Here is a 57,671-nt window from a genome sequence, read left to right as displayed (position 1 = left end):
GTAATAAGGAACGGAAGGAGCGCCAGCCCCAAATCCTTGAGCACCATGTGGCGGCTGATGAGGTAATTTTCGTGGCAGCCAAAGGAGTTTCCGGCTGAATCCACGTTGTTTTTAAACAGGTACACCGCGCGCGGGTGCCCCTCGGCAGCAAAGGTCTGCTCCGCTTTTTCGCCCAGCCGGTTGACTATCGCATCGCCAGCGCATTCATAGGCCAGAAGCTGGCTCAAGCTATCGCACTCGGCGGTGGCTACCTCGGGGTGGGATCCGACGTCGAGATACAGGCGGCTCGCGTTGGTGGAAAAGATATTAGAGGAAGAATGTTCCTGAACGATGGGCCGGAAAAGCACGCGCGCCGCTTCATCAGGGCTCAGGACGCGTTCTCCTGGGCCCGCGCTGGTGGTTAAGCCATATTCCGTCTCGATGCCCATGATGCGACGGGCGAAGACGGAGCGCTGGTCACCCACCATTACTGCCCGCCCTTTTGGACATAAGAACGAACAAATTCCTCGGCGTTGTTTTCTAGCAGCCCATCGATCTCATCGAGCAATTCATCGGTGCCGGCAGTATTGATGCTCAGCTGTGTGGAGGTAAACTCCTCCTCCCCCGTGGAGTCATCGCCGCCGTTACCGCCGGTGACCTGCGACTGGTGGGTTGACATGGTATGAACGTCCTTTCCTTCGCTTCTGCCTCGATGTCTGACTATTAGTTACGGTACTCGGGCTGGATACCGCTGTCAGTTAGTCCCTGAAGAAGATCCTCCACCGTAGGTGCGGCGTCGATGATCTCCTCGCACTGGGCGCGAGTCAGGCTGGTGGTCTCATCCATCGGAACCGTGGCCCAGGGTGCCGCGGTTTCCTCGCCTAACCGCACCGTGAGGCTTTGCCAGCTCGCGGCGATGATGTCTTCGCCGAATTTTTGCGTCACTCGGCCGCGGAAATACGCGCGGGTATCCTCCGGAGGGGTGCTGGCGGCGTCTTCAATCTCTGCAGCGCTAAAGAGCTGCCGCATCTGGCCTTTACGCACCAGCGCGTGGTGTAGCGACTTGGCAGGATCGATCTCTGCGTATTGCAGGTCAATCAGGCGCAGCTTCGGGTCTGCCGGGTCGATACCGCGGTCGAGGTAGCCCTTGATCAAGCGATACTTCGCCACCCAATCCAACAGGTGCGCTGCCTGCATCGGGTCCTTTGCCAGAAGTGCTACGGCCTCGTCCCAAGCCGCGAGCACCTTGTGGTCTGCGTCGGTGCGTGGGGCGACGCGAGCGCGATATTCAGCGAGGATTTCTAGGGCGGTGAGCTGGCGGGCGTCGGCAAGCTCGAGGCGATGCTGAAGGGAGAGATCGCGGCTGACGCGCGGGACCTCCGCCACGGCATCCTGCAAGCGGAGATCGCTAAAGTCCACCCCCTGCTCAATCGCATCGAGCACCAGCGAGGTCATGCCTAGTTTGAGCAGCGTGGAGGTCTGCGACATATTCGCGTCCCCAATAATGACGTGGAGGCGCCCAAAGTCTGCGTGCACCGCATGCGGCTCGTCGCGGGTATTGATGATGCCGCGATTAAGGGTAGTTTCCAGCGAGATTTCCTGCTCAATATAGTCAGCGCGCTGGGAGATCTGGAATCCCGGCTCCTCGCCAAACTCGCCGATCCCCATGCGTCCGGCGCCGATGACTACCTGGCGGGCCACGAAAAACGGGATAAGTGCCTGCGCCATAGTGTCAAAATCCGTGGCGCGAGAATACTGATAGTTCTCGTGCGAGCCATAAGACGCGCCCTTGCCGTCCACGTTGTTTTTATAAAAACGCAAGGCAGGGCACGGGTCATGGTTGGCGAGCACGGACTTTCCTTGTGCGCTGAGCCCTGCTACGGCTGCGGCGGCTTGCAGGAGCGTGGCGTCACCTGCGGCGTCGTAAAGCGTGGCGTCCCAAGCATTAGTGCATTCCGGCGCGGAATATTCTGGGTGCGCGTGGTCGACATAAAAGCGCGCGCCATTGGCCGTGACCACATTGGCCACCCCGATGGCGTTGGGATCCACCACGGGCACGGTGTGGTAGCGCTTGAGATCGAAGCCGCGGGAATCGCGCAGAGGATGTTCCTCGGCAAAGTCCCAGCGCGAGCGCGCCCCAGTGTGCATAGCGGCATACGCTACCACCGCGTGCGTGGAAGAAATGATGGGCGAATACTCCGGCAGCTCCGGGGTGGCAATGCCGTACTCGGTCTCGGTACCTACAACGCGGCTCATGCGCTCCTCCTAACGGTCAGTAGCTCCACCCGCTCAACGCGGGCACCTGCATGGTCTTGGGAGATGATCTTGGTCCACTCCTCGGGGTTGGTAGAGGTGGGCACGTACTCGGATTCCGCGCGCTCGGTCGCGATAGCCTGGAGCAAATGCTGCTTGGCGATGCCCCCCTCGCGCCCGCCTATCCCCTGCTCACTGCCCGCACGCTGTTGCAGTTCGTCCTTGATAGCCAGCTTCTTGGCGCGGGAGAGGATATTGGCAATCATCGCGCCGGAGACGAAGTCCCGGTAGTGCAATACCTCGCGCTCGCCGCTGGAAAAGTGCAGCTGCACAAAGGGGCGATCGGCATAAAGCTCGTCCACCGCAGTGCCGATAAGTTCCTCTAGCGTGCCCTGGTGCGGCACGGATTCTGCAAAGTGGCGGGCGAAAATCTCGCGGGCACCCTGTTTACTCGGCCGGTTAACCCGGATCTTGATATCGAGCCGCCCGGGGCGCATGATGGCTGGGTCGATGAGCTCCTCGCGGTTGGTAGCGCCAATAACGATCACATTGGAAAGGCTCTCCACGCCGTCAAGTTCTGTGAGCAGCTGCGGCACCACCGTGGTTTCCATATCCGAAGACACGCCTGAGCCACGGGTACGGAAGATCGATTCCATCTCATCAAAAAAGATGACCACCGGCCGGTCGGAACTCAGCTGGGCTAATTCACGAGCGCGCTCAAAGATGAGGCGGATGCGGCGTTCCGTCTCGCCTACATACTTATTGAGCAACTCTGGGCCCTTGATATTGAGGAAGTAACTAGGCCCATCACTGCCCAGTTGCTGCGCCAAAGAATGGGCCACGGCCTTAGCAATAAGCGTCTTACCGCATCCTGGCGGGCCATAAAGGAGGACGCCCTTAGGCGGCTGTAGCTCGTAGTGGTGATAGAGGTCCGGATGAATAAACGGCAGTTCCACGGAATCGCGGATCTGGGAAATCTGCTCATCGAGCCCGCCGATGTCCTCATAGCGCACATCGGGGACCTCCTCAAGGGAGAGCTGGGAGACCTCCGTCTTTTCCACCTTTTCCAGCGCGATAGCGGCCTTGGGGTCGACCAACACTATCTCGCCTGCTGCCACGCGGGTTTCCTCGCGCAGTGCCTGCGATAGCAACACCACTTTTTCCTCGCCGGAGGAATTTGCCACGATGAGGCGGCTCTCTCCCAGGCGCTCCACCACGGTGGCGAGCTCACCCGTGCGCTCGGGTGCGCACCCTTCCACCACTACGAAGCCATCGCCCAAGCGAACCTGCTGGCCGGCCACTAGGCTGCCCGGTTCCACATTGGGCGAAACCTTAAGCTGCATCACGCGGCCGTTGGTGTAGACCTCCGCGGTGGTTCCCACCTCGCTGTGAGTAGGCGAATAGCCTAAGAAAACGCCGTAGGTCGATGCCGGCTCAGCCAGCGCGTTAAGCTCCGCAAAAAGCTGCTCGAGCTTCCCACGCGATTCTTTTAATAAGCCCGCCAACTTCTGATTGCGGGCAGCAAGCTGGCTAATTTGCCGCTTATAGTCCGTGGCTTCATCCATGCCCACTACTCTAACGCGGCCCAGTCGGCGAAAGAGGGTACTTGCGCTTTAAATTCTGGGCGCTGAGGTGAGCCTATTTCCAGCTTTACTTGCGGGCGCGGCGCTGCGGGCGCGGCGGGGTCACGCCATCGGCCAGGCGGCGGGTCCAGATAAGGAAGGCGGTATGCGCATTCATACGGTGCTCCGGGCGCGTAGCCAGGCCTTCAACCTTCCATTCGCGCACCAGTGATTCCCAGGCCTTAGGCTCGGTAAAGCACTTGAGCTCGCGGATTCCTTCCATGACCTTCATCAACTGCGGCACCGTTGCCACGTAGGTCATGAAAACACCACCGGGGATGAGGAGATCGCGCACGGTCTCCAAGTGCTCCCAGGGCTCGAGCATATCGAGGATCACGCGGTCTACCGGCCCACCCAAGTCCTCGGCGGTGACATCTCCTAAATCGCCGAGGCGCGGCGACCACCACTCGGGCTGCTCGCCAAAGTATTCCTTGACGTTATCTACCGCATACTCGAGGTGGTCATCGCGCACCTCATAGGAATACACATGCCCCTCTGGCCCCACGGCGCGCAGCAGGGACATAGACAGCGCACCGGAGCCAGCGCCGGCCTCGAGCACGCGCGCGCCCATGAAGATATCGCCCTCTACCAAAATCTGCGCCGCATCCTTGGGGTAGATCACCGCGGCACCGCGCGGCATGGATAGCACGTGATCCACCATCAGGTGGCGGAAAAGCAGGAAGGAGGAGCCAAGGGTGGACTCAATGACCGAGCCCTCGTCCATACCCACGATGTCATCATGGTTAATGATGCCCTTGTGGGAGTGGAACTGGCCTCCTTCTTCCAGAATAACCGTGTAGTGGCGCCGCTTGGCGTCGGTAAGCTGCACGCGGTCGCCATAGGCAAAGGGGCCGGAATAAGCCATGTCTCAAGACTCCTCGAGGTTGCGGTTACTATCCCACCAAGTATGCCTCAAGTGCCTGCGCGAGCCATACTTGGTCCCGCTCGCCCACCATTTCACGCGCCGAGTGCATAGACAGCATGGGCACGCCCACATCCACAGTATCGATGCCCAAACGCGTCGCCGTAATGGGACCGATGGTCGAGCCACAGGGCACATCATTATTGCCCACAAACCGCTGTACTGGCACGCCTGCCTTCTCGCACGCTGCTTCCCACAGCGCCACCGTGGTGGCATCGGAGGCATAGCGCTGATTACCGTTGATCTTGGTCACTGGGCCCTTGCCGATAATCGGATGGTGCGTGGGATCGTGCTTGCCCACGTAATTCGGGTGCACCGAATGCGCGGCATCTGCCGAGACACAGCTCGAGCGGGAGAACATCTGGAAGCGTTCCTCCTCGTTGGCCCCCAGCGCCCGCGCCGTGCGAGTAAGTACATCCGCCAGGATGGGACCGCCCGCACCATAGCGCGAGCTGGAGCCCACCTCTTCGTGGTCAAAGGCCATCATGACCACGATATCCTTGCCCTGATATTCCTCGGCGGCCTGCTTCATTGCTTCCAACGAGGCATGTACGGAAGAAAGGTTATCCATGCGTCCGGCCGCGATGAACTGCTCGCCGGCGCCAAAGACTTCGCCGCGAGCGGCATCGGCCGTAATCAGGTTAAAGGAAGCAATATCCTGCTTGGCGACGCCCACCTTCTCCCCCACTACCTGCAAGATCGACGCCTCCGGGTCACCCACGCTCAAAACCGGCTGCATATTGTGCTGGCGATCCGGCTTAAACTCATCCTTGCGGTAGAGGTGGATTGCCAGGGACGGAAGGCGCAGTACCGGGCCAGTATTGACCAGGTGCCGCGTGCCGTCCTTGGTGACAATCTGCCCGGCAACGGTCAGCTCCCGGTCAAACCAGGTATGCAGCAGCGCACCGCCATAGATTTCTACTGCCACCTGCTGCCAGCCGGCTGCGGAAAAGTCCGGCGTGGGCTTAAGAACCAAGCCCGGCGAATCTGTATGGGATCCGACGATACGGAAACCAGAATTCTTATCCGCGCCCTCTGGCACGTACCACGCCGCTACCGCGCCGCCGCGCACCATGACGTGGCCGCCTGGCGCAGCGGACCACTGCGTTCCCTCATCCTGTACCTCAAATCCCGCCTCGCGCAGCTGGCGGGATACCTCATCAGCAGCGTGGTACGAAGAAGGAGAAGTAGCAATGAAATCTAGGAAATCTGCGGTATAACTCATACCTCCTAGCTTGCCACGAATCGCGCGGCGATAGGCTAGATACACCATGGCTACTTCATCTACACCCCGCCCACTGGCCCTGTCGCCCTCGCGCGCCTCCGACTATAAGCAGTGCCCGCTGCTCTATCGCTTTCGCGCCATTGACAAGTTGCCCGAGCCCAAGACCATCGCCCAGGTCAAAGGAACCCTTGTGCACGCCGTTTTGGAAGAGATGCACAAGCTACCGCGCGAAGAGCGCACCTATCCTGCCGCGGTGAAGATGATTAAGCCCTCCTGGGCAGAGATGACTGACAAAGACGAGGAACTTTTAGAGCTCGTGCCAGAAGAAGACACCTACGACTTCTTCGTCGCTGCCAGGGAACTGCTCAAAGGCTATTTCCAGATGGAAAATCCCCAAGGCTTTGATTGCCAAGAAACAGAGATGTACGTCAATACGGTCCTGCCCAATGGCGTCCCCGTCCGCGGCTTCATCGACCGCGTGGACCGCGCCCCAACTGGCGAGGTCCGAGTCGTGGATTATAAAACCGGCAAGAAGCCACTTCCCCGCTTTTCCCAGGATGCACAATTCCAGATGCGCTTTTATGCGCTGGTCTACTGGCGCATTCTAGGCACCATTCCCCACCAATTGCGCCTGATGTACCTCAAGGTCTTGGACTCGATGTTTCTTAGCCCAAACCGTGAGGAACTCGAATACTTCGAGCGAGATCTCGGCGAATTGTGGGCCAAGATTGAGGCCGATGGGCGCGCCGGGGACTTCCGTCCGAAGCCATCCAAGCTCTGCGGATGGTGCGCCCACCAGGATCTCTGCCCGGAGTTTGGCGGCACCCCGCCGCAGTACCCGGGCTGGCCGGGTTCCGCGGCGGATACGAAGGACTAGCGCCCCACCTGCCTAGAAAAGGCCCGAAATGGTGCCCTGCTTATCGACGTCGATATTATTGGCCGCAGGCTTCTTCGGTAGTCCCGGCATCGTCATGACGTTGCCCGTGAGCACGACGATAAATCCCGAACCGGTGCGCGGCAGCAATTCGCGCACGTGCAGCGTATGGCCTTCCGGCGCCCCCAGAGCAGAGGCATCATCGCTGAAGGAGTACTGCGTCTTAGAGACGACCACCGGCAGCTTGTCCCAGCCATTGTCTTGGATGTACTTGAGATCCTTGAGCGCCTTTGCCCCGTATTCCACACGGTCTGCGCGATAGATCTCGCGCGCGATGGTCTCGATGGAGGCCTCGATTCCCTCCTGCGGATCGTAGAGCTGCTTGGCTCCTCCCTGTAGGTTCTCCAGCAAGGTCTCTGCCAGCTTGGTAGCGCCCGCGCCACCCTCGGACCAGACATTGGCTTCCTCCAATGCCACCCCAAAGTCTTCGGCCCACTGCCGCATGAACTCGCGTTCTGCCTCGGTATCGGACCAAAATAGGTTGAGCGCAACAACTGGCTTGATCCCGAACTTGCGCAGGTTTTCTACGTGGCGCTCTAGGTTGACTATGCCCGCCTTGAGGGCATCCAGGTTTTCCTCAGTGAGCTTATCCTTGGCCACACCGCCGTTGTATTTCTGCGAGCGGATGGTGGCAACGACCACGGCGCCAGCAACATCTAGGTCGCCAAAGCGCGCCTTAATGTCGACGAACTTTTCTCCGCCGAGGTCGGAGCCGAAGCCGGCCTCGCTTAAGACGATATCGCCAAATTGCAGTGCGGTGTGGGTTGCCAACAGGGAGTTGCAGCCGTGCGCAATATTGGCGAATGGCCCACCGTGCACCAAGGCCGGCACGCCGCCAAGGGTCTGTACAAGGTTCGGGTTGAGGGCATCACGCATGAGCGCCGCGAGCGCACCTTCCGCATTCAAGTCACGGGCGGTAACGGGGCGCTGATCATAGGTGAACCCAATAGTGATATCGCCGAGGCGCTTCTTTAGGTCCTCGAGGTTCGTGGCCAAGCACAAGATGGCCATGATTTCGGAGGCCGCGGTAATGGTGAAACCGGTTTCTGCAGGCACACCGTGAGCCGGCCCGCCCAGGCCGGTCACCACGCTGCGCAGGGCACGGTCGTTGACGTCCATGCACCGCTGCCACGTCACGCGCCGCGGGTCGATGCCCAAGGCGTTGCCTTGATGGATGTGGTTATCAATGATGGCGGCCAGGGTGTTGGTTGCAGAGGTAATGGCATGAAAATCGCCGGTGAAGTGAAGATTGATGTCCTCCATGGGGACAATCTGTGCATAGCCGCCACCAGCCGCGCCGCCCTTAATACCCATCACTGGTCCTTGGGAGGGCTCACGCAGGGCAACGATGGCCTTCTTACCCAACTGATCCAGGGCGTCGGTAAGGCCAATGAGCACGGTGGACTTGCCCTCGCCGGCAGGTGTGGGCGATACGCCGGTGACAAGCACCAGCTTGCCTTGGTTTTCCTTGGAATAGTCCACCTTGGTGATATCGACTTTGGCTTTGGTGGTGCCATAGGGAATCACGGCGTCGGCAGGAATGCCCGCCTTGGCCGCAATCTCCGCGATTGGCTGCAGGTGGTGGGCTTGGGCAATTTCAACATCGGATGGCTGAGTAGTCATGGTCTTAGCTTACCGAGCTCGGGAGTTAAATAACCCGCATTTTTCCAAGAAAGTGAATTGAATCAATCTGCCTGTCCACGCTGCGATCCAAAAAGGCGCCCTACAGGGCGCCTTGCGGGTGGACTTGTCGTCTATCTCTTACAGGATGACGAGGCCAAATGCGTACCCCAAGAGGACAGAAACCACGATGCTGACCGTGCCTGGGATGAGGAATGGGTGGTTGAATACAGCCTTGCCGATTCGAGTCGAACCTGTATCGTCCATCTCCACCGCTGCCAGCAGCGTTGGGTAGGTCGGCAGGATAAATAGAGCCGAGACGGCCGGGAAAGCAGCGACTGCGGTAAGGGGACTTACGCCCAAAGCCAGGGCGGCTGGCATGAGGGCCTTGGTCGTAGCGGCCTGCGAGTACAGTAGCGCTGCGGCGAAGAACAAGACCACCGCGAGCAGCCACGGCGAAGACTCAATAACGCTACCAGCCATAGACTGAATATCGTCCATGTAGTGGTTGATAAGGCTGGTACCCAACCAAGCAACGCCTAGCACACAAATACATGCGGACATACCGGACTTAAATACCGGCGTATTGAGAACATCCCCCGCCGGGAACTTCGACATCATGACGATGATGGTGGCCGCGGTGAGCATAACCGTCATAATTGCCTCATTACGTGGCAGGGTTGGCTCTGCAATTAGCCCGACCTGCTCCGAGGTCAGCGTGGCCCATGCCATCACGATGACGATGGCTACCAAGAACACCAGAACAGAAGCCTTGGCGCCCTTCTGCGGCTGGAAGTTCTCGGCGCCCAGTGGTTGCTTAACCAAGCCTTGCGCCTTGCGCTCCTGGTACACCGGGTCATCATCTAGTTCCTTGCCAAACTTATTAGCAATCCACGCAGCTGGGAAGATAGACAGGAAGGTTGCCGGAATGACGACTGCTAGCACCTGCAAATAGCCCGCTCCGGCTGGCTCCAACAGACTGGCTAGGAGAACGACTGCGGCAGATATAGGCGAGGCACAAATTGCCATCTGGGAGGCAACTACCGCAATGGAAAGCGGGCGTGACGGGCGAACCTTGCCTTCTTTAGCTACCTCAACAATGACCGGCAGCGTAGAAAATGCAGTGTGGCCGGTACCGGCCAGCACCGTCATCAACCAAGTAACGATGGGCGCGTAGAACGTAATCCGCTTTGGGTTTTTACGCAAAAACTTTTCTGCAATGTGCACCAGGTAGTCCATGCCACCAGCCCTCTGCATTGCGGCGATGGCGGCAATGACGGTCATGATGATACCGATGACGTCGAACGGGATGTCTTCCCTAGTAATGGGGACACCGGTGAGACCAAGGGCCAACACACCGAGGCCGCCGGCCATACCGATACCAATTGAACCAATCCTCGCGCCCAAGAAGATGGCGGCGAGAACGATGACTATATGAACAATAACCATGGACATACTCCATACGCTCTGTATGCAAACTAAGGGCACGCGTCTCCATACAGAGTGCATGCCGTCCTCAACATCTTCTATTGTGCACCTATCACGTCGATTTATTCACTCGAATTGTCCGTTTGTGTTGATTCCCACATGTATTAAGCGTCTCGTTATAAGACGGTCGGTATCCTTCTCCGCATTCGCCCAGCACAGGGCCGTAAAAGGACACTAGCTACCGCCGATTCCATGCACACAAAAGACCCCTACAGCCTTCGCCAGTTTTCCTTGTACATCAAGAGAAAATGGCAGAGACCGTGGGGGTCTACTATGCGGGGCGCTATGCCCTACTGCTTCTCAAAAGCCGAGTCTTTAGTCCTCGTCGATGAAGAGCTGACCGCGGAACTCTGGGTGCATGAGGTTTTCAACGGACAGAACCTTGTTCAAGGTTGCCTCATCGAGCAGGCCCTTCTCCAGGACGAGTTCCTTGACGCCCTTGCCGGTCTCCAGGGACTCCTTGGCAATCAGGTCACCGTTGTGGTGGCCGATGAACGGGTTCAGGTAGGTGACGATACCAATGGAATTTTCCACGTACGCACGGCACACGTCTGCATTAGCGGTAATGCCGGTGACGCACTTTTCGTGCAGGGCATCCACGGCGTTACCCATGATGCGAATGGACTGGAACAGCGCCTCGCCGATGACCGGCTCCATGACGTTGAGCTGCAGCTGGCCAGCCTCAGCGGCCATGGTGACGACATGGTCATTGCCGAAGATCTTGAAGCAGGTCTGGTTCACAACCTCCGGGATAACCGGGTTGACCTTACCCGGCATGATGGAGGAGCCGGCCTGACGGGCAGGCAGGTTGATCTCAGCCAGGCCAGCGCGTGGACCGGAAGACAGCAGGCGCAGGTCATTACAGATCTTGGCAAGCTTCATTGCTGCGCGCTTGATGGTGGCGTGCAGCAGCACGTAAGCACCACAGTCAGAGGTTGCCTCAATGAGATCGCGGGCGGTCTTCATCTCCAAGCCGGTGACCTCAGACAGAGCTGCGGTGACCTGGTGGCGGTAGCCGGCCGGGGTGTTCACGCCGGTGCCGATTGCGGTTGCGCCCAAGTTGATCTCGAGCAGGCGACGCTGTGCATCGCGCAGCAATGCCTGCTCCTCGTTCAGGTTATTGGCAAAGCCCTTGAACTCATCACCCAAGGTCATCGGAACCGCATCCTGAAGCTGAGTACGACCCATCTTCAGGATGTCCTGGAACTCATTGCCCTTGACCTGGAATGCGGCACGCAGACCATCCATGCGCTCAATGAGGTGATCCACTGCTGCATGCAGACCCAAGCGGAAGCCGGTCGGGTAAGCATCGTTGGTGGACTGGGACATGTTCACATCATCATTCGGGTTGATGATGCCATAGGAGCCCTTCTCCTCACCGAGGTACTCCAGCGCGAGGTTGGCAACAACCTCGTTGGTGTTCATGTTCAGCGAGGTACCAGCGCCACCCTGGAAGACGTCCAGCGGGAACTGATCCATGCAGCGACCCTCTTCCAGGATCTGGTCACAGGCCCAGATGATGGCTTCAGCCTTCTTCTTTGGCAGAACGTGCAGGCGGCGGTTTGCCATGGCGGCCGCCTTCTTGACCTGGACCATGCCGCGGATGAAGTGCGGGATGGTGTTGATGGTCACGTAAGAGATCTGGAAGTTCTCCATGGCGCGTACGGTGTGCACACCGTAGTAAGCGTCAGCGGGAACTTCCAAGGAGCCAAGAAGGTCGGTCTCGGTGCGAGTCTTCTTGCTGGAGTTCTTAGGTGCCTTTTGTTCGGCCACCTTCTGCTGTGCGGCGTGAGTGGAAGTGTCAGCTTCCTTCTTCTTCACGTCCTTTGCTGCAGACTTGGTGTCCTTTTCTTCTTTCTTAGAGGACTTTGCCATGATGGCTCGGCTCCTTTGCCTGTCGAGACTTATATTCGAATGAGTAACCTCAAGCGCTAATGTTAGCCACGACTGAATCTATTTGGGCCGACCCAGAGAAATTGATCCCCCTAAAAGCGGGCGATGCGTAAATCAGAAGCCAAAATTGCTTCCGCGCCGAGTTGGGAAAGTCGGTCCATGACTTGGTTGGCTTGTTTCTTCGGAACCATCGCTCGCACTGCCACCCAGTTCTCACGCGCTAACGGCGACACCGTAGGACCGGTCAATCCTGGAGTAATACCAGCGGCTGCGTCGAGGTTGGATTGAGCGATGTTGTAGTCGATCATCAGATAGGTGCGAGCGTGCAGAATTCCCTGAATGCGGTCGAGCACTACCTGCTCTTCCTCGGTGACCTCTACCCCCGTGCGCTTAATGACTACCGCCTCGGACTCGATGATCGGCTCCCCGAACGGCGCTAACCCTTGCTGACGCAAAGTAGTACCAGTTGACACGACATCAGCAATAACATCGGCAACCCCTAGCCGGATGGAAATCTCTACGGCCCCGTCCAATCGAATAACATCGGCCTCAATCCCATGTGCGGCGAGGTTTGTGCGGACAAGGTTGGGATACGACGTCGCAATCCGCCGCCCAGCTAGTTGAGAGATATCCCACTCCTCCCCCTGCGGGGCTGCGTACCGGAACGTGGAGCCACCAAAGCCTAACGGCAAAACTTCATCAAAGCTCGCTTTAGAGTCAAGTGCCAAGTCCCGGCCCGTAATGCCTAGGTCTAAGACCCCGCGGGCGACATAGATGGCAATATCTTTCGGCCGTAGGAAAAAGAATTCTACCCCGTTAACGGCATCTACCACGTTGAGCGCCTTGGAATGCCCGCGGCCCTTGTAACCGGCCTCTGTAAGGATTTCCACTGCAGCTTCTGACAATGAGCCCTTATTCGGTACAGCAATCTTGATCATGCGGATCCTTCCATCCTGTGGGGTGTTGCCTAGAGGTACTTATAAAGGTCTTCAGGGGTAAGTCCGCGCTTGAGCATCATGACCTGAGTCCAATAGAGCAGCTGGGACATCTCTTCCGCCAGCTCATCGTCGGACTGGTACTCAGCGGCGATCCATACTTCCCCGGCTTCTTCGATGATCTTTTTACCAATGAAATGCTCGCCTTTATCCAGCGCGGCAACGGTGCCAGAACCAGCTGGACGCTGGTCGGCCTTCTCAGCTAGTTCGGCGAAAAGAGTCTCAAAGTTCTTCACGTCTACCTATTGTTCCACAGGTAGATAGAGAATGTAGGGGAACTCTGAATTTCTATTGCCGCGCCGAAATCTTAGCGAACCACTTATAGACGTCAGTGGCCTTAGCTCCCGCGAGGTGCCGCGAATCGCGGAGGCGAGAAATTTCGGTGACTTCGGTCGGTACCTGAACCTGATCATCTTCGGGCAAACCGATAACCGCACAGCCGGCATCAACTGCGGCGCGCATGCCGGTTGCGGAATCTTCAAAAACTAAGCACTCCGCGGGATCTGCGCCAATGCGGCGGGCGGCCTCGCGGTACATATCCGGCGCTGGTTTGCCGGCAGGAACCTCATCCCCGCAGATAGTATCGACGAAATAGTGCCGCCCCAACGCATTGATAGCAGCGTCAGCGACATTGCGCTCGGTATTGGTAGTGACCATCATGGGCACCCCATCCGCTTTCAGTTCCTGAAGCAGTGGAGGGATTCCCGGAAAGATTTCCAGCTGGCGAGCAAAAAGGCCTTTGACATAGTCAAACATTCGGGCGCGGTAACGCTCGCTGTCCTCGGGGTGCAGCGCCACCCCCGCATTATCCGCGCAGATTGCCAAGGTGGTATCAAAGGTCGCGCCCACAGTAGCTAGGCGCTGGGTGGGAGTGAGCCGTTTGCCCAGCAGTTCTGAAAGATAAAACGTTGCCTCCGCCCAAAGGGGCTCCGAATTAGTGAGGGTGCCATCCATATCCCAGAAGATGGCGGCGGGCTTAGTCAGGCCGGAAACGGCGGTGGAGTGCGGCACGAGAATAAAGCTAGCTTTCTCTATCAGGTAGGAAATAGTTTCGCCGTTCACGCTGTGGGCACACGGCGGCAAAAGCCAGCCGCGCAGTTAGCGCGAGCTGGCGCTTACTAAAGCGGAAGGGTCAGAACTAAAAATCCAGTTCCGGAATCTGCGACAGGGCTTCGTCGTCTGCTCCGGTGGCCGCGCTGGCGTTATAGATAAGCTCAGAGAGCTCTTCCTTTTCCTCTGGCTCGAGAACGGCATCGTGTTGAGCGCGATTAAAATCTGCCAACTTGCGAACGGTCTTGGACAAGACGGTGACCAACTGTGGTCCGTCAGGATCGTCCGGAAGAGCATCCAGCCCATCGAGCATCTGCTCAAGGTGGCCGCGCAGCTCTGGGAGGACGTTGGCGTCAAACGGTGCCTCCCAGAACTCCTTTTCCTCTTCCTTGAGGTAATCGCCGGTGGCGAAGGACTTCAGGTCACTAATGAACTCATCTACGGTGGGCTGGAAATCGGCGCGAATGCTCATGCTGTAGATACTGCCCTATCTTGCCTAAGCCCGCACGCCGAGGAGCGAATTTAGTGCGGTGCGAACCAATTCGGCCGCTCCGTCCTCGTCCGTGCCGCGGTCGGCCTCTGCCCACTCATCCACGGCATCGAGCGCGGCCGGGGTATCAAGATCGTTGGCGATTGCGGCACGCAGCTTGGCGACGACCTCTTCGGCCCCTGCCATGCTTCCCGGCTGCGCCAGGGCCTCCCGCCATGCGGCGAGGCGGCGTTTAGCGCCGTCGAGCACCTCGTCGGACCAGTCGCGCTCGTCGCGGTAATGGCCCGCGAAGACACCCAAACGGATAGCGGAGGGATCTTCACCCGCTTCTACGAGCTTGTGAACGAAGACGAGGTTGCCCAAGGACTTAGACATCTTGACCCCGTCGAGGCCGATCATGCCGGTATGCACGTAGAACTGTGCCATGCGATCAACGTTGAGGGCGGCCTCGGCGTGGGCAGCGGAAAACTCATGGTGTGGGAACTTCAGGTCGCTGCCGCCACCCTGGATATCAAAGGAAGAACCCAAGCGGTTAGTAGCGATGGCGGAACACTCAATATGCCAACCCGGGCGACCAGGCCCAAAGGGCGACTCCCAGGCTGGTTCGCCCTCGCGGTGGGCTCGCCAGATAAGCGCGTCGAGCGGATTTTTCTTTCCTGGGCGGTCTGGGTCGCCACCGCGCTCGGCAAAGAAGGTGCGCATCTCGTCGGCAGAGTAATTGGACTCATACCCAAAGCGCTCGGTGGCCTCGATGGAGGCGTAGATATCTGGGTGCTCGGGGTCGTCTACGACGTAGGCCGCTCCGGCGTCGAGAAGCTTCTGCACCATTTCCACGATTTCATCGACGGCCTCCATGGCACCGATGTAGTCCTGCGGCGGGAAAACGGAGAGCAGCTCCATATCGGAACGGAAAAGGTCAATTTGAGAAGTGCCGAGCTCACGCCAATCTACACCGTCGCGTTCGGCACGTTCGAATAGCGGATCATCGACGTCGGTGATGTTTTGGACGTAGTGAACTTTCTTCCCGGCATCCAGGAACGCCCGGTAGATAAGGTCAAAGGTCAGGTAGGTGGCGGCATGGCCCAAGTGGGTGGAGTCATAGGGCGTGATGCCGCACACGTACATGGTGGCGGTATCCCCTGCGACCTCTACGGGAGCGATGGTTTGGTTCGCAGAATCGTACAAGCGCAGCTGTGCCGCATCACCCGGCACAGGGCGGAAGGAAGGTAGTGGCCAAGAATGCATAGCCACCATACTAACGCGGTGTGCCTTAGAGCGGCTGCAGGACTCCCAGTGCCAGGAGGATCATGACGAGCACGCCGACCGGGATGCGGTAAGCGGCAAACCAAGAAAAGGAGTGGTTGCCCACAAACTTTAGTAGCCACGCAATCGAGGCATAACCCAAGGCAAAGGCAATGCCCGTACCGACCAAGAGCTGGAGACCGGAGGCGGACTGGCCGGATTCGGGAGAAAAGGCGTCGGGAAGCGAGAAAAGCCCCGAAGCCAGCACGGCTGGAATGGCGAGCAAGAAGCTAAAGCGAGTGGCTACCTCGCGGTCCAGTCCCAGGAATAGACCACCGGAAATGGTGCCGCCGGAGCGGGAAACACCCGGAATGAGCGCCAAGCATTGGCACAGGCCCATAACAATGGCGTCTTTCATGGTCAACTGGTCAAAGCTGCGTTCCTTCTTACCCATTTTTTCTGCAGCGATGAAGACAAAGGAGAAAAGGATGAGCATTGCGGCGGTAATCCACAGGTTGCGCAGGGCGCCACGAATCGCATCCTCGAATGCGAGGCCGACAATTCCGATGGGAATGGAACCCACGATGACCATCCACCCCATGCGCCAGTCCTGGCCACGAGAGGACTTATCAGCCCAGCCGCGGAACCAGCCGGAGAGAATTTGCCAAATCATTGGGGCAAAATAGACCAGCACAGCCAGCTCCGTACCCAGCTGGATAACTGCGGTGAAGGACGCGCCGGCATCGTTGCCCCAAAAAAGTTCGGAAACAATGCGCAGGTGACCGGAGGAACTTACCGGAAGAAACTCGGTAAGCCCCTGCACGATGGACAAAACAATGACCTGCGCCCAAGAAACAGCGTCAGTTGCGGTATTAGAAATCACCCGCTTCACACTACAGCCGCGCTGGGCTTCGAGTTTTTACAACGCGCGCTGTTAGGATTAGTAGCCGTGAAATCTCAATCTGGCTCTGCACTTATCCTTTCTAGTTTGCTGGCGCTTAGCGCCACCGCGTTGGCCGCCTGCCAGCCCGAAGTGGGCGTGGGCGCCGATCCAGAGACCGCGGTCAAGGGCAATGCCACCCCAGCGGTCTCCCCGGCTAAGGCGGATCCGGAAGGCACGGTGGTCGACCTTAAGGCAGACATCACTGACCTTGCCGCCTTTGATGACTCGCTGGCGGTGCGCACCAAGGACGAGCTTCTCATCGGTAGCCAGAAGGATTTTGAAGAGAAGAAGGCTACCTCGCTAGACATTTCTGCGGAGTGTGGTGACCTCAGTTCTTCGGAGTCGGGCTTCGTCCTCGCCTGCCCGGACAAGGTTCTCCTCATCGATCCCGCTTCCCCGGATTCTCCCCAAGAGGTCGATATGGAAGAGGACTTCCCCGTTACCGCCGCCACCCAGCTATCCAGCGGCGAGATCTTTGCCACCTCGGCCGATTCCACCACGGTAGGCATCTATAAGGACGGTAAGCGAGACGGAGATATCGAGGTGGAAGCTGGCTCGGACCAGCTATTGGCCGTGCCCAATTCCTCGGGCGATGACGGAGTGGTACGCATCCACCGAGAGGATTCCACCATCCAAAACGTGGACTGGACGAATGATCGCGCGGGCGGCCGACTGCGCGTTGGCCAGGGAGTCGGCAGCATCGCGGTGGGCGATAACGGCGTGGTCCTCGCCTCCGATACCGAGGGCGGCCGCTTGGCTATCTACACGTCCGATGACGTCGTCCGCCTGCACCAATACGGCAACGTAGAGGGCACCCCTTGGGGCGTAGCCTGGGATAATAAGCGCAATCTGGCGTGGGTGAGCGCCACCGATACCAATAAGGCTCATGCCTATGAAATTGGCAAAGGCGTACCAGAGCTGCGCGGAGATCTCTCGACCGTGCCGGATGCGCAGAATATTGCCCTGCTTGGCGACGGCACCTTTGTCGCCGCCTCCGCCACCGGCCACGGGCTGCAGTTCGTGGACACCCCGCACCTGAAGAAGGAGTCTTAACACCATGACCAGCACTATTGACCAATTGCGCGCGCAGGCCTACCAGCTTGCTCTGCGGGGCATGTTTAAGCTGAGCCCAGAGCGCATCCACGAGATTATTAACACTGCGCTCAGCGGACTCCAAGCCGCCGGGCCAGCCAACCGAGCCCTGGCAAAGATCCTGCCGGTCAACGATCCAGTGCTGCGCCAAGAGGTCTTCGGAGTAGAATTCCCCCGCCCGTTGGGACTTGCCGCCGGGTTTGATAAAAACGCCGCGGCCGCTGATACGTGGGCTCCCATTGGCTTTGGCTTTGCAGAGTTGGGCACCGTCACCGCCCAAGCACAGCCTGGCAATCCTGCTCCGCGGCTTTTCCGCCTCAAGGCCGATAAGGCCATCTTGAATCGGATGGGCTTTAACAATAAAGGTGCAGCGGCCGCCGCAGAAAACCTGCGCAAGCGTCGCTACAGCGATGTCATTGGCATCAATATTGGCAAAACCAAAGTCACCCCTGCCGAGCATGCAGTAGAAGATTACCGCCGCTCCGCGTCGGTATTGGGCGACTTGGCAGATTTCCTGGTGGTCAACGTTTCTTCGCCGAATACCCCGGGCCTGCGCGACCTGCAAGCAGTGGAATCGCTGCGCCCCATTCTCTCCGCCGTGCAAGAATGCACCGCGGTTCCGGTGCTGGTGAAAATTGCCCCGGATCTTTCTGATGCTGACGTTGACGCCGTGGCAAACCTAGCCCTCGAGCTCGGGCTCGACGGAATTGTAGCGACAAATACCACCATTTCCCGCGAGGGACTCAAGACTCCAGCCGCCGAGGTAAAGGAGATGGGTGCCGGTGGCGTATCCGGCCCTCCGGTAGCCGAGCGCTCCCTAGAGGTACTGCGCCGCCTCAATGAGCGAGTCGGCGACCAGCTCACCCTCATCTCCGTGGGTGGCATCTCCACGCCGGAGCAAGCATGGGAGCGCATCACTTCCGGTGCTTCCCTACTGCAGGGCTACACCGGTCTCATCTACGGTGGTCCGGACTGGATCCGCGATATCCACCGCGGCATTGCCGCTCAAATCCGTGCCCACGGTTTGAGCAATATTTCCCAGGCGGTTGGTTCCGGCCTCCCCTGGAAGCCTTTGGATTAGTCCGACCCAAGGTTGCACAACACAAGGTCCGCCTACTTTTCCTGCTGCACGCAGAGGAAGTAGGCGGACCCTTTGTTTTTGCGGTGCTGACTAGGTCTGCGACATGGCGCTGCGCTTGAGAATCAGTGCGCACAACACCGCGAAGCCGGCGTAGAACACGACCCAAAACTGTGGTTGCGTGAATAGGATATCGCCGGGCACAAAGCGGCTTGCTGCAATAATCACAATGGCGATGACCAACGCTGCAACCTGCGCGCGGCTTCCCGCCTGACTTTTGCTCATGGTACTAAAGGCGCCGACGATGATCGCGGCGACAATAATCGCCACTTTGGAATACGTCCATTCGAAATCGGCACCCCAACCATCCGTGAAGACGGAGATTAATGCAAAGAGGACCAGCACGAATGCGACCACCATGAAGGCGCCGCCCACCCGCAGCGCCGTCGGCGGGCTAGGCTGCGATGAAGTAGAGCCACTAGCCATTACTTCGCCTCGTACCAGCCCCACAAAATGGCGCGACCAAGAGCATGGAAATGCAGGTTGAACCCAAGCACGGTCGGCGAAGCATCTGGGTCGATATCGAGCTTCTCTACGTCGACTGCATGGACGGCGTAAAGGTAGCGATGCGGGGCGTGTCCGACAGGCGGGTTCGCACCGAAGTAGGTGCGCTCGCCCGAGTCGTTGCGCAAGCTGATGACGCCGTCAATACCCAAGTCCTCGGCGGCACCGGCATTGGTAGGCAGCTCGCTTACCTCGACGGGGATATTGAACGCCGCCCAGTGCCAGAAACCAGAAGCCGTTGGCGCATCGGGGTCGAAACAGGTCACGGCCAGGGACTTGGTACCTTCCGGCAGTCCAGACCAGGCAAGCTGAGGCGATACGTTCTCTGGGGCGCGGAGCTTTTCCTGCAGCTCGTCTCCTTCCACCACATCAGTGGACGAGAGAACGAAGGAAGGGACATCGCGCAGCGGTGCGTAAGGATCTGGACCAGGAAACCGAGAATCATCTGCGTAAGAAGTCATAGACCCATTTGTACCCCACCTCACAAGGCGATGTCGATGTGGTGTAACCGCCGCGGCCTGCATAAATTCTGCTGCACACGTGGAAAGCCCCTACCCAGACTTACAACCATGTATTTCCACACGCCGTTAATATTTGCTTTTTCACGCCACACGCAGGCGATTTGTAAAGCAAGCCTCGAGCAGGATACAGTATCGGAGTACCCAGCCGAGAGGCTGACAAACACCCTGCCCGGGTGGCGGAATGGCAGACGCGCTAGCTTGAGGTGCTAGTGTCCTATTAACGGACGTGGGGGTTCAAGTCCCCCCTCGGGCACAACGGACCGGCGGTTACCACTAAGGTAGCCGCCGGATTTTTCTATTCAGTACTCCCACAAGGACTACGATCTCCCCCATGACCACATTTTTGAGTTGGGCGCGCAGCTTCGGCCAGTTCCTCATGTCGCTCGCCCAGTCCGCCTGGCGGTCAATTCTCCAGTGGTCGATGCGTCGTTGGGTAGCCGTCCTCGCCGCTATCGCCACCGGCGCGATACTCTTTTACTTCTTTGATCTGCCGAACGTGTCCCAGCTTCGCGTCGCCTCCACCCGCTATGGTGCGTGGTTTCCTCTCCTTTTTATCCTAGGTTATGTCATATTTACGCAGCTTCCATTTCCTCGGACGTTGTGGACAGTAGCCGCAGGAATACTTTTTGGCCCATGGAAGGGCCTCGCCCTCTCCTTGTGCGCCTTGACGGTGTCAGCGACCCTCTCGCTCCTCATCGTCCGCACGCTCCTCGGAGACTGGATCCGGCCGCACCTAACCCACCCAGCAGTGTTTAAAATCAATGCCCACTTAGAGCGGCGCGGCTGGCTGGCCATCGCTTCGCTGCGGATGGTGGCCGGCGTCCCCTTCAGCCTCCTGAATTATGTTGCCGCACTAACACCCGTGAAGCTTAGCCACTTCACCGTGGCCACTCTCCTCGGTTCCGTCCCAACTACTGCCCTCGGCGTCTTCTTCGGCGATGCCCTCACCGGCCACACCTCGCCCAGCATCATTGTTGCCATGGTAGCTTTTGCCGCCATCGGTATGGGCGGGCTGTATATGGATTCACGTCTACCCACTCGCCCATAAGTCAAGTACGAGCGGTAGACTAATTCGCAATTGGTTCCTTAAGGAGGATTTTCTGTGCTTGCTGTCCACGCTCGCTACCGGGGCCGCTCCGTGCGTCGCGCAGAGTTGGTCCAACGCTCCGCAACGGCTCTATCCACCCTCAATGGTGTGGGCGAGTTCCACGTGCTCGGCGTGGAAGATATTTGCGCCGTAGTTGATTCAGCAACTGCCGTGTGCGACGTGGTCATGGCTTTGCTTGCCGACGGCGACTGGGCCATCGGCATCGGCATTAGTCCCGGAAACCAAGAAGATGAGGAAGGCGCGCGCCAGGTAGCAACCGCCGCATTGCGGAAGTCCGCCCGCATGGGGCAGGTCTACGCCAAACTCAATAAACGCGGCCGCGCTTCGGAGGCGAGCGATATCGCGGCCACCTTTGCCCTACTTGGGTACGTTCTCCACAAGCGCACCATCGAAGGCCGCGAAGCAACCTCGCTTGTCCGCGCAGGGCTCAACCAGAATGAGGCCGCCGAAGAGCTAGGAATTTCCAAGCAAGCCATGTCGCAACGCCTCCAAGCGGCCGGCTGGAGCGCGGAAATGGCGGGGTGGCAGTTGGCCGTCAACCTCATTGAACGCGCCAACCTTGCCCACCCCTAGAGCAAATCAGATTTGCTCAACTCAGGTGTAGTAACGAAGTCCACGAGGCGCTCCACGGCGCCGATTAGGCTGGAGTCTAGGTCGCGGAAGGAATGTACGGCGTTATAGACATGACGCCACCCATCCTTCGGGTCGCTCCACCCTACGCGGCGGCAAATACCGGTCTTCCAATCCTCGCCGTAGGGAACATCTGGCCATTCGCGCAGGCCTACGCGCTGTGGCTTTACCGCCGCCCAGATATCGATGAAGGGGTGTCCAGTTACCAGGACATGCTCTCCCACGGTTTCCGTTAATCGGGTTTCTTTGGAGCCTTGAACCAAGTGATCCGCCAATACTCCGACCCTGCGGCCTGGCCCTGGCTGAAACTCTGCGAGGCGCGCCTCCAAGTTGTCCAAACCCTCGAGGTATTCGACTACCACACCTTCCACACGCAGGTCGTGGCCCCACACTTTTTCTACGATGGCAGCATCGTGCACGCCTTCGACCCAAATGCGGGAAGGAGCGGCGACCTTAGCTTCCACGTTCTCTACGCGGCGGGAGCCGGAGTTGGACTTACGAGGAGCCTGCTTTTCGACGTACCGGGTAAGCGTCACAGGTTTTCCTTCCACCAGGAATCCGCCTTTAACCAGGTTAAAGACCCGTTCTACGCCGTGGCGATCCTCAAGGCGTACCACCTCACCGAAAACGGTTTTATCCACGCCCATAACAGCGCCCACAAAGTCGTCGCCGCGCACTTCCACTACCATTCCGGGCTCGGCTGGCACTTCTGGATACTGGCGCGGCTTCGACCGCGAGTGGCCAGCAAAAATATCTCCGCCATAAGGATCAAAACTCATGGCCCGTTAGTCTATCTACTAGACTGGCTCGCCATGGATATGCGCGCCGAAGTATGGTCACCTTTACAAAACACTGCCGTATGGCTTGGCTCGTGGCTGTGGGGACATGAAACCACCGATGACCTACTGGACGCGCTTACTGAACTAGGCGGACGTCCAGAATGCTGGGACGAATCCCCCTTCGTCGATCTATTAGCCATGCTGCGCGCGGAGACCACCGAGCTCACCGCTCATCGCGGTGTACGTGCAGAGCCTATTGTGCGTCTCGCACTGTCCGGGCCAGGCGAGCCGCCCGCATTGCCTGCAGGATCGGAGTCCTATCGCGCGGCCGCACAAAGTTCTGCCGGAGCAATCATAGTTCGTACCAATGATCCCTTGCGTAACTTAGTCCTCGTACCCCACATTCGCCACAGCCATACTGCGTGGCAAGTGGTCGTCGAAAAGCAGCAACTCCCCGCGCCCGCCTGGCTAAGCCCCGGTGAAGCCGACGCACTCCTCTCTCAAGCAACCAATGAGTCCGCCGATCTCATCGCCGCAACTGGGTATAGCACCGAGGCCTTGCCCAGCCCACGCCTCACCGTGGGAACCCTGAGCGACTTCTATGACACACCTGGTCTTCCCCACTCAACGCCAGCTCGAGCAGCCAAACTCTTTGCCCGGGCCGACCGAGTAGCCGCGATCATCGAAACCGTCACTGACCGCATCAATGACCACAGCCTTGATCCACAATTGCTTCGCTTGTGGCGCCACATCCGCCAGGCCCGCATGACGGGCGTGTCTTATGCGCTTGGAGAATTTGCCCGTTAACGGGACCAGATATCGCAGCACCCCGCTGCACACGGAGCACCATTGACTGTGCACCCTTGCACCGTCACGCTCCCGCTGGTCTCCCACTCGCGGCCTTGCTCTAGTTCATCGATGAGATCAACCACCATCTCCGCAAACCTTGGAGTCGGACCCGCTGTCCGGGTGCGCAGAACTTTGACACCCATCTCGTCTGCCGCCTTCTGCAGCTCGGAATCGAGATCCCAGATGACCTCCATATGGTCTGAGATGAAGCCAATCGGACACACCACTACCGTGTCCACGCCTTCGTTGTTATGGATGTTGGTGGTGTGGTCAACAATGTCTGGCTCGAGCCACGGAGTGCGTGGATTGCCCGAACGTGACTGCCATACAAGGTCATAGTCAGAAATACCGGCTTGTGCGGCCACCAACCGCGACGCCTCTGCCACCTGGCGGGAGTAAAGGTTTTTATCGCCTTCCGCGCCGCCCACATTATCGTGCGCGACGGGAACCGAATGGGCGGTAAACAGCAAGCGAGTGGATTCCTTCTTTTCTTCCGGAACCTGTCCCCAGACCTCTGTGACAGCGGCTGCCATTTCGGCCACGAACTTCGGATGATCGAAGAATTGGCGAATCTTAGTAAATTCAATGTCCGGCAAACCCTGCTCCGCCAGATGCTCGCGCATCTGCTGAATGTCCTCATCATATTGCCGGCATGCGGAGTACCCACCCCATGCAGAAGTAGCGAAGACAGCTACCTTTCGCACTCCGTCCTGAGACATCTTCTCCGCAGTCTCGCTGGCAAAGGGATGCCAATTACGATTGCCAAAGTAGACTGGTAGATTATGTCCGCGTTTTTTCAGCTCCCCTTCGACATGATCGATGATTTCGCGGTTAAGTGCATTGAGCGGACTTACCCCTCCGAAGTGGTAATAATGCTCGCCCACCACTTCTAGCCGCTCGCGAGGGATGCCTCGACCTCGAGTTACGTTCTCCAAAAAAGGAACGACCTCCTCGTTTCCTTCCGGGCCACCGAAAGAAAGAACGAGGAGGGCGTCGAAGTTTTGGGCATTCTGTTGTGCGTCAGTCATGCCCTAAACCATACCAACCAAAAGTTGGAGATTAGAGAAGGCGCACGACATCCGGAGTAGCGCCACCCCAGCGTACTGGGACTACTGAAACAGTCTGACCAGACTGTGGCGCTTCAATCATTTGGCCGTCGCCTAGGTAGATAGCTACGTGCTGGCTTCCACCAGCTCCGTAGAAGATAAGGTCACCGCGCTGTGCATTCGCGCGCGGAACCTTCTTGCCCTGCTGGTACTGTGCACCAGTGTAGTGAGGAAGGTCTAGGCCGGCTGCCGCGTAGGCGTACTTGACTAGGCCCGAGCAATCGAAGCCAGACTGACCGAAGTCCCCGAAGGAATCAGCCACGCCACCATCGCGAAGCCCACCAGTAGGACCATTATTATCGCCGCCACCCCACACATAAGGGACGCCGACCTGAGACTCAGCGCGAGAAATTACGGCCTCGATCTGAGCGTCTCGGCCCGCGTCTGCACCGGTGGTACTTTCCTCAACTTCAGACACTTCATCCACCTCGGGAGCGTCAACGCTGGCGGCAGGTGCAGTATTCGGGCTGCTCAAACCTAGCAAGTCAGAAGAGCCCTGCATGAGGGTGCGCACATCGTCCTCATCAACGGCTGCAGCGATATCATTCGCAAGTCCGAGCGCATCGTTCACAGAGGACCCAGTGCCGAAATCGACGTTCTGGAACGTCGGAGTAGCACCCTTGTTGAGGGCGTTTTCAAAGTCCGCCTCTGGAGCAGTCTTCTCCTGCTCAGCAACGGATGGTTCCTCCGGGTTCTCTGCAACGTCCGTGCCGCCCGTAACCTCAGGCGTTCCACCCTCTACCACCTCATCGGTAAAGGTCTGAGACTTGTCTCCTGTAGTCAAGTCTTGAGGATTGACAGAAAATGTATCGGTAGAATTCCCAGAATCAAGATTGGTTACTTGATTTAGGGCCGCCGGAAGAGAATCCTGCTGCGAGAGCTGTACCCCGCTTGCTTCCTCCCCCTGGGACGTAACCTGCTGCTGGCGGGCAAAAGTGGCTTCCGCAAACCTTTGGGTAGCGTTTAGTCGCGCTTCATTCTGGGCCAGCTCTCGGCGCTCCTGCGCAACACGATTCTCGGCTTCTCGCTTTTCCTCGCCCGCCTGGCGCAGCTCATCTTCCAAGCTGGCAACATACTCTTCGTTAGTACCCGGCTCGCCGTTCACTTGTTCCAATTGGGTTCGAATCTGAGCAATACGGTCTTCCGCTCCGGAAACATCTGCTTCCGCGCGACCTAGCTCTGCCCGGGACTCCTCTACAGCACCCTGCAGTGAATCCGCGTTGGCAACTGCACGGTCAATTGCTACGTGGTCTGACTCTTGGTCCTGGACCGTACCTGGGTTTGGCGTCGATACTTCATCGGCGCTTGCTGGGGCTACGGTGGAAAGTGTTGAAATGGCTGCAGTACCTGCTACTGCAGCAATGAAAGCGCGAACATGTCGAATGCGCGGAAGGCGAATGGTGGCCACTGAAATACTCCTAGTTTGGGCCCACGCTGCTCCTTTAGTGAGAGTCCATGAAGACTCCGGACATAGGTATGCCCGGGCTCCCCGCCTGCATATTTCGCACAAACACAGGCGTTATCGCATGTCCTATTGGGCGGCCTAGAGGTTCGCCTCGAGTAGATATCAATAGATACGCGAAGCTAACCCCTGGTGCCCGCAGACACTAGAGCGGTAATTGTTGATGGACTGCCTACATTGGCTGAGACTTCACTCCGGGTGTGCTCTTTCGGTGGACCCTCAGCAGACTTAGGGCTTTCATGTTGGAACTAGAGAGAGTTAAGGACGATTGCTGCGCCGTTACTGGACGACTCAAACCGCTACTGTTTCCCCAACAACAGCGATATACAGACAACTTGCACTCTGGCAAGAGAGCCTAAAGGTCTACTTGCGTGAGTCCGACAAGTCGGCCACAAATGGTCTACAACTATTCTCTGTTCAAACAAATTCCCACGACTGCGAAATCCACTTCTATTCTTGCGCTGCGCGCGACATACGCTCCAGGATGCGTCTAACAACCCGCGATTCCGTATGCCCCGATCACGTCTTCGTTGCACTGAGCACCGTGAGAACTGCTCTACGGGTTCTGGCAGACCTCGCCGCGGCGCCGGACCGGAATCCAAAAGGTCTAGCCTTTTAGTACTACCGAGCCGTCGAGGGCAAGCAGCCACAAACCATGAACAGGCCGCACGAGGCTGACCCTTGTGGAGTGATTCGGCGTTCCCAGACCCTATCCCTATGGACCTCTTCGTGCGCACCTTCTGTGCCAACAGGCTTTCAGCCTTAGCCATATAAAGGTTCGCACCAAAATTTCCACACGGTGGAGTTCTAATGAACGCGTCTCACCTCATAAACGGAAGGTGGGTTGATGTGTAATTTTTCGAACATTGCAATCGCTCAAGTTCATTGCCTGCGTCCCCAATCACTTTCGATTGGTCCCAGTTCATTGACTTCCAAGAACGGCCACTCGACGTTCTAACCTTCGCTCGAGGCGTGCTTCCCCACATACCCGTGCGAGATCTCTCGTGACAGTCAAGGCTAAGCCCATGAACCCAGGAAGCAAGAAATGTCTCCTGAGTCGACAACCGAACCTTACGTCACGACACGCCCGTTTCGCACAATTTTCCCGCAATTCACGTGAGTCAAGTTAATTCACATGACTCAACATATGCACCTAACCTGCAATGATTTTGTTACCATCCCGTTATTGTGACTTTAATCACTAGCCAACCAGAGTTCCATACGCTCTACCGGCCCCCAGCTCGACCACAACTAGGACAACAGAGCCACTCCCCCACCGGATGTCAACCCCTAAGAATTTACTTTGACCACTCCCCCGCCCCATTCACGGCCCCCAATTAGGTACCAGGTTCAAGCTAAGCCCAGACCGAACTTCTGCCTCCCCGATCAACAACCGGCCTTCTCGACACACCGTGAGTGAACGAAACTGCGCCATTCACATTCACCCGGAGTTCTTCGGCACCCACCCTCGGGCCAGTTGCTCGAATTTTTCGTACATCGAAGGCCCGCAAAAATTTCACCCTGAGACGCGATACTTTTTCGAACAAACTTAATTTTAAAGGAGTATCTGTCGAGTTTTGGAAAGTGAAGTTCCGCAGTGCTCGCGCTACCCTATTTGCCCGACCGACCCAATCGGGAATTACATAGAGTCTTCTCAACCCCTAGACCCCGCGCCGGCTGGCCACCAGAAAAGAGCTGACCAAAACAATTATGGCGATTACGGCAACCGTCCCCACTACTGCGCCCACAGGGAGACTGATTTGGTCTAGCCCCCTGTAGTACTCAGACAGAAGGTCTACTTGGTTAACTCCAGGCACGATCTGCGCCTGCACCGACTCAATGCCGGCGCGGCTATAAGTGTCACTGACGGAAGAAACATGGCGGGGGGTTTGAACGATGACAGTGTTTAAACCTGTCGCATCCTGGAGCTCTTGGGCAATGTCGCGGACATCAGGTGCCCGATCAGCCATCACATCAACCACGGCCACCCCGTCACCGTCTCGCAAGCCTTGAGCTACCTCCGCGTTGAGCTGTGCATCTTGGCTGAGCGCTGGGGACGTATAGGCCACGCCGTCCTCTTTCAGCTGGCTTGCCAAATCAGCTACATCTACGCCCGCAGGAACCATGCGTATCTCTTCCTTATATATAGGGCTCCTAAACTTCTTCTCCCCAAAGATACGGACAGATCACAGCAACCCATTTCCTCAACTCGCCGATTTTCCTGAAAAGGTGAAAACAGAACGCTTGTACTGTTACAATGGCAGCGACCGAAGGTTTTAGCCTCTACAATATCTAGGTGAACCATCGCGTTCTTTGTCGCCTTCAACACAGCGGGCCCCATGGTCGCGTCGAGTCACACTCGTGACCGTTGACGCTGAGCACTGCCCCGCTGTGACGACAGGCGGCGAGTACCAAACAGAACACACTGTTTATTAACAAGGAATGGAGCTCCCTGTGACTGAAAGCTTGAACTCCTTCGAGGCCAAGAAGACCCTTGACGTCAACGGCAAGTCTTATGACTACTTTGACATCAACACCGTCTCCGGCTTGGAGAAGTTGCCTTACTCCCTCAAGGTGCTGGCAGAAAACCTGCTACGTAACGAGGACGGCAAGAACGTAACCAAGGATCACATTAACGCCTTGGCAAACTGGGATCCGGAAGCAGAACCGGACACCGAAATCCAGTTCACCCCGGCACGCGTCCTCATGCAGGACTTTACCGGTGTTCCTTGCGTTGTTGACCTCGCCACCATGCGTGAGGCCGTCTCCGCACTGGGTGGCACCCCGGATCAGGTTAACCCTCTCAACCCGGCCGAAATGGTCATTGACCACTCCGTCATCGTTGAGGCTTTCGGCTCTACCGATGCGCTGGAAAAGAACGTTGAAATCGAGTACCAGCGCAACGAAGAGCGCTACCAGTTCCTTCGCTGGGGTGCTGAGAACTTCTCCAACTTCCGCGTAGTTCCTCCGGGAACCGGCATTGTCCACCAGGTAAATATCGAGTACCTGTCTCGCGTTGTATTCGACAACGAGGGCCTTGCTTACCCGGATACCTGTATCGGTACCGACTCCCACACCACCATGGAAAACGGCCTGGGCATTCTGGGCTGGGGCGTCGGCGGCATCGAAGCAGAGGCTGCCATGCTCGGCCAGCCGGTGTCCATGCTTATCCCGAAGGTTGTCGGCTTCAAGCTGACCGGTGAGATTCCTACCGGCGTTACTGCAACCGACGTCGTTCTTACCATCACCGAGATGCTGCGCGAGCACGGCGTTGTTCAGAAGTTCGTTGAGTTCTATGGCAACGGTGTTAAGTCTGTCCCGCTGGCAAACCGCGCCACCATCGGCAACATGTCCCCTGAGTTCGGTTCCACCGCTGCGATCTTCCCGATTGACGAGGAGACCACCAAGTACCTCGAGCTCACCGGCCGCCCGCAGGAGCAGATCGACCGCGTCGAGGCCTACGCCAAGGCGCAGGGAATGTGGCTGGAGGAGGACGCTCCAGAGGCGAAGTACTCCGAGTACCTCGAGCTGGACCTGTCCACCGTTGTTCCTTCCATTGCCGGCCCGAAGCGCCCGCAGGACCGCATCCTGCTGACCGAGGCCAAGGAGCAGTTCCGCAAGGATCTGGCTAACTACACCACCGACGAGGTTTGCGTTGACGAATCCACTGTCGAGGCAAAGCGCATGTCCGCAGAAGGCGGCGCCCCAGCTATGGAGGACGTCACCGGCGGCTTGAACAAGGCTCGTGAGGGTCACGGCGAGTCCTCGGCTACTGGCGCGAAGGGCCGCCACTCCAACCCAATTACCGTGGAGTCCCAAAACGGTGGCGAGTTCACCTTGGACCACGGCATGGTTGCCATTGCCTCCATCACCTCCTGCACCAACACCTCTAACCCATCCGTCATGGTGGGCGCAGGCCTTATCGCCCGTAAGGCAGCAGAAAAGGGTCTGCAGTCCAAGCCATGGGTTAAGACCATCTGTGCTCCTGGCTCCCAGGTTGTTGATGGCTACTTCCAGCGTGCAGACCTGTGGAAGGACCTCGAAGCCATGGGCTTCTACCTCTCCGGCTTCGGCTGCACCACCTGCATTGGTAACTCCGGCCCACTGCCGGACGAGGTTTCTGCAGCCATCAACGAGAATGACCTCGCTGCCACCGCGGTACTTTCCGGTAACCGCAACTTCGAGGGCCGTATCTCCCCGGATGTCAAGATGAACTACTTGGCTTCTCCAATCATGGTCATCGCCTACGCCATTGCCGGCACCATGGACTTTGACTTTGACGCTCAGCCGTTGGGACAGGACAAGGAAGGCAACGATGTCTTCTTGAAGGACATTTGGCCATCCCCGCAGGAGATTGAGGACACCATCCAGTCCGCTATCTCCCGCGAGATGTACGAGGCTGACTACGCCGACGTCTTCAAGGGCGACGATGCTTGGCGCGCCCTGGACGTGCCGGAAGGCGAGACCTTCAAGTGGGATGAGGATTCCACCTACATCCGCAAGGCTCCTTACTTCGATGGCATGCCAACCGAGCCGAACCCGGTTGAAGACATCAAGGGCGCACGCGTGCTGGCAAAGCTGGGCGATTCCGTCACCACTGACCATATCTCCCCTGCTTCCGCTATTAAGCCGGGCACCCCGGCTGCGCAGTACCTCGATGAAAACGGCGTTGCCCGCCAGGACTACAATTCCCTGGGCTCCCGTCGCGGTAACCACGAGGTCATGATGCGCGGCACCTTCGCGAATATTCGCCTAGCTAACCAGCTGGTAGACGTCACCGGTGGCTACACCCGTGACTTCACCCAGGAAGGCGGCCCGCAGGCCTTCATCTTCGATGCTTGCCAGAACTATAAGGAAGCCGGCATCCCGCTCGTTGTCATTGCTGGCAAGGAGTACGGCACTGGTTCTTCCCGTGACTGGGCCGCTAAGGGCACCAACCTGCTTGGTGTGAAGGCTGTTATCACTGAGTCCTTCGAGCGTATCCACCGTTCCAACCTGATTGGCATGGGCGTTATCCCACTGCAGTTCCCGCAGGGCGAGTCCCACGAGTCCTTGGGCCTGGATGGTACGGAGACCTTCGACATCGAGGGCATCTCCGCCTTCAACGATGGCTCCATCCCGAAGACCGTCCACGTAACCGCTACCAAGGAATCCGGCGAGGCCGTGGAGTTCGATGCTGACGTTCGCATCGACACCCCGGGTGAGGCTGACTACTTCCGCCACGGCGGCATCTTGCAGTACGTCCTGCGTCAGATGGTCAAGAACTAAGCGTCTTCGCGCAGTCCTTTAGCCCACCCGAGGGGAGCTAAAGGACTAAGTTCTGTCGACAACGCGGGGTTGCACCGCCCTCCCCAGGAAGGGCAATGCGGCCCCGCGTTTCGTCACGTCGATTTTATTTCTTATTTAAAATTACTGATTAAAGATTCTTTAGACATCCCCCATTAAGGAGAGTTCCCTACTATGCCCATCGTGAGCGAATCTGAACTTAGCCGCCGCCGGCACGACATTCTCGTAGGTGCCCGCCGCTGCTTTGCAGAGCACGGGTACGAGGGAGCGACTGTTCGGCTTTTGGAGCAAGCGACGGGTAAGTCACGTGGCGCAATTTTTCACCACTTCGGTGACAAAGAGTCGCTATTCCTAGCCTTGGCGCAAGAAGATGCCGCTCGGCAGGCCGAAGTCGTGGCTCAAAATGGCTTGGTAGAAGTCATGCGGGAAATGCTCCAACATCCCGAGCGCCACGATTGGCTAGCCACTCGCTTGGAAATCACCTCCCTACTACGCACGGACCCCTCGTTCGCCGCTCGGTGGAAAGAAAATCAATCGGTTCGTGATGAAGCCGTTCGCGCACGATTGGCATCTAATGCGGATAAGGGTCGCCTACGAGATGATGTAGGAATCGATACCTTAGCCATCTATCTTGAGGTATTCATGGACGGATTCATTAACCGGCTTGCCTTGGGCGATACCGCGGAGCTGGAAAAGGTTCTTGACTTAGTAGAGCAATCCATCCGCGGTGCTCAGGCGAGCCCACAGTAACCCCATACACCTACTTCTGCTCCCGGCTGCTTCTAAACTGATGTTGGAAATAGCCGGGAGCAGTGTTGTATGCGCCTAATGTTGCGGCACCGGCACTGTCTTTTCCGCCACTTGGGCATAGGTTCCTATTTCTGCCACAAACTTAGGATCGTGGCAGGTAACCACGAGGGCGCTGCCGGACTGCAGTGCATGGTGGATCAATTGGTGCATGAGCCAGCGGTCGGCAGCGGAAAGCAAGGTGTCTGGTTCGTCGAGCAGGACCACCTGTCGGTGCTGCCCGATCACGTGGGCAATTTGCGCAAGTCTCAGACGAGACGATGATAAATCGAGAGGATGGTCTGCGGGGTTTAGTCCCAGCAGGTTGCGCAAGGTGTCATTGGGGACGAATTCCTCCACCGTTGCAAACACTGCCTGATCAAACGGCGATTGCAGGGCAAGAGCGGGTGGATTCGAGACAACTCCGGCACCATCGAGTCCAGCAGCAGCGCGCAGGAGCGTGGTCTTGCCACTGCCATTATTGCCTCGCAGCCACGTAACCGCAGATTCCGTGATAGGGATTTCTACCGGTCCGACGCTGAAGGACGTGCCGGTGGGCTGAGAAAAATGCCACCACTTCTTCTTTGTTGCACCCCTGCGTGCCGTTAGCGGACCGATACTCCCTGTCCGGGAGCTTGGAGAAACCCGCGGTAAGTCGAGGGCCGCTACGAGTGGGTCTGTTCCGATGATGTCGCCACCCAAGTCTGGCCAGGAGGAGCTAGAAACGGAAATCACGCAAGTCCCCGGCATTGCCTGCAAGAGGCGAACTACTTGCGTGCGTGAGTTAGCGTCTAGCCCGGCTGCAGGCTCGCACACAATCATGACTTTTGGCTCGCGAATGGCAACACAGGCTGCCGCCAACCTGCGCGTTTGGCCACCAGATAGCTGGGTTGGGTCATGTTCGCAGTAGTCAGACAGTCCTACAGCGCGAAGCATTCGCTCCCCGCGCCGCTGCATTTCAGGGGCAGGCACGCCGGCATTCTCGAGGCCTAAAACTACTTCTTCGATGCAGGTTTCCCGCAGGAAGCTAATCTGTGCTGAGGCATCCGTGCCGATGATGGCTTCGGTAGATAGGTACTCCGCTAGTTCCACGGCAACGTCTTCGGCGGCTGTGTCAGGTTCGACGAGTACTTGATAAATGGCCCCTGGGGTGGGCTTAATGCGGGCTAAATCCATGTAGCAATCACCACCGCAAAGCTAACTAATGGAATGACCAGGCGTATGACGCGAGAGACCATGGAATCGGCAACAGGGCGCAGGAGGGTGCGTTGCCCTTCTTGGTCGAATCCGACGGCGGCTAGGGCCTGTCCACGTTGGGTTCCTTGGGTAAGGAGGCGAGCGATGACGGGAATAATGACGCGCGAAATGGTGTTGCGCCAGGTCACGGTGATGCCGGCGAGCTGGTTGGCCTCACGGACGCAGCGCCAAGCGTGCGCACCTTGGGGCAGGGTTTGCAGGGAGGCTCCAACGATATATGCGACCTTGTGGCCAGCGCGCGAAACTTGCAGCCATTTGGCGATATCAGCAATGCGCAGCGCTGCCATGGCCGCGATGAAGCAGGCCATGAGGGCGCAGAATCGGAGGGTGAGGGTGGCGGCGAGCACCAGGCCGTCGCTTGTTACCAGCGGCAGCACTGGGTCATCACCGTAGGGGGCGTGAATGACCAGCATGGAAAGGGCCGCCGGGGCGCTTAGCGCCACAGTTGTCAAAATCACGGAAGCGTTGCGGGTAGCGGCAGTACCGCAGGCTAGGGCGAGAAGCACTACGCTTGCCGACGCCACCGGGGTATCCAGCGCCAAAGTAAGGATCCAGCCGCAGGCCGCGATGGTGACAACGGTCGCGGGATGAAGGCCCTGCATTAACGTGGCTGGAGGGATTCTCGGGTGCGCTGTGGCAGTGCCTTGACCGCTGCCCAGACAATGAGGAAGACCAGTGCCTTATCCAGGGGATCCGAAATAAAGGACTGCAGCGTAACCGAGGCGATGAGGGAATTGCCCAGTTCTCGGAAGAGCGAAACAACCGCGCCCGTACCAAGACCTGCGGTACCGCCATAGACAAAGGCAGCCACTGGTGCGGCGAGCATACCGGAAATAATGCCGATGACGGCGCCGCTGAGAATAACCCACCAGACCTTGGTGAAAGCGCCCTTCTTGATTACCAGTCCGGAGAGGAACCCCGTGGCGGCGGACACGGCGGCGAAGGGCAGGGCGGCAGGGTTCAACAGCCCCCATACGACGGAGGACAATGTACCGGTAGCCAATCCGGCAATGGGTCCCGCGAGCGCGGCTACCAGGATTGTTCCCACGGAGTCGATATACAGCGGAACGCCGATAGAACCGATGATTTCGCCAACAACAATATTGAGCACTAGCGCTACCGGGATGATGGCGATGGTTCGTGCCGGTAGCGCCGGAACGGTGCCGGCTAGAAGAAGCGCGGCGCCAACGAGGTAGCCGGCGAGGGTAATGAGCGCCTCTGTCGAGCCGGCGACAGATTCCCAATCAGTAGGACGCAGGAGAACCAGATAAATCCAGGTTGCGGCGACGATGAGTGCACCCGCGATGACCATGGCTTTGCGGGCGGGGGTGAGAGAAAGCTGTGACACAGTAAAAGTCCAAATCCATATACCGAAAAATGGGCAAAATAAACGACGACCGCGGTTGGTGCTGTTTTTCCTATGTCACCTCGGAAAGCGAGCTCGCACGGCACGTGCGCCGCGGATAATAGTAGAGGTTCTGCGTGTCAAAAGCCACTAACACGAAGCCAATAGCGTCAATCCCCGCACGCATTCGTGGTGTGCGGCCGCTATGTCTGCGCTTGTTACCAGCCGCGCGTTGAGGGCGCGGCCCCAATGGTTGCGCAAATCCGCAACGCTCGTGCCCCGCAGCAGTGACGATTCCGCCTCGACGTCCATGGTGGTTTCTACCGCGCCGAAACTGATGCGCCCGAGAGCAATCATGCAGGTCAAGAGGTCGTGGATTTGAGCTTGATATCCCTCCCCTTGTGCCTGGTGGAATTCAAAATAAAAACGCAACACGTCCGGCAGGATTTGTGCCGTGGGGTGCTCCCCCAACAATTCAAGGACCTCGTCTAGACGCTGCGAGGTGATGAGAAACTGTTCCGTTACTTCGAGGGAACACAGCGTGGTGAGAACGCGTGGGGCGGTTGAATGAAAATGTTGGGCGGCGGCGTGTGGATCCACCCAAAAGTTCCACTCGGCAGTTGGCGTGGTGTTTCCGCGGTAATTGACCGCGCCGCCCATGATGGTGATGGCGCCGAAGCGCGCGGCAGCCTCGCTATGGGTTGCTTCGAATGCAGCAAGGTTGGTGACCGGTCCAGTAACGATCAGCTGCAGATCGTCGTGGGTGGCTAATGCTTCTTCCCATACCTGCTGCCAATCGCGCTGTTGCAGCTTGGCGGCGGCAGCGGGGGCATGTGCGTAGCCCAGCCCTGTCGGGCCATGGGTCTCAGGGGTGGTGGTGAGATCCACCTTGAGCGGTAGGGGTAGGCCGGGGGCTGCGGGAACGTCGGCAAGCGAGCACAGGTCCAGAATCCAGCGGGCATTAGCCGCGGTCTGGTGGACCTCGACGTTGCCGGCCGTGGTGGTAACGCCCACCAGCTCGATCTCACCGGCATGATGCAGACCCGCCAAGTACATAAGGGCGAGGCAATCATCGATGCCGGGATCGCAATCAATGAGTACAGCTGGTGGCTTAGTAGTCATAATGCCAGCCAGTCTAGCGCCTTACTTGATAGAGCTCACCGGATTGTCGCCATCAACGAAGGCAAGCGGGGAATCCGGCAGGTTGTCGCGGCCAAGGGCCTCGACGATGACGTCCGCAACCAGCTCGCGGGAAGAAGTCAGAGACTCCTTCAGCTTCTTATCCTCAATCTGCTCAATGCCCTTGGCTGGTTCCTCGGTCAGCATCGCTGGCTTGAGGATGAGGTGCGGGAAGCTTGCCTGTACAAGGCGGTTGTCTACTTCCTTCTTCGACTCCACATAGGCATACCACTTCTCATCGGCAGGATCCGTGGTTGCTACCTGGGAGCCGACATAAGAGATCATCACATAGGCAGGCACATTCTTGCCCTCCTGCTGCAACTTGTCCATGGCGTCGAGGGTAGCGAGGGCACCATCGCGGTCAACGGCCCAGGTGAGGTCTGCCCCACCTCGGCCGCCATTGCCGGCGCCCCAGACTACAGCGTCATAAGCGGCGAAAAGATCTGCCCACTGATCCACGGTTTGTTCAGTAATATCCGCCATAACCGGGGTCGCGCCGAGCTTTTCAATCTCGGCCTTCTGCTCTGGATTGCGGATGAGGGAGTCGACCTCGTGGCCGGCGTCAACCAGCTTAGGGGCGGTAAGCAGTCCGACCTTGCCGTGTCCACCGATGTACAGAATCTTCTTCTTATCAGTCATGCCTCCCCACCGTAACAACGGCGCGGCCGGCGTGCAGACGCCCTCACCTATCTGGCACGCACAAACCACCGCGGCGTGCCCGGCAAGCAGATAGACTTGTCTGCATGTATGCCATTATGACCGTCACCGGCGCCGATAGCACCGGCATCATCGCCGCGGTGACCACCACCCTTGCAGAACTCGATATCAACGTCATCGACGTCTCCCAGACGCTGATGGGCGGATACTTCACCATGATCCTGCGCGTCGAATTCGATGCGGACAAGGTCTCCATCCAGACCATCAAGGAGCGCATGCGCCCCGTGGCGGAGGAAAAGCACCAGTCCATCCGCATTCAGTCCGAAGACCTCTTCACCGCCATGAACGAGATTTAGAATGAGTACGCGTTTTAATACCACCAATATCTTGGACACCATCGAGATGATTGAGAACTATCGTCTCGATATCCGCACCGTGACCATGGGCATCTCCCTCCTCGGATGCACCCGCTCCACCATGGAGGCTACCTGCCAGGCCATCTATGACCGCGTCACCCAGCAGGCAGGGCGCCTCGTCGAGGTGTGCGAAGGCATCGAGGGCGAGCTCGGTATCCCCATCGTCAATAAGCGCATCTCCGTAACCCCCGTCTCGTTGGTGGTGGCCGGAGTAGAGGGAAACCCCGTTGATGCAGCGAAGGCGCTGGATAAGGCAGCCAAGGAGGTTGGCGTCAACTTCGTGGGCGGCTACTCCGCCCTAGTAGAAAAGGGCGCCACGACCGCGGAGCAAAAACTCATCAGCTCCATTCCGGAGGCGCTGGCTACTACCGACGTCGTCTGTTCCTCCGTGAATATCGCCAGCTCCCGCGCCGGCATCAACATGGATGCAGCCAAGAAGATGGGCGAGGTTATCAAGGAAGCGGCCGAGCTAACTAAGGATGATTCCGCCATAGCGTGCGCCAAGCTCGTGGTCTTTGCTAACTCCGTGGGAGATAATCCCTTTATGGCCGGTGCCTTCCACGGCATTGAGGAACCCGATTGTGTGGTCTCCGTGGGCGTTTCTGGCCCGGGTGTGGTCGACCGTGCCTTGGGCTCGCTCGAGGGGGCCAGCTTAGACCAGGTTGCAGAAGAGGTGAAGAAGGCTGCTTTCAAGATCACACGCGCCGGGCAGCTGGTGGGCACCATGGCCTCGGAGCGCCTGGGCGTTCCTTTCGGCATCATCGACCTTTCGCTTGCCCCCACCGCCGAATTGGGCGATTCGGTTGCGCACATCTTGGAGCACATGGGCTTAGACCAGGTGGGCACCCACGGCACCACTGCAGCCTTGGCTCTGCTTAACGACGCCGTAAAGAAGGGCGGCATGATGGCTTGTTCCCGCGTGGGCGGGTTGTCTGGTTCCTTCATCCCGGTTTCCGAGGACAAAGGCATGATCGACGCGGTCAAGTCCGGCTCCATTTCCATGGACAAGCTGGAGGCCATGACCGCTATTTGCTCGGTTGGCTTCGACATGATTGCCCTGCCGGGCGATACCTCGGCCGCGACGATCTCGGGCATGATCGCTGATGAGGCCGCCATTGGCGTGATGAACCATAAAACCACCGCCGTACGCGTCATTCCGGTACCTGGCGCCCAGGTAGGAGACGAGGTCAGCTTCGGAGGACTTCTTGGCTACGCCCCAGTCATCCCGGTCAATCAGGTGGGCAATGCGCAGTTCATTAACCGCGGCGGCTTCATCCCCGCGCCGGTGCATGGATTCCGCAACTAGCGCCAGCAACAACCGCGCCGCGGTCTAGTCCGCGGCGTGCTCCTCGCCCGGCTTATCGGATTCCGCCCACGCAGCTAGGTTGGCCTGGAAGTGCTGGTAGGAAGCCTCCAACTGTTTCAGCTCCACCTCGCCGCCTACTTGGCGGCGAGCATCGGAGTAGATGGCCTGGGCGGCGTCGTCAAGCACGCGCCGGCGTTCCGCCGTGCGAAGAAGGGCAACGACCTTAGCGAGGTTATCCAGCATGCTGAGGTAAATCTCCGCATTATCGGCCGCATCGCGCCGAATCTGTGCAAACATCGCATCGACGATTTCGGCATAGCTAAAGGTCTGATAATCCAGCCGAAACTCGCCGCCCACATGCACAATGCCCTGCGGAAGCCGCTTATCCCCAATCACCGTAAGAATCTGGGTAAAGCGGTCAATGATGTCAATTACCGTAAATGGGTCATTAACGCCGGTGCTCAAAGCGCGGGCGGCAATCTCAGCAAGGTGACGGGCGGTAAAGCGTGGATCGTGGGCGGAGGCGTTTTCGCGGTGCTGCGTAAGCACGATATGACGTTCTATATCTTCCGGCAAACGTGGCACGCCGTGGGCAATGACCTCGCCTTCCAATACGAGGTCTCCCGGTGCCACGCCGAGGTGCACCGCACAATTTTCCCGCGCCGCCGCCTGAGCAATGGCGTCATAGTCCACGAATTTGAGATAGCCAGTCTCACTACTGCGGCGCTTTTGCGCGTTCGTGTAGAACTCTGGCCCCGGCGCTTTTACCTTCTCTTCCTCCTCACCGCGGCGGATGAGCCGGCGCATGTGGCTTTCTACATCTTGGGCAACCACGTGCACCACGTGGGACATGCTGATCGATTGCGCAATATGCACGATGAAGTAGATGAGGAAGACAACGCAGGCGATGGCCAGCAGCACCGTGACGGCTACATTGAGGGAAGGAACATATTCTTCTTCCCCACCGCCGCCGGTACGGACCGCGCGCAGGGACAAGAGCGCAAAAATAAAGGTTGCCAGGTAGATCGCCAACGTGGATTGAATGGAGCGATCCTTTAAAAACTCGTGCAGGAGGCGTGGTCCCATCACCGTGACCACGCCCGACAGCGCGGTCAGGGTGATGAAAAAGACGGTGCCGGCCAAGGATAATGACGAGGTTGCTACCGCGCTTAAAATCCCTTGCGCGCTATCGGCGCTGCCGTCATAAAAGGGTGTGGCCGACACATCAAAATTGCTACCAGCCGCAATGAGCACCTCCGCACCGACTGCGGCGAGGGCCACCGCCACAGCAGGAATGAGCCAAAACTTTTCCCGCCAGGCGGGCATCCTCTCCAGCAGCGTTTTCATAAATCCCTAAGCTAGCTCCACGATCTCCATATAGTCATCGGACCACAGGTCCTCATCACCATCGGGCATGATGATCACGCGTTCCGGATCCAGTGCCTTAACCGCACCCGGATCGTGCGTCACCAGCACCACAGCGCCCGTATACGTTTTCAGTGCATCAAGCACCTGCTCGCGCGAAATCGGATCCAGGTTATTGGTAGGCTCGTCTAACAGCAGGACGTTGGCGCGGCTGGAGACCAAGGCGGCCAGTGCAAGGCGCGTCTTCTCGCCGCCGGAGAGCGTACCCGCAGGTTGCTCCAACTTCTCGCCGGAAAACATAAAGGCGCCAAGCAGGCTGCGCAACTCCTGCTGATCCGCGTCCGGGCAGGCATCAATGGTGTTTTGCCACACGGACTTATCCGGGTCGATGGTGTCATGTTCCTGGGCGAAGTAGCCGATGCGCAGGCCGTGGCCGCTGACGATGCCACCTTCACCATCGGTGCGTTCCACACCGGCCAGCAATTTCAACAGAGTGGTCTTACCTGCACCGTTATAGCCGAGAACGACCACCCTAGAACCTTTGTCGATAGCGAGGTCTACGCCCACGAAAACCTCCAGCGAGCCATACATCTTGGTCAGGCCCTTGGCATTCATGGGGGTCTTGCCGCACGGCGCCGGCTCGGGGAACTTAATATTGGCCACCTTATCGGCCACGCGGACTTCATCGAGCTCGCTCATCATACGCTCAGCACGGTGGAGCATCTGCTTTGCTGCAGCAGCCTTAGTTGCCTTAGCACCGAGCTTGGCCGCCTGCTTTTGCAATGCAGACGCCTTCTTTTCCGCATTGGCACGCTCTCGGCGGCGCCGCGCTTCATCGGTAGCGCGGGCATCGAGATACTTCTTATAGCCCATGTTGTACACATCGGCCTCGCCGCGGACCGCGTCGAGGAACCACACCTTGTTGCACACGGCTTCTAGCAGTTCGACGTCGTGGGAAATCATAATGAGCCCGCCCTCATGCTTGGACAGGAATTGGCGCAGCCACGTAATAGAGTCCGCATCCAAGTGGTTAGTCGGCTCATCTAGGAGCAGAGTGGTCTGGGATTTGCCGGAGCCTTCAGTAGCTGCAAAGAGGATCTGTGCCAGCTCCACACGGCGGCGCTGGCCGCCCGAGAGAGTCTTGAGCTTCTGATCTAAAACTCGCTGTGGCAGACCCAAATTATCGCAAATCTGCGCACACTCGGAATCAGCCTCATAGCCGCCGAGCGACTCGAACTGCTCCTCTAAGCGGGAATACTTACGGATAGCCTTATCCCGGAACTTATCGTCCGTGGCCGATTCCATGAGTTCTTGTTGCTTCGCCATCCGGCGCTTAAGATCATCCAGACCACGTGCGGAAAGAACGCGCTCGCGTGCCGTTTGCTCAATATTTCCCTCGCGGGAATCCTGGGGCAAATAACCAATGGGGCCCGAGCGAGTCACAGAACCACCATAAGGCTCCGTCTCCCCTGCCAAAATGCGCATGGTCGTCGTCTTGCCCGCGCCGTTGCGGCCGATGAGGCCGATGCGGTCGCCAGGCTGCACGCGGAGGTGCTGCCCGGGGGCGTCGAGAAGCGTGCGCGCTCCCACCCTGACTTCGAAATCATTGGTTACAATCACGAAGAAATAGTCTAGCAATTGACGCGGCCAACGCTAAGACGCACTAACGCCCCCAACAGTTGCTTCCCTAATCCGAGAAATGCGCTGCTGGGGGCGTGCGATTAATACGCGATTTTAAACCGCGAAGCCAAGTGCCTGGAGCTGCTCGCGGCCCTCCTCAGTAATCATCTGCGGGCCCCATGGCGGCATCCATACCCAGTTGATACGGACGGCATCGGCCAGCTTATTGGCCTTGACGATGTCCTCGACCTGCTCTGCAATGACATCGGTCAGCGGGCACGCCGGCGAGGTCAGCGTCATATTGATCATGACGATTTCCTTGCCATTGTCCTCTTCAAACCAAAGATCATAGACAAGGCCCAGGTCAACGACGTTAATGCCGAGCTCGGGGTCAATGACATCGCGCATGAATTCGGTGACATCAAAGGCCTTAGAAATCTGTTCTTCGGTCTGCTCCGGGCGCTCGCCGCTGCCGGAGAATGAAGAGTTCTCGTTCTGATAAGGATCTACGGGTTCGGTCATCTAGTTCTCCACTTCAGTTAGTGCATCGGCGGATGCAGCCTGGAAGGCCTTCCATCCGAGGAGCGCACACTTGACGCGCGCTGGGTACTGGGACACGCCGGCGAAGGCAACACCGTCACCGATGAGGTCTTCATCGCCCTCTTCTTGGCCACGCGAGGTAATCATCTTTTCGAACTCGGCCAGCTTCTCATTGGCTTCCGCAAGCGGCAGCCCCACGATCTCCTCAGCCATAACCGAAGTAGAAGCCTGCGAAATGGAGCAGCCTTCCGCGTCATAGGAGACGTCCTCTACGGTCTTACCGTCGTCCGAAAGGCGCACGCGCAGGGTGAGCTCATCGCCGCAGGACGGGTTCACGTGGTGAACCTCGGCCTGATATGGCTCCCTCAGGCCGGCGTGTTGGGGGTTCTTATAGTGATCCAGGATGACGTCCTGGTACATGGAATCTAGGTTCATGAGGCAACTCCAAAGAATTCGCGGGCAGCCTTGATTGCATCCACCAGCTTATCTACTTCTTCCTCGGTGTTATAAAGGTAGAAGCTAGCGCGGGCGGTGGACTGTGCGTCGCAGGCACGGTGCAGTGGCCACGCACAGTGGTGGCCAACGCGAATGGACACGCCGTGGTCATCGAGGACCTGGCCCAAGTCGTGCGGATGAACGCCCTCCACAGTGAAGGAAATGGCGCCACCGCGATTTTCGGTGGTCTCTGGACCGATGATGCGCAGACCAGGGATTTCCTTGAGCTGGCGCAATGCGCGCTCGGTGAGCTTCTTTTCGTGCGCGTGAATATTGTCCATGCCCACTTCTTCCAAGAACTTCACCGCTGCGCCAAGGCCAACCACCTGGCTGGTCATCTGCGTGCCCGCCTCAAAACGCGTCGGCGGCTCGGCAAAGGTCGTCTCTTCCATCTTGACGATCTCAATCATGGAGCCACCGGTCAGGAAGGGCGGCAGTTTCTTGAGCAGCTCATCCTTGCCATACAGCACGCCCACGCCGCTGGGGCCACACATCTTATGGCCGGAAAAGGCTGCGAAGTCCACGTCCAAGTCGTGGAAATCCACCGCCATATGTGGCACCGACTGGCAGGCGTCAAGGACAACCATGGCATCCACCGCGCGGGCGCGGCGCACCAGTTCATCCACGTCCGCCACGGCACCCGTGACATTGGATTGGTGAGTAAATGCAACTACCTTGACGGAATCATCGAGCTCGAGCGAATCGAGATCGATACGGCCGTCTTCGGTCATGGAATACCACTTCAACGTAGCGCCAGTGCGAGCACACAGCTCCTGCCATGGCACCAAGTTGGCGTGGTGCTCCAATTCAGTGATGACGACGGTATCGCCCTCGCCCACGTAGAGGTCCCCCGCGCGCTCGTCGCTCAGCGCATAGGCAACTTCGTTCAGGGCCTCAGTGGCGTTCTTCGTAAAGGCGATCTCGTCGCGGTCCGCACCCACGAATGCGGCGATAGCTTGCCGCGCCGATTCGTAGGCATCATCGGCCTCTTCTGCCAGTTGATAGGAACCGCGGTGTACAGGGGCGTTCGTGTGCAGCACAAACTCCTCTTCCGCCTTCCATACCGGCAGCGGGCGCTGGGAGGTAGCACCCGAATCCAGGTACACCAGTGGCTTATCGCCACGCACCGTGCGCTGGAGAATCGGGAACTGTTCCCTAATTGCGTTTACATCAAATCCAGACATGAATCTTCTTTGGATAGTCGCGGTTGACCGGCCGAGGGTCGGTCCTTACTTGAGGAACTGGTCGTAGCCGTCAGACTCGAGCTGGTCTGCCAATTCAGCGCCACCGGTCTTGATGACGTGGCCGTCAGCGAAGACGTGGACGAAGTCCGGCTTCACATAGTTCAGGATGCGCTTGTAGTGGGTAATCATCAAGATGCCACCATTGGTTTCCTTCTGGTAGCTATTGATGCCGTCAGACACGATGCGCAGGGCGTCAACGTCCAAGCCAGAGTCAGTCTCATCCATGACCGCGAACTTCGGCTTCAGAATATCCAGCTGCATAACCTCGTGGCGCTTCTTTTCGCCGCCGGAGAAGCCTTCGTTGACGGAACGGGAGATGAAGGACTTATCAATCTTCAAGTTCTCGCGAGCCTGGGTAAGCTCCTTGTTCCATTCGCGCAGCTTCGGTGCCTCGCCGCGAATGGAGGTGACTGCGGAACGCATGAACTGGGAGACCTTGACACCTGGTACCTCAGTTGGGTACTGCATCGCCAAGAAAAGGCCGGCGCGAGCGCGCTCGTCGACGGGCATCTCCAGCAGATTTTCGCCGTCGAGAAGCACCTCGCCCTCGGTGACCTCATACTTTGGGTGACCGGCGATGGTGTAGGACAAGGTGGACTTGCCGGAACCGTTCGGACCCATGATGGCATGGATCTCGCCGGAGTTGATGGTCAGGTTAACGCCCTTGAGGATTTCCTTCGGCTCGCCGCCTTCTTCCGTCGGCAGCACCTGGGCGTGGAGGTTCTTAATTTCCAGAGTAGACATAATGTGTGTGGTTTTCCTTCTATGAAAGCTTTAGGCGGAGATCTTTTCCAGTTCTTCGGAAATGCGGTTTTCCAATTCCTCGGACAGGGACTGCACCGGAATACGGTGGATGACCTCATTGAAGAAGCCACGAATGATGAGGCGGCGGGCTTCAGCCTCTGGAATGCCGCGAGACATCAGGTAAAACAACTCGATGTCATCGAAGCGACCAACGGTGGCCGCGTGGCCTGCACCGGTAATTTCACCGGTCTCAATCTCCAAGTTAGGGATTGCGTCCGCGCGAGCGCCCTCAGTCAGAATCAGGTTGTTGTTGGTCTCGTAGGTATCGGTGCCCTGTGCATTGGAGCGGATAAGCACATCGCCGACCCAGCAGGTACGGGCCTCATTGTCCTTGGTGCCCTGCAGTGCGCCCTTGTAAAGGACGTGGGAGCGGCAATTAGGGACAGAGTGATCCACCAACATGCGGTTTTCAAAGTACTGGCCTTCGTCAGCGAAGTAGACGCCCAGCAGCTCTGCGTCGCCGCCCTGCTCGGTGAAATTCACGCGAGGCACGATACGTACCACCTCGCCGCCAAAGATGGCGGAGTTGTGGCGCAGCACGGAATCGCGGCCGAGCTGTGCCACGTGGTTAGACAGGTGTACGGCATCGTCTTCCCAATCAACGTCGACAACGACGGTCAGGTGAGCACCATCGCCCACGATAAACTCGACGTTATCCGCGTGGGTGCCAGAGCCGACGTACTTCAAGATGACGGTAGCTTCCGCGTGGTGGCCTACCTCGATGGAGGTGGCGCCAAAGGAAGTTACGCCCTCGCCCTTGCCGGTGTAGGTAATGACCACGGGCTCTTCCACCTGAGCCTCGGCGTCAATGGTGACAACCTGGCCTTCAGGCATAGAAGTCCACGCCTGTGCCGCAACGCGGTCAGACGGGGTACCAACGCGGCCCAAGCGCTCGTCATCGCGAGCGACGGTCTCGGAGCTTACGCCTGGATGTTCGCTCACGGTGACGTCCTGTGCCACTGCCTCAGCGAACTCGCCATTGTGCAGTCCACGGAGCTTGCGTAGGGAGACAAAGCGCCACACCTCATCGCGGCCGTGCGGCACCGGGAAGTCCTCCACGTTGGTGGAGGTAAAGACATCACCCTTGGTGATCTTATCCGGGTTGAATTCGTTCGAAGCGACCATTTTCTTTAGCCGACCGATCCTTCCATTTGCAGTTCGATGAGGCGGTTGAGCTCGAGGGCGTACTCCATCGGCAGCTCCTTAGCAATCGGCTCAACGAAGCCACGCACGATCATCGCCATTGCTTCTTCTTCCGCAATACCGCGGGACATCAGGTAGAACAGCTGCTCCTCAGAAACCTGGGAAACGGTTGCCTCATGGCCCAGCGTGACGTGGTCATTGCGGATGTCGTTATACGGGTATGTATCCGAACGCGAGATATTGTCCACCAGCAACGCATCGCACTCGACGTTAGAGGTGGAATGGTGCGCGTTCTGATTAACCTGCACCAAGCCGCGGTACGCGGCGCGGCCGCCGGCACGGGCTACCGACTTAGACACGATATTGGAAGAGGTGTGCGGAGCCATGTGAGTCATCTTGGCACCCGTGTCTTGGAACTGGTTCTCACCAGCAAAGGCAACAGAGAGAACCTCACCCTTGGCGTAAGGACCGGTCATCCATACGGCCGGGTACTTCATGGTGACCTTGGAGCCGATGTTGCCGTCAACCCATTCCATGGTGCCGCCTTCTTCTACCTTGGTGCGCTTGGTCACCAAGTTGTAGACGTTGCTGGACCAGTTCTGAATGGTGGTGTAGCGGCAGCGGCCGCCCTTCTTCACGATGATCTCCACTACTGCGGAGTGCAGGGAATCAGACTTGTAGATAGGAGCGGTGCAGCCCTCGACGTAGTGCACATAAGCGTCCTCGTCGACGATGATGAGGGTGCGCTCGAACTGGCCCATATTTTCCGTGTTGATGCGGAAGTAAGCCTGCAGTGGAATATCTACGTGCACGCCCTTGGGCACGTAGATAAAGGAGCCACCGGACCACACTGCTGAGTTCAGCGCAGAAAACTTGTTGTCGCCGGCTGGAATAACGGTGCCGAAGTATTCCTTGAAGAGCTCAGGATAGTCACGCAGAGCGGTATCAGTATCCACGAAGATGACGCCCTGGCTCTCCAGGTCCTCACGGATCTGGTGGTAGACAACCTCGGACTCGTACTGGGCTGCCACGCCGGCAACGAGGCGCTGCTTCTCTGCCTCTGGAATGCCCAACTTATCGTAGGTGGCCTTGATGTCGTCCGGGAGGTCTTCCCAGGTCTGGGCCTGCTCTTCAGTGGACTTCACGTAGTACTTAATCTGGTCGAAGTCGATGCCAGACAGATCCGCACCCCAGGTGGGAACGGGCTTCTTATCAAAGATGTTGAGGGCCTTCAGGCGCTGGTTAAGCATCCATTCTGGCTCGCCCTTCTTGGCGGAAATATCGCGTACTACATCTTCGTTCAAGCCGCGGCGAGCAGAAGCACCAGCCGCGTCCGAGTCGTGCCAGCCGTACTCATATGCACCAATGGAATCAATGATTTCATCATCGGTCATCTTGTTCTCGGGTGCCGATTGTGCCTGGGTCATGACTCGCTCCTTTCAGTATTTGTATTAACGGGTGTCAAGGGGATGTTCGTGGTACAGATCCCGTGGCCGCCAGCAATGGAGGCCAAAGGCTGTACGTGTTTGCCTAATAGAGCAGAAAAGACTTCTTGTTCCGCCTCACACAGCTCTGGATGTTCGGCCGCCACGTGGGAGACCGGACAATGATGCTGGCAGATTTGCACTCCCTGACCAGCGCGGTCCACCGTGGCGGCGTACCCGTGCTCGTCCAAGACCTCGGCCAGCTTACGGGCCACATCCTCTACAGATTCGCCCTCTTCTATCAAGGGACGCACATCTGCAACGAGTCGCTCGAAGCGGACTTTGGCAAAGCGCTTAACAGCCTCAGACCCGCCGACGTCGCGGAGCGCCGTCAAGGCATCAGAGGCCAAATCATCGTAGGCGTGGCCGAATTGCGCTCGACCACGATCAGTGAGGCGGAAGTGTTTGGCTGGTCGCCCGCGACCAGACCCGCTGCCCGTTGAGCCGCGAGTAACTGGGCGGCGGCGCACAACCTCCGTCAGTTCCTCTTCCACCAAATTGTCTAAGTGCCGGCGAATTCCGGCAGCAGAAAGGCCAAGGCGTTCACCCAAGTGGGAAGCGGTAACGGGCCCGTCCTTCAGCAGCAACAGCATCACCTGCCGGCGGGTATCACCATCCGTAGTGCGGGATTCCTTAGCCGCCTTGTAGGTAGTTTCTACACGCTGAGGTGCACTCATGCCGGGACCTCCCTTCGTGCTTCGGTCACTTACAGTCGCCCTGCAACCGACTCCCGTAGTTCCGAGAGTCGCGCCGCAGTCCAACTGCGCCTCCTTTATTAGACAACACTAGTGTTCCTTAATTCATTCCAGAATGCCACCATTGGCCATTCTTCGGCGTGGCACGGGGGTGGCCAACTCCCCTCATCGCCACGACTGGCGGCGCTGCCCACGCAAAAAGAGCGCCCCTGCTGGGGTTGAGACGGAGGATTCGCGTAAGGTCTTATCCCATGACAGGCAAATTCCGCGGCTTTCTTTCCGGCGTCAAGGCCGAGCTGCCGCAGCTGGGCACCGCTGGTTCTCGGTCTGCGCGACTGCACGCCGAGGACACCGGAGCCGCAGAACCTGATTCTCGTTTTGATTTTGTCCCCGCCAATGCGGATGGTCTAAAGCGCACCACCACCGCACAATGGCGGACATTTTTTATCCTGCGCTGGGTAGGCACAGTAGGTTCTCTGCTTATCGCCTTCGGCGCGTTAGGTGCCGGCGCTCTCCCTGTAGTGGGAAACCCCTATGACAACGTGCCCTTCGGCTCCCTCATGTCTCGCATGCTGCAGACCTCTTCTGCCATAGTCATGGTGGGAGTAGGCCTGTTGGTGGCCGCCTGGGTTTTTCTTGCCCCTTTTGTAGGCACGCCGCTGCGCCAACCCCAAGAAGGCGCCCTCACACCAGCGCGCGCCCGCCGGCTCGTAACCACACACCAGCTGTGGCGCACGTGGGCCGGTTGGGTCCTCCCGCTGATTTTTACTGCCCCGCTCTTTACTCAAGACATCTACTCCTATTTGGCTAACGGTTCCATCGTGATGCAGGGCATGGATCCGTATTCGGCAGGACCGGTGCAATTGCTTGGCGCGGGTGATGAGCTCGCCCGATCCGTACCGTTTATCTGGGCCAACTCCCCTTCCCCCTATGGCCCCGTAGCGCTCGGTCTCGCTGGAGTGGTGAGCGCAGTTACCTCAAATTCCATCCTTCTAGGAGTTATCGCCCACCGCCTCCTATCCATCGCCGGCATCATGGTTGCTGGGTGGGCAATTAGCTGTCTCGCGCGACGCTGCCGGGTATCTCCAGAATCTGCGCTGTGGCTCGGCATTCTCAACCCACTCACTATCTTGCACCTGGTGGGCGGAATCCATAATGAGTCCATCATGCTGGGCCTGCTCTTGGTAGGCATGGAGCTGGGCCTGAGGGGCGTCGACAAGCTAGAAGAGTCCACGCGCAGTGCCTACCTAGCACTAATTGCTTCTGGATTTTGTCTGTCCTGCGCCGGAATGGTCAAGGTTACCGGCTTTATCGGAATGGGCTTTGTGGGGATGGCGTATGCCCGCCACCTGATAGACAAGGACGGCGCATCACGCTGGAAAGCCTTGGCCTATGCCATTGCCCTGCAGCTAGTTATCTTAATCGCAAGCATTGCCCTTATTAGCGCCTTGACCGGCATTGGCCTGGGGTGGATCACGGGACAAGGCGGGGCGGCCTCCATCCGCTCGTGGCTTTCGACCTCCACCGCCGTAGGCGTGGGTACCGGCTTCATTGGAATGCTGCTGGGCCTAGGTGACCACACCGAAGCGATTCTCACCGTTACCCGTACCTTTGGCGTGCTGGTGGCAGTAGCTTTCATGGCCCGCATGCTCTTTGCAACGTTGCGCGGCCGCATCCACCCTGTGGGAGGACTCGGCACCGCCTCCTTAGTGCTGGTTATCTTCTTTCCCGTCGTCCATCCGTGGTACATCCTGTGGGCGGTACTGCCTTTGGCCGCATGGGCCAACCGGCTTATTTTCCGTTTCTGCGTCGTGGCTTATTCGGCAGCTATGAGCTTCTTTGTGCTGCCACGCGGCCTCGGGTTGCCGCCCAGCACCATCATCGTCATCTATGTGTCAGCTGCCTGCACGTTTGCCGTCATTGCCGCCCTGTGGTGGGTTGCAGTGCGGCGCAGCGGAATCCGTGTCCTAAACTAATCCCACGTGAATTCCATTTCAGCCGATCGCCCAGCCCTCACCATGGACAACGTGGTGAAAAAATATGGCTCCACCACCGCCGTTAATGGTCTGAGCCTTAGCGTTACCGCAGGTGAGATCTTTTGCCTCCTTGGCCCCAATGGCGCTGGAAAGTCCACGACGATTGAGATGTCAGAGGGTTTTATCCACCCCACCAGCGGCACTATCGACGTTCTGGGACTAGACCCGAGTTCCGCACCGGACAAGGTGCGCGAAAAGGTCGGCATCATGTTGCAGGGTGGTGGTTCCTACTCCGGCATTCGCGTTTTGGAAATGCTAGAACTTTCCGCTAGCTACAGCGCCCATCCCCTCTCCCCGCACTGGCTACTGGAAACGCTCGGGCTTGAAGGAGTAGCCCGCACCCCCTATCGCAGACTCTCCGGCGGGCAGCAGCAACGGCTTTCCCTTGCCCTAGCAATTATCGGTCGGCCCGAGCTAGTTTTTCTCGATGAGCCCACCGCCGGCATGGATGCGCAATCCCGTTTGGCGGTGTGGGACCTTGTTCGAGCCCTAAGGCGCGATGGCGTCACCATCGTTCTTACCACCCATCTTATGGATGAGGCGGAGTCACTAGCGGACCGAGTGGCCATCATGGATCATGGCCAGCTAGTAGCCCACGGCACCCCGGCGGAACTTACCTCGCAGTCGGACTCGGCAGGCCTTAGTTTCAGCACCGATATCGATGTTGATGTGGAGGCTTTGGCTGAGGCTGGAATTCGGGCGACCAAATCCCGGCCGCTGCATTACCGCTTGACCCAAGCCGGCACGCCCGAGACCATCGCTACGCTTACCGCCGAACTTGCCCGCCAAGGAGTCCTGCTGCGGCGCCTAGACGCGGCTCACCGCAACTTGGAGGAGGTCTTCCTTGACCTTACCGGCCGCCATTTGCGCAGCTAGCTGCACCCTCCGCCAGGACCGAATTCAACAAACTGCGTTGCGGAAAGAAGCCACCACATGAGCACTACCTTTAACACTGGAACCTTTACCCCGGCCCCCAAACGGGCCAGCGCCGGCGCCATGTTGCTCGCGCAAGGAAAGATGGAAGCAAAACTCATGCTGCGCCACGGCGAACAGCAATTGTTGAGCGTCATCATACCGCTGGCCTTGCTCATTGGCGCGGCCCACCTGGAGTCGCTCACCGGACATGGCTTGCACGAGGTATTTCCCATGGTGCTTGCAGTAGCGGCCACCTCCGCAGGCTTTACCGGTCAGGCCATTTCACTTGCCTTTGACCGGCGCTACGGGGCCCTTAAACGCACCGGCGCGTCCGGTGTGCCAGCATGGGCCATTATTGGCGGCAAGATCCTCGGCGTGCTCACCATGGTGGTATTCCAAATCCTCGTCTTGGGCATAGCTGCCTATATCCTGGGTCTCCGTATCAGCCCGGGCGGGGTGCTGCTCATGATCCTTTCGCTATTTTTTGGCGTTGCGGCTTTTACCGCCATGGGGCTGCTACTCGGCGGAACCCTCAGCTCTGAGGTGGTACTCGCACTGGCCAACCTCATCTGGTTCCTGCTCCTCGGCGTAGTCGGGTGGACCCTCTACTCCCAGGGACTGGGCGATAATGGCATCCTCAACGCAGTGCCGACTGTCGCCCTAGCAGGCGCGCTTACCGACGCCTCCAATTCCGCCTTCCCCAGCCTCGAGCTCCTATCCTTGTTGGCGTGGCTTGCGGTGACGTCGTTCGCTGCGGTCCGTTGGTTCCGCTTCGATGGCTAAATGTGACTTTTGTCCGGTTCCTTTCGAAACGAGAGGAATTTTTATGCCCAAAATCTCCCGACTAGTAGGATGCTATGCGTGAATTACTGGACGAAGATCAAGCGCTTCTTTAAGGAAGCCGCCCCTACACTGCAACAGCAGCGCCTCATCGCGCTCATCCTTCTCTTGTGCCAGGGTGGCATCACCGTGTCTGGTTCCATTGTCCGCGTGACCGGCTCGGGATTGGGCTGTCCCACCTGGCCGGAATGCCAACCAGGCTCCCTTGTCCCTATGGAAGGCGCTGCGCCTGCTCTCCACCAGGCCATCGAGTTTGGTAACCGCCTGCTTACTTTCGTCGTAACCGCAGCGGCTGTCGCCGCCGTCATTGCCATGCGCATGGCGCGTCGCCGCGCAGAGCTCAAGGTATACGCCTGGCTCAACGTCGCCGGCATCGTCCTGCAGGCGATCATCGGCGGCATTTCTGTCCACCTAGACCTACGCTGGTGGTCGGTGGCACTGCACTTCCTGCCTTCCATGCTCTTGGTATGGCTAGCGGCAATGCTCTATTCCCGCATTTTGGAACCCGATGACGGAACGCCACGCGCTCGCTTCCCTCAGGCGATTCGCCTCCTTGCAGCGGTCGCAACCGTTGCCCTGAGCATTGTGCTCATCACCGGCACGATGGTTACCGGTTCGGGCGTTCACTCTGGCGATTCCGGGGTGGGAATGGAAGGCCGCCTGCAGGTAGATACCGAAGCCATGGCTGTCACCCACGCCATGTGCATGTACGTCTACCTGACGCTAACGGTTATTACCGTCTTCCTGCTTTATAAGAACCGCGCACCTCAAGACGCTAAGAAGGCTGGCTGGGTCCTCGTTGTATGCATCCTCATTCAGTGGGCAGTAGGCGTTTACCAGTTCTACATGAGCATTCCGCGCTGGACTGTCCCCTTCCATATTGGCCTCTCCTCCTTCGTCACCGCGTTTACCGCCCTCCTGTGGGCGCACGGTGTACGCCGCGCCGACGGCACCGCGGATCTCATCACCGGCTCTCCCAGCGGCGATGAGAAGTACGCGGCGCGCCAAGCATCACTCGAACAAAAGCGAGCGACCGCTTAACCCGTAATACTCCCAGCCGGCCGAAGTACTGCACTCGGCCGGCTTTTTGCGCTAGCCTGACCATATGCACGCAATTCAGGTCACAGAAACCGGCGGACCAGAAGTACTTCGCTATACCGAAGTTCCCGCCCCCACCCCTAATGACGATGAGGTATTGGTGGACGTCATCATGGCTGGCGTCAACTACATCGATACCTATTATCGTGAGGGTATCTATAACGCGGCCACCCCGTTCATTCCCGGATTCGAAGGCACCGGACGCGTTGTCCACGACCCCAAGGGGGAAATTGCCGAGGGCACAATGGTGGCTTGGAACCAGGCTTTTGGCTCCTACGCTGAGCAGGTCTGCGTCCCACGCGAGGCACTAGTAGCGGTCCCGGATGATTTCCAGCCAGAAGTCGCTGCCTCTATGCTGCTGCAAGGCATTACCGCACACTATTTGGCGCATGGCGTTTATCAACTGGCTGAAGGCGCTTCCTGCCTGATTACCGCCGGCGCCGGCGGTGTAGGCCAGATCCTCACTCAAATGGCATCATCACTCGGCGCTACCGTCTATACGGTGGTCTCCACGGACGAAAAGGAAGAACTCTCCTACGCAGCCGGTGCGGATAAGGTATTCCGTTATGGCGATGGACTCGCCGAGCAGGTCCGTCGCTACAACGGTGATAAGGGAGTTGACGTGGTTTACGACGGCGTCGGCAAGGCGACCTTCCAGGAGTCGCTCGAAGCGGTGCGCCCCCGTGGCACCGTTGCGCTCTTCGGCGCCGCCTCTGGCCCAGTTGAGCCTATCGACCCGCAGCTGCTGAACAAGCATGGGTCTATCTTCCTCACCCGGCCTTCCATCGGCGCATGGACAGCCCAAGAAGGCGAGTTCCAAATGCGTGCCCAGGCGGTCGTGCAAGCTGTTATCGACGGCGATCTGAGCTTCAACGTCACGGCGTCTTATCCACTGGAAGATGCCGCTGCGGCCCACCGCGATCTCCAAGAGCGCAAGACTACCGGTTCCATCGTGCTGCGCGTCCAAGCTGGCGATAAAGCCTAACCCCACCCACAAACACCAAAAGCGCGGGAAAGCATTTGCCTTGCCTTCCCGCGCGTTCTGGTTCCTATCCTAGGTATTTGGGCGCAGTTAGAATAACGTGGCCGACCAGCCGAGCATCCGGCCTAGTGGCTCCCAGCCCAATACTGCATCGATGGACAACCCGATAAAGAGCACCGAGAGGTAGTTATTGGAGTAAATAAACAGGCGCATCGGCTTAACCTTGGCGCCGTTCTTGACTCCCTTATGCAGGCGGATAGCCATCCACAGGAATACCGCGCCGGAGGCAAGTGCTGCGACCAAGTAGATCCACGATGCAGCGGGGACGATTAGTAGGGTTACGATAACCGTGCCCACGGTATACCACACGATCTGTCGAGTGACTTCCTTCTCATCGGCCACTACGGGCAGCATCGGCACGCCGGCCTTGCGGTAGTCTTCCTTGTACTTCATGGCCAGCGCCCACGTGTGTGGCGGAGTCCAGAAGAAGATGATGAGGAAGAGCACGATTGCCTGCCACCAACGGTCGGGCTCTCCAGCAGGAGCGTTATCCCGGATAACCGCCCAGCCGACCATCGCCGGCATGCAGCCGGCCAAGCCGCCCCAGACAATGTTTTGGGCATTGCGCATCTTCAAAAACTTGGTGTAGACGAAGACGTAGAAGAAGTTCGTCAAAACCACGAAGAAGGCCGCCAGCCATGAATGAGCAAGGACTCCCAACCACAGCACGGAGATGATGAGCATTACCCACGCGAAAATTGCTGCGTTCCGCTTAGAAATCGTGGCCCTTACCAGCGGGCGGGCCCTCGTGCGCTGCATTTTTTGATCCAGCTCGTAATCCACGACGTTATTAAACGTGTGGGCGGCAGCAGCACCCATCCAACCGCCGAAAATGGTCGACACGATAAGCCAGATATTGTCTGAAACGGCCTCCACGCCGCGCTGTGCTTGGAGCATCGCCGGGATTGCGGCCACGAGGAGGAGTTCAATGATCCTCGGTTTCGTTAGCGCAAAATAGGCCTTGATGGTCTCCAAGGGATTCCTCCACTATCTGAACGTTGGTGAACTGTGCCCCGCACACTCCCTGCGCGTGGTCACCCCTAGCGGTCGCACAGGCCCGTGAAAAAGTTCCAGTTCTCTCACTCACAATTTTCGGCGCAAGGGCGAAAGACTACAAGCCTACGGCCGCTAGATTCAGTGCGCGCTCTAGCGCCCACGCGCACTCCACTTAGCCATGCCAGCATACCGTTTATGCCGAGCTTTCTATAATTGCGCACCGCCGGTTAAAAAATTACTAGACTGAATAAAGTTAAGTACTTTTTGCCTAGACGTAAGCGAGGCTTTCCAGTGTCGAAAGATAAGTTGTCCCCAGAACTCCAAACTATGGTCGAGCGCCGTTATCCGGAGGATTGGTCGGAGTTTGACACCCGCGCCGTCGACACCGTGCGAGTTCTAGCCGCAGATGCTGTACAAAAGTGCGGTTCCGGCCACCCTGGCACCGCTATGTCCCTCGCGCCCCTCGCCTACACCTTGTACCAGCGTGTCATTAGCCATGATCCCGCGGATGTGCACTGGGCCGGCCGCGACCGCTTCGTTCTGTCAGTTGGCCACTCTTCCCTCACCCAATACATCCAGCTTTACCTGGGCGGCTTTGGCTTGGAAATGGACGATCTCAAGCAGCTGCGCACGTGGGGATCGCGCACGCCTGGCCACCCTGAGGTGCACCACACCGATGGCGTGGAAATCACCACCGGACCGCTTGGCCAAGGCCTTGCTTCCTCCGTGGGCATGGCAATGGCGGCACGGAAGGAGCGCGGCCTTTTCGATCCAGAGGCACCGGCCGGCGAGTCTCCCTTCGACCACTACGTCTACACCATTGCTTCCGATGGTGACCTGCAGGAGGGCGTTACCGCCGAGGCCTCTTCCCTGGCGGGTACGCAAAAGCTCGGCAACTTGATTGTCTTCTGGGACGATAACCGCATCTCTATTGAGGACGATACGAATATTGCTTTCAACGAAGACGTGGTAGCCCGCTACGAGGCCTACGGCTGGCACGTCCAAACTGTCGAATCCGGCGAAGACGTCGTAGCCATTGAGGAGGCTGTCAAGGCCGCTCAGGCAGAGACCGAGCGCCCTTCCTTCATCCGCGTGAAGACCGTCATCGGCTACCCGGCCCCGAATAAGATGAATACCGGCGGCGTTCATGGCGCTGCTCTGGGCGATGACGAGGTAGCTGCCACCAAGGAGGTCTTGGGCTTCGATCCCGAGCGCAGCTTCCACATCGACGACGAGGTCATCGAACACACCCGCAAGCTGCGCGAGCGCGGCGCCGAGAAGCACGCCGCGTGGCAGAAGAAGTTCGACGAATGGGCTGCAGCCAATCCGGAGAACAAGGCACTCTTTGACCGCATGCAGGCGCGCGAATTGCCGCAAGGTTTCGACGCTGAATTGCCGGTGTGGGAACCGGGTGAATCTTTGGCCACCCGCAAGGCTTCTGAAGCCACCATCCAAGCATTGGCCGCTTCCCTTCCTGAGATGTGGGGTGGCTCTGCTGACCTTGCCGGCTCCAATAACACCGTGATTAAGGGCGCTGACTCCTTCGGCCCCGCAGCCATTACCACCGATATGTGGTCGGCTCAGCCATATGGCCGCAACCTCCACTTCGGCATTCGCGAGCACGCGATGTCTGCGATTATGAACGGTATTGCTCTGCATGGCAATACCCGCGTTTACGGCGGCACCTTCCTTATTTTCTCCGAGTACCAGTACCCCGCTGTGCGCCTGGGCTCGTTGATGTCTACCGATACCTACTATGTCTGGACCCACGACTCCATTGGCTTGGGCGAGGATGGCCCAACCCACCAGCCGGTAGAGACCCTTTCTGCCCTTCGTGCTATCCCGAACCTGTCCGTTATTCGCCCGGCCGATGCCAACGAAACCGCTCAGGCCTGGGCGGCAGCTCTCGAGTACAAGGCTGCGCCTAAGGGCCTGGCACTGAGCCGCCAGGGACTGCCGGTATTGGAAGGCACCAAGGAAAAGGCTCATGATGGCGTGCGCCGTGGCGCTTATGTTCTGGTGGAAGAGTCCAAGGAAACACCAGACGTGATCCTCCTCGCTACCGGCTCTGAGGTGCAGCTTGCTGTCGCCGCCGCTAAGGAACTGGAGGCCGCCGGAACAGCCACCCGCGTTGTCTCCGCACCGTGCCTTGAGTGGTTTGATGAGCAGGATGACGCATACCGCGAGTCCGTGCTGCCTAGCGAAGTGCAGGCCCGCGTTTCCATCGAAGCCGGCATCGCTATGCCGTGGCACAAGTACACCGGTTCTTTCGGCCGGACCATTTCCATCGAGCACTACGGCGCCTCTGCTCCTGCGGGCGAACTCTTTGAGAAATTTGGCTTCACCACTGCAGCGGTTGTTGAAGCGGCGCAGGAATCGCTCGCTGCCGTAAAGAAGTAGACCTCCAGGACTGGATAAGGAGTAATCATGAACCACATTTCCGAACTTGCCCAGCTGGGAACCTCAACCTGGCTCGATGACCTTTCTCGCGAGCGCCTAGTCTCGGGCAATCTCAAGGAGATAATTTCTGCTAAGTCCATCGTGGGAGTTACCACCAACCCGGCGATTTTCGCCGCGGCGATGACCAACGGCACCGCCTACGACGCCGAGCTTTCCACGTTGAAGGAGGCCAAGGCCACCGCCGATGAAGCGGTGTACGCATTGGCCATCGAGGACGTCAAGAATGCCTGCGACCTCTTTGCGGATATCTACTCCTCTACTAACGGTGCGGATGGCCGCGTGTCCATCGAGGTCGACCCACGCATTTCTGATGATGCTACCGCCACCCTTGAGCAGGCGCGTGAGCTGTGGTCCAAGGTTGATCGTCCCAACGTGATGATTAAGATTCCGGCCACGACCGGCTCCCTTCCGGCCATCGAAGATGCCCTGGCGGAGGGAATCAGCGTCAACGTCACCCTTATTTTCTCCGTGGATCGCTACCGCGATGTCATTGAGGCTTTCCGGACCGGACTCAAGCGTGCCGCCGAAGCAGGCAAGGACGTCTCCACCATTCACTCCGTGGCTTCCTTCTTTGTTTCCCGTTTGGATACCGAAGTGGATAAGCGCTTGGAGGCTATTGGTAGCGAGATTGCTCTGGCACTGCGAGGCAAGGCGGGCGTCGCCAATGCGCAGCGCGCCTATGCACTCTTCCAGGACGCCTTGCTTAACGACGCCGATTTGCCCGAGGGAGCCCACCTCCAGCGTCCGCTGTGGGCTTCTACTGGCGTAAAGAATCCGGAGTACCCAGCCACCTTGTACGTATCGGAGCTGGCTGGAC

53 protein-coding genes and 1 tRNA gene (2 of these 54 cut by a window edge) are annotated in these 57,671 nt (G+C 58.4%); 18 read left to right on the top strand and 36 right to left on the bottom strand.

Annotated elements, in window-relative coordinates:
- From pafA to QP324_RS04745, 6 genes are all read right to left on the bottom strand, one after another.
- Positions 1-467 carry the 5' portion of a Pup--protein ligase gene (pafA, locus tag QP324_RS04770; RefSeq protein ID WP_284814785.1) on the bottom strand. It extends 952 nt beyond the left edge of the window, so the window shows 467 of its 1,419 coding nt (coding positions 1-467); its start codon is at positions 465-467; its stop codon lies beyond the left edge, outside the window.
- Positions 467-658, bottom strand: coding sequence for a ubiquitin-like protein Pup (locus QP324_RS04765; RefSeq protein WP_239278812.1), 192 nt, complete (start codon positions 656-658; stop codon positions 467-469). Before QP324_RS04765 ends, pafA begins: the two co-directional genes overlap by 1 nt.
- A 44-nt stretch (positions 659-702) precedes the next feature.
- Positions 703-2,235 (bottom strand): depupylase/deamidase Dop, encoded by a 1,533-nt coding sequence (gene dop / locus QP324_RS04760; RefSeq protein WP_284814783.1) that lies wholly within the window; start codon positions 2,233-2,235, stop codon positions 703-705.
- On the bottom strand, positions 2,232-3,797 hold the full coding sequence (gene arc, locus QP324_RS04755; protein WP_284814781.1) for a proteasome ATPase: 1,566 nt from the start codon (positions 3,795-3,797) through the stop codon (positions 2,232-2,234). Before arc ends, dop begins: the two co-directional genes overlap by 4 nt.
- Before the next feature lie 85 nt (positions 3,798-3,882).
- Positions 3,883-4,719, bottom strand: coding sequence for a tRNA (adenine-N1)-methyltransferase (locus QP324_RS04750; protein WP_005324783.1), 837 nt, complete (start codon positions 4,717-4,719; stop codon positions 3,883-3,885).
- 28 nt (positions 4,720-4,747) lie between these two features.
- The gene (locus QP324_RS04745; RefSeq protein ID WP_284814779.1) at positions 4,748-6,001 is read right to left on the bottom strand and encodes a M18 family aminopeptidase; all 1,254 of its coding nucleotides are present in this window, start codon (positions 5,999-6,001) and stop codon (positions 4,748-4,750) included.
- A gap of 46 nt (positions 6,002-6,047) precedes the next feature.
- On the opposite strand from QP324_RS04745, the gene QP324_RS04740 reads away from it, so the two are divergent.
- Complete coding sequence (locus QP324_RS04740; RefSeq protein WP_284814777.1) at positions 6,048-6,878, top strand: RecB family exonuclease; 831 nt, start codon at positions 6,048-6,050, stop codon at positions 6,876-6,878.
- Between the two features lie 12 nt (positions 6,879-6,890).
- Here the strand turns inward: QP324_RS04740 and QP324_RS04735 are convergent, their stop codons facing one another.
- The 9 genes from QP324_RS04735 to QP324_RS04695 all read right to left on the bottom strand — a co-directional run bounded on the left by QP324_RS04735 (position 6,891) and on the right by QP324_RS04695 (position 16,596).
- Positions 6,891-8,558 (bottom strand): formate--tetrahydrofolate ligase, encoded by a 1,668-nt coding sequence (locus QP324_RS04735; RefSeq protein WP_284814775.1) that lies wholly within the window; start codon positions 8,556-8,558, stop codon positions 6,891-6,893.
- Positions 8,559-8,696: 138 nt separating this feature from the next.
- Positions 8,697-10,004: an anaerobic C4-dicarboxylate transporter gene (locus QP324_RS04730; protein WP_284766484.1), complete on the bottom strand. Its 1,308-nt coding sequence runs from the start codon at positions 10,002-10,004 to the stop codon at positions 8,697-8,699.
- A gap of 354 nt (positions 10,005-10,358) precedes the next feature.
- Positions 10,359-11,918 (bottom strand): aspartate ammonia-lyase, encoded by a 1,560-nt coding sequence (gene aspA, locus QP324_RS04725; RefSeq protein WP_284814773.1) that lies wholly within the window; start codon positions 11,916-11,918, stop codon positions 10,359-10,361.
- Positions 11,919-12,028: 110 nt separating this feature from the next.
- Positions 12,029-12,874, bottom strand: coding sequence for an ATP phosphoribosyltransferase (hisG, locus tag QP324_RS04720; protein ID WP_239278805.1), 846 nt, complete (start codon positions 12,872-12,874; stop codon positions 12,029-12,031).
- Positions 12,875-12,903: 29 nt separating this feature from the next.
- Positions 12,904-13,167, bottom strand: coding sequence for a phosphoribosyl-ATP diphosphatase (locus tag QP324_RS04715; RefSeq protein ID WP_204609052.1), 264 nt, complete (start codon positions 13,165-13,167; stop codon positions 12,904-12,906).
- A 52-nt stretch (positions 13,168-13,219) separates the two neighbouring features.
- Positions 13,220-13,942 carry an HAD family phosphatase gene (locus QP324_RS04710; protein ID WP_284814771.1) on the bottom strand — a complete coding sequence of 241 codons (723 nt, stop codon included), beginning with the start codon at positions 13,940-13,942 and terminating at the stop codon, positions 13,220-13,222.
- A 127-nt stretch (positions 13,943-14,069) separates the two neighbouring features.
- A complete protein-coding gene (locus tag QP324_RS04705) occupies positions 14,070-14,453 on the bottom strand; it encodes a hypothetical protein (RefSeq protein ID WP_005324796.1) in 384 nt (127 codons plus the stop codon).
- A 24-nt stretch (positions 14,454-14,477) separates the two neighbouring features.
- On the bottom strand, positions 14,478-15,716 hold the full coding sequence (gene mshC / locus QP324_RS04700) for a cysteine--1-D-myo-inosityl 2-amino-2-deoxy-alpha-D-glucopyranoside ligase (protein WP_239278804.1): 1,239 nt from the start codon (positions 15,714-15,716) through the stop codon (positions 14,478-14,480).
- 25 nt (positions 15,717-15,741) lie between these two features.
- Positions 15,742-16,596 (bottom strand): undecaprenyl-diphosphate phosphatase, encoded by an 855-nt coding sequence (locus QP324_RS04695; RefSeq protein WP_284814770.1) that lies wholly within the window; start codon positions 16,594-16,596, stop codon positions 15,742-15,744.
- A gap of 66 nt (positions 16,597-16,662) precedes the next feature.
- Between QP324_RS04695 and QP324_RS04690 the strand changes: the two genes are divergently transcribed.
- Positions 16,663-17,709 (top strand): hypothetical protein, encoded by a 1,047-nt coding sequence (locus tag QP324_RS04690; protein WP_284814768.1) that lies wholly within the window; start codon positions 16,663-16,665, stop codon positions 17,707-17,709.
- A 4-nt stretch (positions 17,710-17,713) separates the two neighbouring features.
- Positions 17,714-18,829 carry a quinone-dependent dihydroorotate dehydrogenase gene (locus tag QP324_RS04685; RefSeq protein WP_284814766.1) on the top strand — a complete coding sequence of 372 codons (1,116 nt, stop codon included), beginning with the start codon at positions 17,714-17,716 and terminating at the stop codon, positions 18,827-18,829.
- A 90-nt stretch (positions 18,830-18,919) separates the two neighbouring features.
- Here QP324_RS04685 and QP324_RS04680 read toward each other — a convergent pair whose 3' ends face one another.
- Positions 18,920-19,312 carry a hypothetical protein gene (locus QP324_RS04680; RefSeq protein WP_239278799.1) on the bottom strand — a complete coding sequence of 131 codons (393 nt, stop codon included), beginning with the start codon at positions 19,310-19,312 and terminating at the stop codon, positions 18,920-18,922.
- Entirely contained in the window at positions 19,312-19,851 is a 540-nt protein-coding gene (locus tag QP324_RS04675) for a YbhB/YbcL family Raf kinase inhibitor-like protein (RefSeq protein ID WP_239278798.1), read from the bottom strand. The genes QP324_RS04680 and QP324_RS04675 overlap by 1 nt, the downstream gene beginning before the upstream one ends.
- Before the next feature lie 227 nt (positions 19,852-20,078).
- On the opposite strand from QP324_RS04675, the gene QP324_RS04670 reads away from it, so the two are divergent.
- The 3 genes from QP324_RS04670 (at position 20,079) to QP324_RS04660 (ending at position 21,592) form a co-directional block, all read left to right on the top strand.
- Positions 20,079-20,164, top strand: a tRNA-Leu gene (locus tag QP324_RS04670).
- Between the two features lie 78 nt (positions 20,165-20,242).
- Positions 20,243-20,959, top strand: coding sequence for a TVP38/TMEM64 family protein (locus QP324_RS04665; protein ID WP_284814763.1), 717 nt, complete (start codon positions 20,243-20,245; stop codon positions 20,957-20,959).
- Positions 20,960-21,013: 54 nt separating this feature from the next.
- Positions 21,014-21,592, top strand: a complete 579-nt coding sequence (locus QP324_RS04660; protein ID WP_198493063.1) for a MarR family transcriptional regulator — start codon at positions 21,014-21,016, stop codon at positions 21,590-21,592.
- Here QP324_RS04660 and QP324_RS04655 read toward each other — a convergent pair.
- A complete protein-coding gene (locus QP324_RS04655) occupies positions 21,589-22,428 on the bottom strand; it encodes a DUF3097 domain-containing protein (RefSeq protein WP_200435636.1) in 840 nt (279 codons plus the stop codon). The two genes, QP324_RS04660 and QP324_RS04655, sit on opposite strands and share 4 nt — an antisense overlap.
- A gap of 33 nt (positions 22,429-22,461) precedes the next feature.
- On the opposite strand from QP324_RS04655, the gene QP324_RS04650 reads away from it, so the two are divergent.
- Positions 22,462-23,235, top strand: a complete 774-nt coding sequence (locus QP324_RS04650) for a hypothetical protein (RefSeq protein ID WP_284814761.1) — start codon at positions 22,462-22,464, stop codon at positions 23,233-23,235.
- Here QP324_RS04650 and QP324_RS04645 read toward each other — a convergent pair.
- From QP324_RS04645 to QP324_RS04635, 3 genes are all read right to left on the bottom strand, one after another.
- Entirely contained in the window at positions 23,232-24,305 is a 1,074-nt protein-coding gene (locus tag QP324_RS04645) for a ferrochelatase (protein WP_284814759.1), read from the bottom strand. The two genes, QP324_RS04650 and QP324_RS04645, sit on opposite strands and share 4 nt — an antisense overlap.
- Before the next feature lie 31 nt (positions 24,306-24,336).
- On the bottom strand, positions 24,337-25,791 hold the full coding sequence (locus QP324_RS04640; RefSeq protein WP_284814757.1) for an NlpC/P60 family protein: 1,455 nt from the start codon (positions 25,789-25,791) through the stop codon (positions 24,337-24,339).
- Between the two features lie 1,715 nt (positions 25,792-27,506).
- Positions 27,507-27,971, bottom strand: a complete 465-nt coding sequence (locus QP324_RS04635) for a DUF6676 family protein (protein ID WP_239277738.1) — start codon at positions 27,969-27,971, stop codon at positions 27,507-27,509.
- A 328-nt stretch (positions 27,972-28,299) separates the two neighbouring features.
- Here QP324_RS04635 and acnA point away from each other — a divergent pair, with 328 nt between their 5' ends.
- Together acnA and QP324_RS04625 are read left to right on the top strand one after the other, a co-directional pair.
- Positions 28,300-31,113 carry an aconitate hydratase AcnA gene (gene acnA / locus QP324_RS04630; RefSeq protein ID WP_284814755.1) on the top strand — a complete coding sequence of 938 codons (2,814 nt, stop codon included), beginning with the start codon at positions 28,300-28,302 and terminating at the stop codon, positions 31,111-31,113.
- 192 nt (positions 31,114-31,305) lie between these two features.
- Entirely contained in the window at positions 31,306-31,881 is a 576-nt protein-coding gene (locus QP324_RS04625) for a TetR/AcrR family transcriptional regulator (RefSeq protein WP_284766497.1), read from the top strand.
- Between the two features lie 75 nt (positions 31,882-31,956).
- Here QP324_RS04625 and QP324_RS04620 read toward each other — a convergent pair whose 3' ends face one another.
- The 5 genes from QP324_RS04620 to QP324_RS04600 all read right to left on the bottom strand — a co-directional run bounded on the left by QP324_RS04620 (position 31,957) and on the right by QP324_RS04600 (position 36,337).
- Positions 31,957-33,093: an ATP-binding cassette domain-containing protein gene (locus tag QP324_RS04620; RefSeq protein WP_284814753.1), complete on the bottom strand. Its 1,137-nt coding sequence runs from the start codon at positions 33,091-33,093 to the stop codon at positions 31,957-31,959.
- On the bottom strand, positions 33,084-33,776 hold the full coding sequence (locus tag QP324_RS04615) for an energy-coupling factor transporter transmembrane protein EcfT (RefSeq protein WP_284814752.1): 693 nt from the start codon (positions 33,774-33,776) through the stop codon (positions 33,084-33,086). Before QP324_RS04615 ends, QP324_RS04620 begins: the two co-directional genes overlap by 10 nt.
- On the bottom strand, positions 33,776-34,486 hold the full coding sequence (locus QP324_RS04610; protein WP_239273272.1) for an ECF transporter S component: 711 nt from the start codon (positions 34,484-34,486) through the stop codon (positions 33,776-33,778). The genes QP324_RS04615 and QP324_RS04610 overlap by 1 nt, the downstream gene beginning before the upstream one ends.
- A 183-nt stretch (positions 34,487-34,669) precedes the next feature.
- Positions 34,670-35,641, bottom strand: coding sequence for a nucleoside hydrolase (locus QP324_RS04605; RefSeq protein WP_284814751.1), 972 nt, complete (start codon positions 35,639-35,641; stop codon positions 34,670-34,672).
- 21 nt (positions 35,642-35,662) lie between these two features.
- A complete protein-coding gene (locus QP324_RS04600) occupies positions 35,663-36,337 on the bottom strand; it encodes an NAD(P)H-binding protein (protein ID WP_284814750.1) in 675 nt (224 codons plus the stop codon).
- 104 nt (positions 36,338-36,441) lie between these two features.
- Between QP324_RS04600 and QP324_RS04595 the strand changes: the two genes are divergently transcribed.
- Positions 36,442-36,711, top strand: coding sequence for an ACT domain-containing protein (locus QP324_RS04595; protein ID WP_179386521.1), 270 nt, complete (start codon positions 36,442-36,444; stop codon positions 36,709-36,711).
- Between the two features lies 1 nt (position 36,712).
- The gene (locus tag QP324_RS04590) at positions 36,713-38,077 is read left to right on the top strand and encodes a PFL family protein (protein WP_284814748.1); all 1,365 of its coding nucleotides are present in this window, start codon (positions 36,713-36,715) and stop codon (positions 38,075-38,077) included.
- Between the two features lie 24 nt (positions 38,078-38,101).
- Here QP324_RS04590 and QP324_RS04585 read toward each other — a convergent pair whose 3' ends face one another.
- The 9 genes from QP324_RS04585 to QP324_RS04545 all read right to left on the bottom strand — a co-directional run bounded on the left by QP324_RS04585 (position 38,102) and on the right by QP324_RS04545 (position 47,449).
- On the bottom strand, positions 38,102-39,424 hold the full coding sequence (locus QP324_RS04585) for a DUF2254 domain-containing protein (RefSeq protein ID WP_239277724.1): 1,323 nt from the start codon (positions 39,422-39,424) through the stop codon (positions 38,102-38,104).
- Between the two features lie 6 nt (positions 39,425-39,430).
- Positions 39,431-41,062 (bottom strand): ABC-F family ATP-binding cassette domain-containing protein, encoded by a 1,632-nt coding sequence (locus tag QP324_RS04580; RefSeq protein ID WP_005328391.1) that lies wholly within the window; start codon positions 41,060-41,062, stop codon positions 39,431-39,433.
- A gap of 114 nt (positions 41,063-41,176) precedes the next feature.
- Positions 41,177-41,584 carry a metal-sulfur cluster assembly factor gene (locus tag QP324_RS04575; protein WP_005324830.1) on the bottom strand — a complete coding sequence of 136 codons (408 nt, stop codon included), beginning with the start codon at positions 41,582-41,584 and terminating at the stop codon, positions 41,177-41,179.
- The gene (gene sufU / locus QP324_RS04570) at positions 41,585-42,037 is read right to left on the bottom strand and encodes a Fe-S cluster assembly sulfur transfer protein SufU (protein WP_005324831.1); all 453 of its coding nucleotides are present in this window, start codon (positions 42,035-42,037) and stop codon (positions 41,585-41,587) included. It lies immediately after the preceding gene.
- Entirely contained in the window at positions 42,034-43,281 is a 1,248-nt protein-coding gene (locus QP324_RS04565; RefSeq protein WP_284766506.1) for a cysteine desulfurase, read from the bottom strand. Before QP324_RS04565 ends, sufU begins: the two co-directional genes overlap by 4 nt.
- Positions 43,282-43,326: 45 nt before the next feature.
- A complete protein-coding gene (gene sufC, locus QP324_RS04560; protein WP_284766507.1) occupies positions 43,327-44,085 on the bottom strand; it encodes a Fe-S cluster assembly ATPase SufC in 759 nt (252 codons plus the stop codon).
- Positions 44,086-44,115: 30 nt separating this feature from the next.
- Positions 44,116-45,270, bottom strand: coding sequence for a Fe-S cluster assembly protein SufD (gene sufD, locus QP324_RS04555; protein ID WP_005328395.1), 1,155 nt, complete (start codon positions 45,268-45,270; stop codon positions 44,116-44,118).
- A 5-nt stretch (positions 45,271-45,275) separates the two neighbouring features.
- Positions 45,276-46,715: a Fe-S cluster assembly protein SufB gene (sufB, locus tag QP324_RS04550; protein ID WP_005324837.1), complete on the bottom strand. Its 1,440-nt coding sequence runs from the start codon at positions 46,713-46,715 to the stop codon at positions 45,276-45,278.
- Complete coding sequence (locus QP324_RS04545) at positions 46,712-47,449, bottom strand: metalloregulator ArsR/SmtB family transcription factor (RefSeq protein WP_239277715.1); 738 nt, start codon at positions 47,447-47,449, stop codon at positions 46,712-46,714. Before QP324_RS04545 ends, sufB begins: the two co-directional genes overlap by 4 nt.
- 269 nt (positions 47,450-47,718) lie before the next feature.
- On the opposite strand from QP324_RS04545, the gene mptB reads away from it, so the two are divergent.
- From mptB to QP324_RS04520, 5 genes are all read left to right on the top strand, one after another.
- Positions 47,719-49,443, top strand: coding sequence for a polyprenol phosphomannose-dependent alpha 1,6 mannosyltransferase MptB (gene mptB, locus QP324_RS04540; protein WP_284814745.1), 1,725 nt, complete (start codon positions 47,719-47,721; stop codon positions 49,441-49,443).
- Positions 49,444-49,449: 6 nt separating this feature from the next.
- Complete coding sequence (locus QP324_RS04535; protein ID WP_284814743.1) at positions 49,450-50,379, top strand: ABC transporter ATP-binding protein; 930 nt, start codon at positions 49,450-49,452, stop codon at positions 50,377-50,379.
- A 57-nt stretch (positions 50,380-50,436) separates the two neighbouring features.
- Positions 50,437-51,201 carry an ABC transporter permease gene (locus QP324_RS04530; protein WP_284814741.1) on the top strand — a complete coding sequence of 255 codons (765 nt, stop codon included), beginning with the start codon at positions 50,437-50,439 and terminating at the stop codon, positions 51,199-51,201.
- 69 nt (positions 51,202-51,270) lie between these two features.
- Positions 51,271-52,299: a heme A synthase gene (locus QP324_RS04525; protein ID WP_284814739.1), complete on the top strand. Its 1,029-nt coding sequence runs from the start codon at positions 51,271-51,273 to the stop codon at positions 52,297-52,299.
- Positions 52,300-52,363: 64 nt separating this feature from the next.
- The gene (locus QP324_RS04520) at positions 52,364-53,341 is read left to right on the top strand and encodes a quinone oxidoreductase (protein ID WP_284814737.1); all 978 of its coding nucleotides are present in this window, start codon (positions 52,364-52,366) and stop codon (positions 53,339-53,341) included.
- Positions 53,342-53,428: 87 nt separating this feature from the next.
- Here QP324_RS04520 and QP324_RS04515 read toward each other — a convergent pair whose 3' ends face one another.
- Complete coding sequence (locus QP324_RS04515; RefSeq protein WP_239277702.1) at positions 53,429-54,373, bottom strand: heme o synthase; 945 nt, start codon at positions 54,371-54,373, stop codon at positions 53,429-53,431.
- A 348-nt stretch (positions 54,374-54,721) separates the two neighbouring features.
- Between QP324_RS04515 and tkt the strand changes: the two genes are divergently transcribed.
- A complete protein-coding gene (gene tkt, locus QP324_RS04510; protein ID WP_284814807.1) occupies positions 54,722-56,794 on the top strand; it encodes a transketolase in 2,073 nt (690 codons plus the stop codon).
- A gap of 27 nt (positions 56,795-56,821) precedes the next feature.
- A protein-coding gene (gene tal, locus QP324_RS04505) for a transaldolase (protein WP_239277701.1) crosses the window boundary here: on the top strand, positions 56,822-57,671 show its 5' portion. It continues 236 nt past the right edge of the window; only the first 850 of its 1,086 coding nucleotides appear in the window; its start codon is at positions 56,822-56,824; its stop codon lies off the right edge, out of view.

This window comes from Corynebacterium sp. UMB0012, assembly GCF_030216265.1.
Classification (GTDB): Bacteria; Actinomycetota; Actinomycetes; order Mycobacteriales; family Mycobacteriaceae; genus Corynebacterium.
Note: the sequence above shows the minus strand (reverse complement) of the source record. Positions and strands in the feature narration are given on the sequence as shown.

What these genes read in the sequence shown, in the direction of transcription:
- QP324_RS04765 (WP_239278812.1), bottom strand. Translation starts at nt 658, where the DNA reads ATGTCAACCCACCAGTCGCAGGTCACCGGCGGTAACGGCGGCGATGAC.
- dop (WP_284814783.1), bottom strand. Translation starts at nt 2,235, where the DNA reads ATGAGCCGCGTTGTAGGTACCGAGACCGAGTACGGCATTGCCACCCCG.
- arc (WP_284814781.1), bottom strand. Translation starts at nt 3,797, where the DNA reads ATGGATGAAGCCACGGACTATAAGCGGCAAATTAGCCAGCTTGCTGCC.
- QP324_RS04750 (WP_005324783.1), bottom strand. Translation starts at nt 4,719, where the DNA reads ATGGCTTATTCCGGCCCCTTTGCCTATGGCGACCGCGTGCAGCTTACC.
- QP324_RS04745 (WP_284814779.1), bottom strand. Translation starts at nt 6,001, where the DNA reads ATGAGTTATACCGCAGATTTCCTAGATTTCATTGCTACTTCTCCTTCT.
- QP324_RS04740 (WP_284814777.1), top strand. Translation starts at nt 6,048, where the DNA reads ATGGCTACTTCATCTACACCCCGCCCACTGGCCCTGTCGCCCTCGCGC.
- QP324_RS04735 (WP_284814775.1), bottom strand. Translation starts at nt 8,558, where the DNA reads ATGACTACTCAGCCATCCGATGTTGAAATTGCCCAAGCCCACCACCTG.
- QP324_RS04730 (WP_284766484.1), bottom strand. Translation starts at nt 10,004, where the DNA reads ATGGTTATTGTTCATATAGTCATCGTTCTCGCCGCCATCTTCTTGGGC.
- aspA (WP_284814773.1), bottom strand. Translation starts at nt 11,918, where the DNA reads ATGGCAAAGTCCTCTAAGAAAGAAGAAAAGGACACCAAGTCTGCAGCA.
- hisG (WP_239278805.1), bottom strand. Translation starts at nt 12,874, where the DNA reads ATGATCAAGATTGCTGTACCGAATAAGGGCTCATTGTCAGAAGCTGCA.
- QP324_RS04705 (WP_005324796.1), bottom strand. Translation starts at nt 14,453, where the DNA reads ATGAGCATTCGCGCCGATTTCCAGCCCACCGTAGATGAGTTCATTAGT.
- mshC (WP_239278804.1), bottom strand. Translation starts at nt 15,716, where the DNA reads ATGCATTCTTGGCCACTACCTTCCTTCCGCCCTGTGCCGGGTGATGCG.
- QP324_RS04685 (WP_284814766.1), top strand. Translation starts at nt 17,714, where the DNA reads ATGACCAGCACTATTGACCAATTGCGCGCGCAGGCCTACCAGCTTGCT.
- QP324_RS04680 (WP_239278799.1), bottom strand. Translation starts at nt 19,312, where the DNA reads ATGGCTAGTGGCTCTACTTCATCGCAGCCTAGCCCGCCGACGGCGCTG.
- QP324_RS04675 (WP_239278798.1), bottom strand. Translation starts at nt 19,851, where the DNA reads ATGACTTCTTACGCAGATGATTCTCGGTTTCCTGGTCCAGATCCTTAC.
- QP324_RS04665 (WP_284814763.1), top strand. Translation starts at nt 20,243, where the DNA reads ATGACCACATTTTTGAGTTGGGCGCGCAGCTTCGGCCAGTTCCTCATG.
- QP324_RS04655 (WP_200435636.1), bottom strand. Translation starts at nt 22,428, where the DNA reads ATGAGTTTTGATCCTTATGGCGGAGATATTTTTGCTGGCCACTCGCGG.
- QP324_RS04650 (WP_284814761.1), top strand. Translation starts at nt 22,462, where the DNA reads ATGGATATGCGCGCCGAAGTATGGTCACCTTTACAAAACACTGCCGTA.
- QP324_RS04645 (WP_284814759.1), bottom strand. Translation starts at nt 24,305, where the DNA reads ATGACTGACGCACAACAGAATGCCCAAAACTTCGACGCCCTCCTCGTT.
- QP324_RS04635 (WP_239277738.1), bottom strand. Translation starts at nt 27,971, where the DNA reads ATGGTTCCTGCGGGCGTAGATGTAGCTGATTTGGCAAGCCAGCTGAAA.
- QP324_RS04625 (WP_284766497.1), top strand. Translation starts at nt 31,306, where the DNA reads ATGCCCATCGTGAGCGAATCTGAACTTAGCCGCCGCCGGCACGACATT.
- QP324_RS04620 (WP_284814753.1), bottom strand. Translation starts at nt 33,093, where the DNA reads ATGGATTTAGCCCGCATTAAGCCCACCCCAGGGGCCATTTATCAAGTA.
- QP324_RS04615 (WP_284814752.1), bottom strand. Translation starts at nt 33,776, where the DNA reads ATGCAGGGCCTTCATCCCGCGACCGTTGTCACCATCGCGGCCTGCGGC.
- QP324_RS04610 (WP_239273272.1), bottom strand. Translation starts at nt 34,486, where the DNA reads ATGGTCATCGCGGGTGCACTCATCGTCGCCGCAACCTGGATTTATCTG.
- QP324_RS04605 (WP_284814751.1), bottom strand. Translation starts at nt 35,641, where the DNA reads ATGACTACTAAGCCACCAGCTGTACTCATTGATTGCGATCCCGGCATC.
- QP324_RS04600 (WP_284814750.1), bottom strand. Translation starts at nt 36,337, where the DNA reads ATGACTGATAAGAAGAAGATTCTGTACATCGGTGGACACGGCAAGGTC.
- QP324_RS04595 (WP_179386521.1), top strand. Translation starts at nt 36,442, where the DNA reads ATGTATGCCATTATGACCGTCACCGGCGCCGATAGCACCGGCATCATC.
- QP324_RS04590 (WP_284814748.1), top strand. Translation starts at nt 36,713, where the DNA reads ATGAGTACGCGTTTTAATACCACCAATATCTTGGACACCATCGAGATG.
- QP324_RS04585 (WP_239277724.1), bottom strand. Translation starts at nt 39,424, where the DNA reads ATGAAAACGCTGCTGGAGAGGATGCCCGCCTGGCGGGAAAAGTTTTGG.
- QP324_RS04575 (WP_005324830.1), bottom strand. Translation starts at nt 41,584, where the DNA reads ATGACCGAACCCGTAGATCCTTATCAGAACGAGAACTCTTCATTCTCC.
- sufU (WP_005324831.1), bottom strand. Translation starts at nt 42,037, where the DNA reads ATGAACCTAGATTCCATGTACCAGGACGTCATCCTGGATCACTATAAG.
- QP324_RS04565 (WP_284766506.1), bottom strand. Translation starts at nt 43,281, where the DNA reads ATGTCTGGATTTGATGTAAACGCAATTAGGGAACAGTTCCCGATTCTC.
- sufC (WP_284766507.1), bottom strand. Translation starts at nt 44,085, where the DNA reads ATGTCTACTCTGGAAATTAAGAACCTCCACGCCCAGGTGCTGCCGACG.
- sufD (WP_005328395.1), bottom strand. Translation starts at nt 45,270, where the DNA reads ATGGTCGCTTCGAACGAATTCAACCCGGATAAGATCACCAAGGGTGAT.
- sufB (WP_005324837.1), bottom strand. Translation starts at nt 46,715, where the DNA reads ATGACCCAGGCACAATCGGCACCCGAGAACAAGATGACCGATGATGAA.
- QP324_RS04545 (WP_239277715.1), bottom strand. Translation starts at nt 47,449, where the DNA reads ATGAGTGCACCTCAGCGTGTAGAAACTACCTACAAGGCGGCTAAGGAA.
- mptB (WP_284814745.1), top strand. Translation starts at nt 47,719, where the DNA reads ATGACAGGCAAATTCCGCGGCTTTCTTTCCGGCGTCAAGGCCGAGCTG.
- QP324_RS04530 (WP_284814741.1), top strand. Translation starts at nt 50,437, where the DNA reads ATGAGCACTACCTTTAACACTGGAACCTTTACCCCGGCCCCCAAACGG.
- QP324_RS04525 (WP_284814739.1), top strand. Translation starts at nt 51,271, where the DNA reads ATGCTATGCGTGAATTACTGGACGAAGATCAAGCGCTTCTTTAAGGAA.
- QP324_RS04520 (WP_284814737.1), top strand. Translation starts at nt 52,364, where the DNA reads ATGCACGCAATTCAGGTCACAGAAACCGGCGGACCAGAAGTACTTCGC.
- tkt (WP_284814807.1), top strand. Translation starts at nt 54,722, where the DNA reads ATGGTCGAGCGCCGTTATCCGGAGGATTGGTCGGAGTTTGACACCCGC.